We start from the raw sequence: 57,671 nt of genomic DNA, 5'->3' as shown, positions 1-57,671 counted from the left end.
GTTTTTCCTGATAGAGGGTAATCAATGCGGGAATACTGGCTATTTTTTTGGCATCGCTTTCCGACCAGCGAAACGTTTTTGCTTCTTCAATGAGTTTGTTGAGATTGGCAATGTGCTCAATGTTTTTTTGTATATCTTCAGGCTTATAGGTGGTGGCGTATAGGGCGCGGTAATATTTGGCCTGATTCATTTCATCATCGATATTATTGCTTAAATTAACCTTATTAATGCTGTCTTTCAGCGAGTCGATATGCATCACGCCTGCGGCGGCAATCGCTATGGTCATAAGGAGGATCAGGGAAAAGCCTAATCCTAATTTTTTACCCACTTTTAGATTGTCAATATTTATAACCATCACATTCCACCACGATATCGTATTGAGTCAACGTCACTATTCTGATACGCCGGCTTGCGGCGTTAGCATCCTGGACGGCCGCTTACTAAGTCTTTCTCTGTAACAACATGATAAAAAGACACAAATGGTATCGGCATTGTGCCCTGAAACTTTATGTGCGGCCTGCTGTTTAAGCGGAGAGTTTGCCCGTTACCGGCTGAGTGAGACGACGGATATCACGGGTGCGATCGTAAAACGTTATGGCGTGATTACCGACGGTGAATGGGGAAGGATGGAGACCACAGGATAAAACAAGGGCTGGAATAACATGCGGTTATCCCAGCCCTTTTTCAGTTACAACAGCGTTCAGCCGACGTTATTTTTTCGCGTTGGCAAAACGGGCTGCCGCTTCGTCCCAGTTCACCACGTTCCAGAATGCTTTGATGTAGTCCGGGCGGCGGTTTTGGAATTTCAGGTAGTAGGCGTGTTCCCATACATCCAGACCGATGATGGGGTAGCCGGATGCGCCGGCAACGGCTTCACCCATCAGCGGGCTGTCCTGGTTTGCGGTGGAAACCACAGCCAGTTTGCCGTCGTCTTTCAGCACCAGCCAGGCCCAGCCGGAACCAAAGCGGGTTGCCGCCGCCTGTTCGAATTTTTCTTTAAAGGTATCGACGCTGCCGAAATCACGTTCAATCGCCGCTTTAAGGTCACCAGACAGCGTGGTGCATAATTTCAGGCCTTTCCAGAACAGGCTATGGTTCGCGTGGCCGCCGGCGTTGTTACGCAGGGCGACTTTTTTCTCCGCCGGGACTTTATCCAGTTGAGCGATCAGCTCTTCAGCAGACAATTTAGCCAGTTCCGGCAGGGATTCTAACGCAGCATTGGCGTTATTGACGTAAGCCTGATGATGCTTGGAATGGTGAATTTCCATCGTTTCTTTGTCGAAATGCGGTTCCAGTGCGTCATACGCATAGGGCAGGGATGGCAGTGAATAACTCATGTTTAGCATCTCCATGGTAAAAAAAATGTTACGGCGCTGTTCTGTGAGCACCGTGTAAGCAATACGTCCATTATAGTTAATTAAGTGATATTGAAAATGATTATTCTCAGTGTGATGCCATGAATCAGATTATGTTACTTGGTGATAACAAACGCTTATGCCGTTATCGCACAACGTAAAAACAAATTAATCTATAGGCATCCTACATCCTGCGGCACCGGTATCCGCGTGTGGCTTATTCGGTCAGACGCTGTGTATGCGTGTAGATCGTTGCGTGCCCCGGCCGACAAAAACCGACCAGCGTCAGGTTGCAGCGCTGCGCGACGTCTACGGCCAGCGAGGTTGCCGCGGAGACGGCAAACAGGATTTCAACGCCGCACATGGCGGATTTTTGTACCATTTCATAACTGGCCCGGCTGGAAACCAGCGCCGAACCCTGTTGCCAACCCTGTCGCGCCCTGAGACCGAGCAGTTTATCCAGCGCCACATGACGACCAACATCCTCACTCCCTCCCGACATCGAACCGTCCGGCGCTATCCAGCTTGCGGCATGGGTACAGCCTGTTACCTCGCCAATTTTCTGCCACTCTCTTATCCGCATCAGCGCCGGTTCCAGTTGGCCGAGAGAAAATGTCTGGGTGAAGGGCAGTGGGGGGATCGGTTTACCGATTTCCGCGAGCTGTTCTACGCCGCACACGCCACAGCCTGTTCGGCCATCCATCGCCCGGCGCCGCGCTTTTAGCCCCGCAAAGCGTCGGCTGGACAGCTCAATCTGGACTTCGATCCCGTTGCAAACGGGCTGCACATCGATGCCATAGATATCTGCCGGTGACTGAATAATACCTTCGGACAGGGAGAACCCGAGGGCGAAATGCTCCAGCTCCTTCGGCGAGGCCATCATAACGACGTGCGAAATACCGTTGTAAACCAGCGCGACGGGCACCTCTTCCGCCAGCCAGTCAGCCTGCGGCTGATGCAGCGAATCGCGATGATAGACCATGCGCTGTGTTGCGCCTTCAAGAGCGGCATCCGCCTGTAAATGAACCCCTTCCACCTGAAATACCTGCCTGAACGTTAATAACCCTGGAAAGAAAAGTATTATTTCACCGTGTCAGAATGGATGCGAATTTTTCTCCAGAAATCGCGAGCGTGCTTGCTTACATCGATGTCTGTTTTCCCAACAACAGAAAAAAACTGTGCGTTAACTCGAAGAGTTGCACTCTTCTGCGGTGGCGTCCTGTCGTTAACGACACACCCCGTATAGGCTTAATTAACCGGATTACTGTTTGCCTCTTTTTTCACTGCGGCCTGACCGCGACCCCGGAAATGAAAAGGAGACTGAAATGGCGCACAATCATTCTGACGGCCGATTCGCATCTGATGACATTGGCTCTCTCAATCTGAAAAAACGTTATGACAACTTTATCGGCGGTACCTGGCTTCCGCCTGAAGGCGGCCAGTACTTTGTCAACCTGACGCCGGTGAGCGGTCAGCCGATGTGTGAAGTGGCGAGTTCAACGACGCGAGATGTCGACCATGCGCTGGATGCGGCTCATCAGGCTAAAGCGGAGTGGGGTGGCATGTCGGTACAAGAACGGGCGCTGATCCTCAATCGTATAGCCGATCGCATGGAGCAAAACCTTGAGCGGCTGGCGCAGGTGGAATCCTGGGATAACGGCAAGCCTATTCGCGAAACGCTCGGCGCGGATGTGCCGTTGGCGATTGATCACTTCCGTTACTTCGCGGCCTGCATCCGTGCGCAGGAGGGCGCGATCAGCGAGATTGACGGCGATACCGTGGCCTATCATTTCCACGAGCCTCTTGGGGTCGTCGGACAAATTATCCCCTGGAACTTTCCGTTGCTGATGGCCTGTTGGAAGCTGGCGCCTGCGCTGGCCGCCGGGAACTGTATCGTGCTGAAACCCGCTAAGCTCACGCCAATGTCAGTCTTGATTCTGATGGAGCTGATTCAGGATCTGCTGCCACCCGGCGTGCTCAATGTGGTGAATGGCTCGGGAAGTGAGATTGGTGAATATCTGGCGACCTCAAAACGTATTGCGAAAGTCGCATTCACCGGGTCGACGGAGGTGGGCCAGCAGATCATGAGCTATGCGGCGCAAAACGTGACGCCGGTAACGCTGGAGCTGGGCGGCAAATCGCCGAATATCTTTTTTGCCGATGTCATGGATAAAGAAGACAGCTTCTTTGATAAGGCGTTAGAGGGGTTCACGCTGTTCGCTTTCAATCAGGGGGAGGTCTGCACCTGTCCAAGCCGCGCGCTGGTGCAGGAATCTATCTATGAGCGCTTTATGGAACGGGCCATTAAACGCGTTGAGGCGATTCGCGTCGGCCACCCGCTAGACAGCCAAACGATGATGGGCGCGCAGGTCTCGGCAGGACAGCTTGAAACCATCCTGAACTATATTGATATCGGTAAAAAAGAGGGGGCGCGGGTGCTAACGGGCGGACAGCGTAAGGCGATGCCGGACGGGATGGCGGAAGGCTACTATCTGGAACCGACGATCCTGTTTGGTAAAAATAGCATGCGGGTTTTTCAGGAGGAGATTTTCGGGCCGGTGCTGGCTGTCACCACCTTCAAAACGATGGATGATGCGCTGGAGATTGCCAACGATACGGAATATGGTCTGGGCGCGGGCGTGTGGAGTCGTAACGCTAACATCGCGTATCGCATGGGGCGGGGTATTCAGGCCGGTCGCGTCTGGACCAACTGCTATCACGCCTATCCGGCGCACGCCGCGTTTGGTGGCTACAAGCAGTCCGGTATCGGGCGTGAAAACCATAAAATGATGCTGGAACACTATCAGCAAACCAAGTGTCTGCTGGTCAGTTACTCCGACAAACCCGTCGGGCTGTTCTGATGTCTTCGCACGATACATTCTGAACTCCCTGCGCTCTCTTGTTATCCCTGAGGGCGCTGGGCGTATCGTGCGGATTTTTCGTCTCAGGTCGTTTTTACCCGTTCGGTTTGCCCAACGGTGGATTGTGCAAACGCCGCACAACGGCTACTCTGTTTGGAATAGCGCTTTGCTTTCAAGAGGTTGTGCATGACGGACAAGATCGGCTGGATTGATAACCTGCGGGCTTTAGCCTGCATGATGGTCGTTCTGATCCACAGTACAACTTACTATATTACCGCAGGCGGCACGCCGGGAGACGGCTATTGGGATGTGGCGAATGTCCTGAACTCGGTATCGCGCGTGTGCGTCCCGCTATTTTTTATGATCTCCGGCTACTTATTTTTTGGCGAACGCCGAGCGGGGAAAAAGCATTTCCTGCGTATCGGGCTATGCCTGTTTTTCTACAGTGCGGTTGCGCTGATCTATATTGCGACACTGACGCCCATTAGCGGTATCAATGCCCTGAGCCATGCGCTGCAAAAACCGGTTTTTTATCATTTATGGTTTTTCTACGCCATTGCGGTGATTTATCTGCTCTCACCGCTGATTACGATAAAGCCGGTATCGGGATGGTATTTAGCCGTTTTAATCGTCTTACTGGCCGTGGTAGCCAACCCGCATACGGCGTCTCTGGAATTTAACGGGGTCCAGCTACTGCCCGTTAATCTCTATATTTACGGCGATACGTTTTATTATGTGTTGTACGCGGCGCTGGGGCGCGCGTTGGGTATGCTGGACGTACCGAAGAAGGTCGTGCTGGCCGCTATTCCGTTTTTCATTGCGTGTGTCACTCTGGTGGCGCTGGGAACGCAGCACCACACGCGATTGAATGAGGCGTTTACCCAGACGTTTTACCTCTACTGCGGCCCGCTGGTTTTTCTGGCCGCAGTCAGCTTGCTGGTGGTGTTTAAGCATTATTTTAGCCATCGGGTTTTACCCGGTTTCGCGACAATTTCACGCCATTCACTGGCGATCTACGGTTTCCATGCGTTGATCGTTCACTATCTGCGCACGCATGACGCTGTGCTGCCGTCCCACCCTGTTGCCGATATTTTTTATGTTTTCGCTATCGCGCTGGCGGGCAGTCTGCTGCTCTCGCTGGCGCTCCAGAAGATAGATGTCCTGCGCTGGGTGAGCTGACGCGCGCGATATCCCCACGCCGCCTGCTGGCAGGATAAGGTTATTGTGGCGCCGTCAGAAAGGCGCGGCGGCGCGCCTTAAACTTGTGAGGGGAATGGTTACGCCGGCGCGCGCCAGTAATCGTAATCGATGTGTTCGACCTGAAAGTTGGCCTCTTCGCGGTTACCCGTCAGACGGTTGGCGAGGGTAAAGGCAAAATCAAACGCCACGCCCAGCCCTTTACCACTGATGAGATTCCCATCCTCCACGACTTTTTCATTAACATAAACGCCATCGGTTACATTCTGCCATAAGTCTCCAGAGCAGACGTAGCGGCGACCTTTCAGCAGGTTGTTCCCCCCCAGCACGCGTGCAGCGGCGGAACACAGCGGACAAATCAATTTTCCCGCCTCGTCATGGCGACGGATAAACGCGACAACCATCGGGTTCGCCGCCAGATTGACCGTCCCCTGCGGGCCTCCGGGGATGACGACCGCATCAAACAGCGTATCCTGATTTCTTTCCAGCAGTGAATCGGCAAACAGTCGGATATGGTGATAACTGCGTAGTTCCAGCCTGTCGTGGCACGACAGCATCGTGACGTCTATTTTCATGCGGTGCAGGACATCGATCACCATAATCGCTTCCGCTTCTTCAAACCCGGGAGCCAGCAGAACGGCGACTTTCTTAGACATAGTATCTCCAGCAATCAGTGAGGGAGGGTGTTAACGGCAAGAGAATAACAAAGAAACTACGGTAAAATGAAACGATGTTTTATTAATGTCGATGGGGTCGCGTAAACGCGTTTTTCTGCTTATCCTGAGGTGCGGATAGCGCTACACTTATCCGCTAGGTCGTAATTGACCGCGAATTTTTTTGCATGAAAGCACGACTCTTCTCTTCCTGTCCCGTCAAAAAGATGTTTAAATTATCACTCACTTATTTTGCATAAATATGCATTTTTGAGTGTGTCGATGTCAGTTGTCGACCGGCCCGTTCGATTTCGCGTGTGCACTGGGCCTGAATTCTCATTAATGTATGGCGTAACATCATGGTGTGGGCGACTAGGCTTATATCCATAGATCTTTCGAGCAGGGATTATATCTATGACAACGATTCTCAAGCATCTTCCGGTTGGTCAGCGTATTGGTATTGCGTTTTCGGGCGGTCTGGATACCAGCGCCGCGCTGTTATGGATGCGTCAAAAAGGCGCGGTTCCTTATGCGTATACGGCAAATCTGGGGCAGCCGGATGAGGATGACTACGAGGCGATCCCGCGTCGGGCTATGGAATACGGTGCGGAAAATGCGCGTCTTATCGATTGCCGCAAACAACTTGTTGCTGAAGGTATTGCGGCGATTCAGTGCGGCGCGTTCCACAATACGACGGCGGGCGTGACCTATTTCAACACCACGCCGCTGGGCCGTGCAGTGACCGGGACGATGCTGGTGGCGGCGATGAAAGAAGATAGCGTGAACATCTGGGGCGACGGCAGCACCTATAAAGGCAACGATATTGAGCGCTTTTATCGCTACGGTTTGCTAACCAATGCCGAACTGAAGATTTATAAGCCGTGGCTGGATACCGATTTTATCGATGAGCTGGGCGGCCGTCAGGAGATGTCTGAGTTTATGGCGCAGGCCGGGTTCGACTACAAAATGTCGGCAGAGAAAGCCTACTCCACTGACTCCAATATTCTGGGGGCGACGCACGAAGCGAAGGATCTGGAGTTCCTGAATTCCAGCATCAAGATCGTTAACCCGATTATGGGCGTAAAATTCTGGGACGAAAACGTCAAAATCCCGGCAGAAGAGGCCACCATTCGTTTTGAACAGGGTCACCCGGTTGCGCTGAATGGCAAGCGTTTTAGCGATGATGTCGAGCTGATGCTGGAGGCGAACCGTATTGGCGGGCGTCACGGCCTGGGCATGAGCGATCAGATCGAAAACCGTATTATCGAAGCGAAAAGTCGCGGCATTTATGAAGCGCCGGGAATGGCTTTGCTGCATATCGCTTATGAGCGCCTGGTGACGGGGATCCATAACGAAGACACCATCGAGCAATACCATGCCAATGGCCGTCAACTGGGTCGTTTCCTGTATCAGGGACGCTGGTTTGACTCTCAGGCGCTGATGCTGCGCGATGCGTCTCAACGTTGGATAGCCAGCGCCATCACCGGTGAAGTGACGCTGGAACTGCGCCGCGGTAACGATTACTCCATCATGAACACGGTGTCAGACAATTTGACCTATAAACCTGAGCGTTTGACGATGGAGAAAGGGGATTCTGTTTTCTCACCGGACGATCGCATCGGTCAGCTGACCATGCGTAATCTGGATATCACGGATACGCGTGAAAAGTTGTTCAACTATGTTGAAACCGGCTTACTTTCTTCTGCCAGCGCGGGCTTGCCGCAAGTTGGGCGGCTACAGGATAAAATAGAGAAGTAACGAGCAGCGAGAATAATGAAAATCCGAAATCGTCCTGCGGTTTCGGATTTTTTTATTTTTATATCAATCAATTATATTTAATGCCTTTGCGGTATTTTTGGCGTGTGAACGCATTGTTGACAATGCAAGTTGCATCTGTACAACTGTCGTGGAAAGAGACAGAATGTTTATGCGTAACCAATTGAGACAATAATCTAAAAGCGAAAAATCTGCGGGATGATAGAGCATCGTTTTTTTGAGGCTATGTATTAACTTTTCAATGGAGGAAAAATGTTACAGATATTTGATGTAAATCACGCCTTGTTGTCAGAAAAAAAATCGGAAGAGTTGTTTATCCTCAGAAAAGAAACCTTTAAGGACCGATTGAATTGGGCTGTTCAATGCATTAATGGGATGGAGTTTGATCAATATGATAATGACAACGCCACTTATCTTTTTGGCATAAAAAATGACACCGTGATTTGTAGCCTTAGGTTCATAGAAACAAAATATCCGAATATGATTACCGGAACATTCTTTTCCTACTTCGAAAAAATAGAAATCCCAGATGGAAATTATTTGGAATCCAGTCGCTTTTTTGTGGATAAGTCACGTGCAAAAGAGATTCTGGGGAGTGGGTATCCTATTAGTTCTATCCTGTTTCTTTCAATGATTAATTATTCAAAGGATAAAGGCTATGATGGAATATATACGATAGTTAGTCATCCTATGTTAACAATATTAAAACGTTCTGGTTGGGGAATTCGCGTAGTCGAACGCGGTTTGTCAGAAAAGCAGGAAAGCGTCTATCTGGTTTTCCTTCCTGTTGATGATGATAATCAGGCTACGTTAGCGCGCCGTATTAACCGCAATGGCGCATTCATTGACGATGACTTGAAGCGGTGGCCTTTGCGATTAACCACCGCTATTCCACAGGTTTTATGAGCTGCAACTCCACGCCGAGCCTGATGGCATGCTTGGCATTCAGAACGCCCAGTTTTTTTACAACGTTGCCGATATGAAATTTGACCGTACTGGTTTTGATTCCCAAAATCATGGCTACTTCCAGATAGGTTTTCCCCATACTGGCCCAGTAAAGAATTTCATTTTCTCGTTGAGAAAATATTTCTTTATGATTTAACGTTTTCTTGTTCTCAGCCATCTCTCTGCTAAGAGAGATGGCTTTCTCATACGCTTCAATTAATAACATCTGGAAAGTGTCTTTTTTCTCTTTAATGAAGACTTCCACATCATTCGGATACGCGCTGTCTGCGATAATCGATAGCATCGCGAGATTGTCGCCATGATCGTGAAGCACGAAGGTGTATCCATTGATAATGTTATATTTTCTGGAGATGTCGAATATTTTTCCAAGCTGAAGTTGGGTGTTAATCTCCAGGCTCTTATCCCAGGAAAACGGCGATATTTTATTAAAAGAAGCCAAAACAACGGGGTCAATATGTTGATATTTATTGTCTTTATAGAGTTTAACCCACTCATCGGGATAACTGGAAATGATGATAATATGAGAGGGATTTTTCTTATTAAGCACCATAAATGAAAATTTTATGCCATCGTAATGGCTAAGGTTTTCATCAAGTTGACGTTTGATTACCTTGCTTATAATTTCATTATTGGAGAATAATGGCGACATTTCACGACCTCAGTCTGAAGAATCAGCATCCCTGTGATAGAAAAGTATATACTTATCTTTGGACTTAAGTCTAATCGTTATGAATGAGGGGACGTTAGGGTAAAAATAATAAAAAAGAGAAGAAAATAAATCCACGCATCGCCGGGCGAAACGTGATGGTTGGATAATATTTGGAAATACTAATTAAACAATCCTTATCAAAACCATGATGTAAAATGATTTTTCTTCTATAAAAATGGCGATGTTTTACAGGCTAAACTGTTTTTTATTCTTATTCACGTTAATTGTATGGCTGTTTAACTAAAAATAAGACGATATTACTTCTCATCGATATTATGATATTCCCACAACCGATTGAAATAGATATCATCCAGATGGCGTGCCGGCGACACATTACCGGCAAAGGGGCGGGCAGTGGTTGCCGCGGCTCCCCACGGTTGTTCCTTGTCATAACTGGCGTCAATCATACTGTCGCGGATCACTAGCTGACCATTGGCGGTCTGAGCCGGTTGGTATCCCGTTTGCCTTGCCCCCTGATCCCAGGCGCGTCCCAGTCTGGCTTTTCTTTCCCCGCGAAAGCCTCTATCTCCCGTCAGGCGGCAATTTATCACTAAAAAACCGTATTGCACCCACGGCAAGGTGTCAGGCGCGAAGACGTGAATATCTGTTGCCCCACGGCTGGAGACGGTATGAAAATGGACGCGTTCGAATACCGCTGCCGCCCGCCCAAAAACGTAATCGACATCACCTTCAATATAGCTGTCTTGAATGTAAGCGCGGCTATGGCGATCCGTGACGTACTCGTTGTGGATGTTGCTGACGTTGACGAAAAATGTATCCTGCCGACCGATCAGGCGAACGCGTTCAAGCTGTACTTTGTCGCCACCGGTGCGCAGTGCCACGGCCTGATGTGCCCGGCCATCCACCGAATCCAGCAGTGAATTGACCACCGTCAGGTTCTTCATCTGGAAATGGTCGCTCTGCGACCAGACCACAGCGGAACAAATTGTCTCGATTGTCGGGTTCTGTTTGGACGCACAGCGATCGTACTGGTACCAGGCTGGGTCGCCGGGCTGATACTCGCCGTGTGAATTCACCACTTCCCGGTAGGTTGCGGGTGAAAACATGGAATCAAGAGCGAGCCTGATCACCACGTCATCCGGCTGCTGGCCTGCACCGAACAGCGTGATCGGCGGCGCTCCGGCAGGGATGTAGACCGTGCCGATATAGGTGCCCGGCAACAGTTTGATGAAAACACGCGTCCTGTCGTGGTGATGCTGTAGCGCGGCATTCACCGCCTGCTGCACCGTCGTATGCGTCGCACGATTAATGCCAACATCCGGCCCGACGATCAAGGGGGTCGCAGGATCGACGCAAATGGGTTCGGGCATCCAGACATCAGAATGGCCATCGCGCTCAGGCAACGTAAAATAGTGCTGCGGCGTGAAGCGGGCCGCTTCCTGTTCGGAAAGGATAGGGCGAGAAGCCGTGCCGGGGTAGGTCATGTTGGTCATTGTGCGCCCCTGAGAGAAAAAACAGGCGTTAATTCGCCTGATACCACGTCCAGATTTTGATCAGCAGCGCGGCAGAGAGACTCCAGCACACCACCGCCGCGAGCAGCGCCTGCGGCAATTTCATCCACGCGGTGAAATAATACAGTGAGATAAGATAAACCAGATAAGGAATGACGGACCAGATGCCGAACAGGATGGTGGCGCGCAGCGCTTCCAGCCCGCGTTCGCTGCCAACGATGTAATGTGCGATCAGCGCGAATGTGGGGAAAAGCGGCACCAGCCCGGCAATATAATAATTCCGGCTTTTTGCCAGTAGGCTGATGAGCAGCACGATCAGTGCGCCAATGGCGGATTTTATCACTAAAGACATAAGTATGATTTCTGGCTCAATCATGCGGTGAATAATAGGGAATATTGCCAAAAGCCGGAGAGGATGACCTGTGATCCTCCTCACGGCTACGCGGCTGTAACCCTACTTTACGCCGATATTTTGCAAAAATGTTACCTCGGACGTTTTCAGCATGATTTTTTTGCCATTTATCGGACTGAAATGGCAGCCATGAAAAGGTAAATTCCTTGTGGATCGCGCAGCATGGCAAAACTTCACAAAAAAGACGTGTTTTATTAACAACTCGTTTATCACTTTGGAGACGCCTGACATGAGCACCATCCAGAAACGTATGTACATCAACGGTGAGTTTGTTGAAAACAAAAGCGGGAAGTGGATCGATGTGGTGAACCCGGCCACGGAGCAGGTGATTTCACAGATCCCGGAAGGGTCCGCTGAAGACGCGAAAAAAGCGATTGATGCGGCAGAAGCCGCACAGCCGGGCTGGGAAGCGCTGCCCGCGTTTGAACGCGGCGTGTGGCTGCACAAAATCGCCGCCGGTATCCGCGAGCGGGAAGCTGAGCTGACCGATACCATCATCGCGGAAGGCGGTAAAACTTACGCGTTGGCGCAAACGGAAGTGCTGTTCACCGCTGATTATCTGGACTATATGGCGGAGTGGGCGCGCCGTTATGAAGGCGAAATCGTACAGAGCGATCGCCCGAATGAAAATATCTTCGTCTTCCGTAAAGCCATTGGTGTGACGACCGGTATCCTGCCGTGGAATTTCCCCTTCTTCCTGATTGCGCGTAAAGCGGCGCCGGCGCTGATCACCGGTAATACCATCGTGATCAAACCCAGCGAGATCACGCCCAATAATGCGGTGATTTTCGCCGAAATCATTCACCATATTGGCTTGCCGAAAGGCGTGATCAATTTTGTAACCGGCTATGGCCCGACGGTAGGGCAAGAGCTGGCCGCGAACCCGAAAGTCGGCATGGTCAGCCTCACCGGTAGCGTAGCGGCAGGGATTGCCACCATGACGGCAGCGGCGCAGAACGTGACGAAGGTGTCGCTGGAACTGGGCGGCAAAGCCCCTGCGATTGTGATGGATGATGCCGATCTCGATCTGGCGGTGAAAGCGATTGTCAGCTCTCGCGTCATTAATAGCGGGCAGGTGTGTAATTGCGCTGAGCGCGTGTATGTACAAAAAGGCATTCAAGACGAGTTTATCTCCCGCATTAAAGCGGCAATGGAACAGGTGACCTTCGGCAACACGGCAGAGAAAAAAACGCTGGATATGGGGCCGTTAATCAGCGCGGCGGCGTTGCAAAGGGTGGAAGACAAAGTGGCGAAAGCGGTGTCGCAGGGGGCGAAGGTGCTTCTTGGCGGTAAGCGTGAAAACGGCATCGGCTATTTCTATCCGCCGACGCTGCTGGTGAATGTCAAACAGGACATGCCAATCATGCATGAAGAGGTGTTCGGGCCGGTACTGCCGGTGGCGACCTTCGATACGCTGGAAGAGGCGATCGCTATGGCGAATGATAGTGAATATGGCCTGACGTCGTCGATCTATACTCAAAATATCAATACCGCGATGAAAGCGCTGAAAGGGCTGAAGTTTGGTGAAACCTACATCAACCGTGAAAACTTCGAGGCGATGCAGGGATTCCATGCCGGCTGGCGTAAATCCGGTGTAGGTGGTGCGGATGGTAAACACGGCTTGCAGGAATATTTGCAAACGCATGTCGCATATTTACAGTTTCACTAAAGGCAATCTCACTAAAGGTAATGATGCTTGCTTAAGTGTGGGTTTCGGGGGAAACACGGCGATGAGGTTCCCGCGGGGAGATTTCGCACCGTGGTCGCCCCGGTATCTCGCTCTTTAAACGGTCGGCATGAGCGCCTGTGACTATCATTCCACTTACCATAACTGCGGTATAGATAAGAAGAAGGATGGGAAAGGACGATGATCATCTCTGCTTCAACAGACTACCGGGCGGCAGCGCAGCGTAAGCTGCCGCCGTTTCTTTTCCACTATATCGACGGCGGCGCGTATGGCGAGTATACGCTCAGGCGTAATACTGCGGACCTCGCGGATATCGCGCTACGCCAGCGTATCCTGAAGAACATGTCCGATCTGAGTCTGGAAACGCAGCTGTTCGGTGAAAAGCTGGCGATGCCAGTCGTGTTGGCGCCGGTTGGCCTGACGGGGATGTACGCCCGACGCGGCGAAGTACAGGCTGCCCGGGCGGCGGCGAAAAAAGGGATCCCTTTTACCCTGTCTACCGTTTCTGTCTGCCCGATTGAAGAAGTGGCGCCGGCCATCGATCGCCCGATGTGGTTCCAGCTCTACGTATTAAAAGATCGCGGCTTTATGCGCAACGCGTTGGAGCGCGCGCAGGCCGCGGGGGTGAAGACGCTGGTGTTTACCGTGGATATGCCGACGCCGGGGGCTCGCTACCGCGATGCGCATTCCGGCATGAGCGGCCCGAATGCGGCGGCGCGCCGGATTTTACAGGCGGTGACACATCCACAGTGGGCGTGGGACGTTGGCCTGAACGGCAGGCCGCACGATCTGGGTAATGTCTCAGCCTACCGTGGTAAGCCGACGACATTGGAAGACTACATCGGCTGGCTGGCGGCGAACTTCGATCCGTCTATTTCATGGCAGGACTTGGCCTGGATCCGTGAGATCTGGCAAGGGCCGATGATCATCAAAGGCATCCTCGACCCGGAAGATGCCAAAGAGGCGGTGAAATTCGGCGCCGACGGCATTGTGGTTTCCAACCACGGTGGCCGTCAGCTTGACGGCGTGTTGTCGACGGCGCATGCCCTGCCCGCGATAGCCGATGCGGTGAAAGGCGATATCACGATTCTGGCGGATTCCGGCATTCGTACCGGGCTGGACGTGGTGCGCATGATTGCGCTGGGGGCGGACAGCGTCATGCTCGGGCGCGCGTTTGTCTACGCGCTGGCGGCGGCAGGTGAAGCGGGCGTGATTAACCTGCTGAATCTGATCGAGAAAGAGATGCGGGTGGCGATGACGCTCACCGGCGCGAAATCCATTGCCGATATCACCACCGATTCGTTGGTTCAGGCGACCCCGCGGCGGCTGGCGGCGCTGTAAGTGTGGATAGCGCGGCGAGAGGAAACCGATCGCCGCGCGGTCTGATGGTTTTTGAACCTTCTCCTGAACCTTGTTACCCTTTACGCGACAAGGCCGCGTTGGGGGATAAGTGCATGGGAAGGCGAACGATAACCGTGGTGGATTACGATCCACAGTGGGCGACGGATTATGCAACGGCGGCGCGTGCGATAATGCAAGCGCTCGGTGAGGTTGCAGTGAGAATCCATCATATTGGCAGCACGGCCGTGCCGGGGCTCCCCGCCAAACCGGTGATTGATATGCTGCTGGAAGTGGTTGCGCTATCCGATTTGGACAGACTCGAAAACGTCATGGTCGATTTGGACTATTGTCCTCGCGGTGAAAATGGGATAGCGCGGCGTCGTTACTACACCAAAGGCGGAGATGCGCGTACTCACCATCTTCACGCCTTTGTTGTGGGTGATGAACATATTCAGCGGCACCTGTCTTTTCGTGATTATCTGCGGGCAAATCCTGCCGTGTGTGCTGAATATGCGGCAATAAAGCGTGCCGCCGCACTGGCATGTGACAACGATGCCGCCGTGTATAGCCAGCTAAAAAATGATTTTATTGCGATGCATGAGGCGCGAGCATAACCCTTTCTTCAGAATCAGGCGCTTTTTCCTATATTGCAAATGCCCCACTTCGTTCTATATTTCGAGAGCAGATTGAACGAAGGGGAAATCGTAGTGAATATTAAAGGGCTTACGAAGGGATTCTTTATCCTGATTTTGTTTGTCGTTACGCTGGCGTTTTTTGACATCCTGTTACCGTACTATTCCGCCATCCTATGGGCGGCGGTGTTGGCCGTGATCTTCCATCCGCTGAAAAGCAAAATTCGGCAGAAATTGAACGATAGCAATGGCATTGCTTCTTTGCTGACGGTTCTGATCATCTTCCTGATCGTCTTCATTCCATTGGGGGTGATCGTTTCCTCGTTGGTGGTGGAAATTAACGGGGTTTATACCCGTCTACAGGGTAACAACACACAGTTTCCTGTGGTGCTGGCGGATCTGCTTCAGCATTTACCGAGGTGGACGCGGCATTTCCTGGCGGAACACAATCTGGATAATGCCGCCAAAATACAGCAAGAGTTGTCTCAGGCGGCGTTGAAAGGTGGGCAATATCTGGCAGGGAGCGTGCTGTTGATTGGCAAAGGCACCTTCACCTTCTTCGTGGGTTTCGGGGTGATGCTCTATCTCCTTTTCTTCCTCCTGAAGGACGGCTCCTATCTGGTGAACCTGATTCTGGAATCGCTGCCGCTGTCTACCTATGTTAAGCACCACCTGCTGGTGAAGTTCGCCGCCGTATCGCGGGCGACCGTAAAGGGCACGGCAGTGGTCGCCATTGTGCAGGGCACTCTGGGCGGCATTGCGTTCTCCATCGCAGGAATTGAAGGGAGCCTGCTGTGGGGGGCGTTAATGGCGTTTCTTTCCCTGATCCCCGCGGTGGGCTCGGCGATTATTTGGGTGCCCGCCGCGATCTACCTGTTTGCTACCCACATGCTGTGGCAGGCGATTTTTATCGTCGCGTTCTTCGTGCTGGTGATTGGACTGGTCGATAACATTTTGCGTCCTCTGCTGGTGGGGAAAGACACTAAAATGCCCGATTACCTGATTCTGATCGCCACATTGGGGGGGATGGAAATCTACGGCATCAACGGCTTTGTGATCGGCCCGCTGATTGCCGCGTTGTTCATTGCCTGCTGGAACATCCTTTCCGGGCGTGATAATCAGGAAAATATTGAAGCTATCGACGAAGACTTTATTGAAGAGGGGCGTCTGTACGCCAGCGTCGTGAATTCTCAAGAGGCCGACGCGGTCGCGAGTCGTGCCGAGGAACCTAAGACGCCGGAGTAAGTCGGTGCCGGATACGGTTTCAGCCAGCCTCGCGGGCGTCTGCGTGATGCCCGCGCGGTTTCTGGCCGAGACGCAGTGTCCGGGGGGATGATTTCAGATCCCTGCGGAAACGCTCAGCGTTGTTAATCAATTCCCCTGTTTTTATACGTAATAAAAGTGGCGGGTGAATTTATCCAACTCATATTCCCTGAGGGGTTGTGAAATATACTGTCCCTGAAACGATCTGACGCCTATTTTTTCCAGTAAGCGTAGTGTCTCCAGGCTATTCACCCCTTTTGCAACGCAGGCGCTTTTCGTCGACCGACAATAGCACAGCAGATCCTGAATAAAATCCTGTTCATGCTGACTGCTTTGGGCTGCAATGACGGTGGGCGGGCTCAATATATAACCGCTGGAAGGGGTGGGCTTAAAGGATGACATGTCACGACTTTTCGTGACGCGGTGATCCAACAAGACATGAAAGCCTTCCCGAACGAATTGGGCGATATGGGTGAGCTGGCTGGCGCTATACGGCGACGCCTCCGGCTTGGTAAATTCCAGTACCAGTCGCGTTATCCAGCGAGGGTGTTTGAGTTGTCGCCGCGCGGTATGCAGCATGTGAAGCAGCTTTCCGTTTGCGATTACGCACGGTGGAATATTGATGGCGAAGTAGAATTTTCCCTCAAAGCGATTAATGCCAGAGATGGCTTCCCGGAGCATAAACGCGGTGAGCGACAGGCAAACCGAGTGTGATTTCAACTGCGGCAGAAAGGCCTCTGGTTGCAGATATTTGCCATTGCGATACCAATGTACCAAAATTTCTACGCCTTGCAGTTGCTTCTTGCTATTGACGACGGGCTGAAAGACGGGCAACACCTGATGGTGATGAAGAGCAAGCAGGAATTCCTGCTCCCGTGCGGATAACAGCGCCGTCTTCTCGGTCAGCCATTTCTGTTGTGTTCCCGGTAGTTGTAAAGCGATATTCGGAAACGGTACGACCATCTTCTTCAGCCCGGAGATTCTTTGGTTATACAGTGTTTTAATGCTGACGCCTTGTTGCCGTGCGAGGGCGATGGCGCTATGACCGTGAAACAGGCCTAAAACCACATCAAGCTCGCGTTTCGTTAACCCGTCATAACGTTTTCCTTGCCTATGTTTTTCTTCAAGTGACTGTTGCTCTAACGAGAGAGGCTTGGACTCATCGTGACGTAATATTCCGGCTAATTGCGCGCAGGATAAGTTTGATCGAGCCGCCTTAATGCGTGAGAGACTACGGCGGCTTTCAACCAGTCGGCGCAGTGTTTCCCACAACCATAACGACGGGCACTGACTAAAGATCACCAGTGGCAACGGGGTGGTGCCATAGTTCAGAATGGCGGCAACGTGCCGAAGTGAGGCAAGCAGATGAAGCGGATCGTTTGGTAAAAAAACGATCACGCGCTTTTTCTGTGATTCGGGGGAGCTCGACGCAAAAAATTCTGCGTCGAGCTCCTCCGGCAGAATGACGTGAGCCGTTGCCGCCCCTTCATGCTCTATCAATACCGATAACCCCTGCGCGGCGAGTGCGCAAGGCGATAAGATGTAGTCAATCGGGCGATTCTCTACGCCATCGTTACTGGTAGACAAATGTCACCCCGATGATTGATTGCACATCACCCGCAGTAACCTGTCCGCCGGTTCTGCCATAGGAGGCCGTTAGTCCGAGATCCACCGATGAGGTGCCTACGGTTCCTAAAGAGATGGCATCGTTCGCCGCGATAATGCCGTTCCTATTTGATAGCTGAACGCCTACGCCCTGTGCGGGTTGAGATGATGCGGTGTTGCTGAAAATGTTGTTCGTCCCATCAGCGAGTGTCCCGGTCAGGTAATAGGACAAGTTCTGGTTTTGCGCACAGCGAACCGTGAGCGGGACGGATATCGTGCTGGGATAATCAGGCAGCCTGACGGTGACATTCCGCGCGGAAACATCGCAACCGCCGGTCGGGACGACGACGCTGTTCCGGGCGTAAATATTCCAGGTAAAATTTCTGGGGAAGCCGCCATTGAGCGTCGCAATTTTATACATTCGCAGAACCGCAATTAACTCACCGGAATTAATCACGACGCCACCCGCCGCGCCGGTAGCGGTTAAGTACATACGCAGAGGCAATCCCTGATAGGCCGTGTGGGTGACGTTGTAAGTGTGGGTATTTGAATTTAACGGAAATGGGTAGGTTGAACCGGCCCAATACAGAGAGCCGTTGAACGAGATAAGTGCGCCGCCGTAAGCCGAGCCACTGGTTAAATTGAGGTGGTCGACATCCACGCCGCCAGTCGAGTCGTTTTTGCATCGAATCGAGTTAGATAAATCGACAACCAGGTTTTGTCCAACGCCGATGGCAGGCGTCAAACTGACGTAAACATTGGCGGTACCAGAACCGATATTCTGTCCTGTTTCTGGCAGGATACAGGTGAAGGCGAAAGCGTTAGAGGCGCCCAGCACCGCTAAAAATATTGACGTCAGCAGTTGGAATAACCGACGCATTATGAATAATCTCATCATTCTTTTTCCTTCATTCGGTTCAGGCATAGGTGTAAGTGATGTTGATAACGGCCTGAATACTCCCCTGTGTTGCATTACCGTTTACGGAAAGCGCGCGGATTTGCAGTGGGAAACTGGCAGATTGTGTCGCCTCATCGACAGCGATGGTTTTTTCTGCTCCGCTGTTTAAAGACACGCCTTCGGCATCCTGTACCTGCAATTGAATATTTCCGGCGCTCCCCTGATTCTGGTAGTAGCCCGTGCTGTCTGTGACGCCGCTGAATGTTGCCGTAACGGCGGTTGTCCCAACCGGGCAGGCGATTAAACTCAGCGTAACGTCATGCCATGGCGACGATGAGCCGGCAGAGACAAGATCGAAGGTGTATAAATCGCCAAGATCCACGACGGCTGACGGCGTGGAAACCGTGCATGGCTTCGCCACCACTCTGCCGTTGACCGTAATGGTGACGTCCGCGGCCTGCGCGGCGGGTAACATTGTCAGGAATAGCCCGAATAACAGCGCCGTTTTTATTCGTCTCATGTCCGTTCTCCGGTTACTGGAATTCAAGGGTAAAGGTGGCCGTCGCGTTAACCGTTCCGGGCGTCACGGGGATCCGCGTTGCCATGATCCGCGCGTAGAAGTTCAGCGTATTGGTCTGGTTCGGGGTGAGCGTTATCCAGTTCAGCGCCGAAGAGGGGGTATTCATCGCCAGCACGTTTTTTGCGTTGTTCAGAACTTGTATGCCAACGCCTGACGCCGCGCCAGCCTCGTTGTTGAGCTTGAGCAGGCTGTTATTATCGGCGTCTGCCGTGCCGGTAAAGCCGACTTTCACCGCCGTCGCGGCCCCGCCGCATGGCGACAGCACGACGTTGAAAGGGACGTCGGTTGTCGTTGAACCCACCGAAGGAAACTGTTTCGACGGGTGGATCATCAGGTCGACGGTAAAGTCTTTTGAGCCGACGGCGACGGCACAGGCGTTATCTTTAACGTTGCCCGTGATGGTGATGGTGCTGTCTGCCGCCTGACTTTGAGGGGCCGCTAAAGCGAGCAACAGACATGAAGGGAGGAGTCGTTTCATTATTATCTGTTCCTTATCGACATTGTGCAGTGACTTCAGTCAGCCATGACGTCTGACTTTCCGGCGGAATGTCGTAAGTCGCAGTACACTGCGTATCTGATTGATTCCCCCATTTCACGTGCACCTGGCCTTTTGTCGGTAGCCCGGTTAAATAAACCTGCCCGTTATTTGCGACAATGCTGCTGGAACCGTGGTCTCCGGATGCCACAACCGCGCCAAAGGGCACAGGTTTACCCTGATATTCAAGCGACATCAGCACCTTCAGCCCGACATTGGCCTTGAAATGCGCCCTGACAATGGCGCTGTGGGTCGGGGTCACGTTGATAACCGCGTCATCCAGATCGACATTGTCCGCGAGGGTATTGGTATCTAACGCGACGCGGTTTTCCCGGTAGTCCATGGCATAAGGTAAGACGGCGTAGCCACGCCAGTCGGTGCGGATACCGGTCTGGTTTTCCACTTTCACATTATTCGCCCCCGGCGCTTTCACCAGTACGGCCGTGTTGTTAAAGGGTTGGCTTAGCGTCACGCCGTCTTCATGCGCAACCATGCCGCCGGAAAGCCCGTAGTAAAGTTGACGGTAGCCGTCGCTGTGGCTATAGCCGACGTTGGCGTTGGCGTAACTGCCGCGATAATTCAGAGCGGCATAGCCCGTTTCACCCGATGTGCCGACGCCGCCGCTGGCATTGCCAGCCTGTACGCTGTAACTCAGGTTGTTGTCTTCCAACAGCGTGCCGTATAGTCCGACCGTATTGGTTTTTCGACCGTTGAGAGCGTTGGTCATGTTGTAACTGGCGCTGGCGTGGCGCCACGCTGAGGTACTGTCCGATCGCATCCAGTGGCTGAATGGAATACTCACGTTGAACGCCAGCATTTGGTCGCGGGTATCCTGCCATGCACTTTTGGTCAAGCTGTAGCTGAGGTTCAGGTTGATGTCGTTAAGGGTGGCATTGATCCCAGCCTGTAACTGTTTATCCGTTTTACTGGTTCCCCAGTAAGATTGGTGGTTGCCGTTGAGATAAAGCGTCATCTGGCGGTCTATTTGCTGCGTCACACTGAGCTGCACCCGGCCGCGTTTGCTGTAGGCGAGGTTATAGTAGTCGGTGTATTTAGGGGCGACCCTGATGACGCCGTCCTGCGTCACAATGTTGTATCCGGACATCCTGTTATAGGCGGTGTCGGAAAAATTAAAATAGCCGCGCGTGGAGTAGCGGTAGCCGACCAGTTGCAGATTGGTTCCCAGCTCATTGAGTGACTTGTTATACAAGAAGCGTATTGATTGCCCCTGATGTTTACTGTCGTCCGGCAGCGTTGAATTCGCCTGGGTGATGTCCAGCGACAGGGCACCCAATACGCCCATATTCTTACCAAGGCCGATATTGAATGCGTTATAGCGGTCGGCGAGTTGCGTCCCGCCGTAGGCGGTCCAACCATATGTCAGGCCCCGCAGCAGCGTGCCCTGAGCGAATGCGGGTTTCTCCTGCTGGCGGTTTCCGCTGCGAAATTTCCCCGCGGTCAGGGCGTAACGGGTATGTCCTTCACGTTGAAGCAACGGCACGGAAGAGTAAGGCACGCTGAAAACCTGTACGCTGCCGTCAGCCTCTTTCACCGTCACCTGAAGGTCGCCGTTGTTCCCTGCCGCATAAAGATCGTTGATGGTGAAGGGGCCGGGTGGAACGGTACTTTGGTAGATCTCATAACCGTTTTGTTTGATGGACACCTGCGCTGTGCCGCGGGCGATGCCGTGGATTACCGGTGCAAAGCCTCTCTGGCTGTCCGGTAGCATGTTGTCGTTGGAGGCAAGTTGTACCCCACGGAAGTTCAGGCCATCAAAAATCTCGTTGGACGTGTAACTGTCTCCCAGCGTGAGTCGGGAGCGCAGCGGGATGATATCGCGTTCCAGGTAGGTGTTGATGTGCTGCCATTTATTTTCGTTGTTGTTGGTGCCGCTACTGTAGCTCCACGTCGAGTTATCGCGCAGACGCCAGGCACCGAAATTTAACCCGCCTTGCAGGTTCAGGTAGGCATAGTTGCTATCGCCTCCTGCCCGGCTGTTGACGTTATTGCCCGTAAAGTTGTAGTTCAACAAACCCGCCGTGATGCCGTTATCCCACAGTTCAGGCGGAATATAGCCACGCGCGTGCATGTTCGTAAAAATCTGCGGTACGGTGAAATAAAGGCGTTGTTGGCCAACGTCAAAATGGATGGTGGCATCTTTAATTAACGTTTTTAGCGGCACGCATTCGTCATCCGCCAGACGTTCCATTCCTGGCACCGACGCCGTATTCACGCCCATGGTGCTATATTGTTGACGCGTCAGACAGGGCATTAATTCATTCCCTGTCTCTGCGGGCTGGAAATTGACGTCTCGTGTAGTGACGAAACGATCATTCATGTAGATATCAACGCGATAATTACCCGGTGCGACCTCCAGCCCATTTTCAAACATGGATAAATCGACCATGGCGGAGGGATCGTCCGACAGGAAACGCGGGTTGAAATACAACTCGGCGGCCTGGACCGGAGAAAAATTAACGGTAATGAAAAATGCAATAGGGAGTAGCGTAAATTGATGGCCAGACATTCGCCGGCTCATTCTGGTATTCTGCGGACAATAATGGTCCGCTCCATTTTTCAGGTATGACATGTTCCCTCCGGCCCGAACTTACTCGCCAGTTTGTCTGTTCTGATTTTCTATTTTGAGGCGGTTTTTTTAGGGCAGCGATTATTGCGCTACGCCATTCATGCGTGGTGTCAGCGCCCCATAGTCATTAATCGTTTTATAGGTAATGTCATTACCTGCGTCGGACGGTAACGTGACCGACGTTTCTCCCAGTGGTGGCACAAGTGCGTTTTCCAGTATTCGAGTACCGGCATTTAGTTCGGTTACGGTTAGAAAATAAGGGGTAGGGTTAATTAACGTCAGGCGGCCATTACCGCGTTTAAAACGTATCTTTTCCGCGGCCTGGTCTGGCGGCAGGGGCAGATTGGCCGGACGGTAATACAGTTTAATGCGGCTGATGATGGCAAGCTGTAACGTGTTTTCTTTCAGATTGGCTTTATCCATCGAGGGAATGGCCTTTACGTTTATCCAAAAAAGGCTTTCCCGATCCTGAGGCAGTTGTTTATTTGTCGCATCGATAATACGCAGCGTATTCTCTTTTTTTCCTTGCATGGCAAAGAGTGGGGGCGTAATGACAAAACGACTATCTTTTTGCCCATCGGCATTTTCTATCCATGACTGAATAAGATAGGTACTTTTTTCATCGTTATTCGTTACCGCCAGCTGTACCTGCTTTTGTTCGGCAGGATACACCACGCGGGTAGCGCCAAGCGCCACCCCCGCATTCGCGTAGGATGAGTATGCGCTTCCCGCCATCATCAGTAATCCGGCAAGTAAGCCGTGGGCCATCATTATTGTCTTTCTCACGTTATCCTCTTTATTGCCTGACGTTTTTTGGCATACTCAACACGTTATTCATAGGTCAACGAAAACCAGGCCAGTGCATTTGCCACACCGCCCGTCACCGGATGGCCTGTCGCTCTGTACTTCGCCACGAAATGGAGCATATTGGGGCCGTTATAAAGCGGTTGCCAATTTCGTGGCGGGCTGTTTACTGGAATAAGCCGGTCGTGTTCATCAAATAGCGCGATGCCCACACCTGTCGCAATTCCCGTCCCTTCCCCAATAGAGAGGACGTCGGGGTTTTTCCCATCGGCCACGCCCAGGAAAGTGATGCCTACTCGTTGGCTGACCGAGGTTGTGCATTCCTGCAAATGGAGGGTGAAAGGGACTGGGTTAACGTCTTCGCCCACGGAATGGAACCGGTTTGAGCTGATCTGCCCCATTTGAACGGTCATCTGGCGGTCACCGGCTTCTACCCGGCAGGGTTCCGCGATAATCTCACCCTGAAATCGCATGTTTCCGCCCGGCAATATTTCATTCCAGTGATTGCCTGCTTGCACGACCGGAGATAACACGGCGATTAACAGACCCAACTTCATCCCTCTCATCGTTCTCACCCCAGCGCTGTTACGAAGAGCAGGCCTTCCTGGCCTGACAGGTGCATCCTTGCTGATTAATGAATTACAGGTATTGCACTTTAAATGTGGCATCAGCATTCGCGATACCCGCGGTGGCGGCGCCGATAGCGTAGTAACGAGCCTGGAATGGGATCACGTTAGTACCGTCAATCAGCGTGGTTGCCGCGCTGAAAGTTGCGCCGTCCAAGGCTAATGGCGCACTTGTGCTATCGAGGATTTGAACACCGACGTTAGTTGCGCCGCCAGCAGCGGAGCTTTGCAGTGCCAGCACGGTGTTTTCAGTGCTGTTGATTGCAGTACCGCTAAAGGCAACGGACGCTTGTGTAGAAACGCTGGTATCACAATCATTCAACTGGATGTTGAACCCTACAGCCGTACTGGTGCTGCCAGCAGTAGCCAGACGCGCCGTACGAACCTGACCCAGTTGAACAGTTTGATCAACAGAACCGGCATCGACTGCGCAAGCCGCATTGACGATTTCACCTTTAAAGTGAACATTTCCGCCGTTAACGGTTTCAGCCGAAGCATTGAATGCTGTTGAAGTCAGTGAGGCTGCTGACAGTGCAAAGATTGCCAGTTTTTTGATTTTCATCGGTTTTTCCTTTAAACAAAGTAGATGTACCGGACCCAATGTGGCGGTTTTCTTGCTTCCCCGGCATTGGTAGATATGCTGGACATCGGTATCCGTGTTTCGCCCTGAAATGAGACAAAAAGGGCCATTTTGTATCGTTGATATAAAATCCTGATAAATGGATTTTTTTTATCTCAAAATGGTTCTTTATTCTTAATGTATTAATATTTACCTTTCTTTTATCTGGTGATGTTCAGGTGAGGGATCGGAGGCATCAAACCCAATTTTGATAGTGCCGACGAAAGGAAGAAAATGATTATTGGGAGCAGGTAAATTAAGGGAGTAATAAGGGTAGTTAAATCAGCTTGATAGGAGGCGATAAAAAAATATTATATATCGGGGTTGTAAATCGTTACTAAATATTTTAAAAATGTAAACAGTTTGGCCCTAATTGACTTATTCGAGGTCACGTTTTCTGTACAGTAATCCGACTATATGACATCTTCATTTCCATCGGCGAGATTATTATAGAGTAGGTTATGTTTCTCCCATATTCCTGCAAAGCGGGCCGCGTTGCTTGCGGTGTACCTCACCGTATGACGGATATTTCGGTGTCCAAGATAGTCCTGAATCAAACGCGTATCGGTTCCCCTCTCTGCGAGTTCATAACCGCAGGCGTGGCGTAACATATGCGGGTGCGTGTTTGTCGCGGTCCCCGCTTCTTCGCCTGCGGTTCGAATAATGCGATACGCCTGCTGTCGGGAAAGTGGTGTTCCTCGGCGGGAGATGAAGACCGCATCCGATTTTCCTGACGCTTTCCAACCGGCGCGCTCCTGGCTCCAGCTCTCAATCGCTTTGCGTTCATCCATCATGAGTGGATGGATGGTGGAAAAACCGTTCTTAAGCCGACGAATATTAATACGTCCTTGATTTAGGTCGAGATCTCGATAGCGAAGATCGAGCAATTCACTAATACGCATACCATGACGGAATGCCAATAAAATAAGGCAGTAATCACGTTCGCCAGTTTTCCCTCTACTGGCGGCTGACATCATATTCTGGACTTCTTTCTGTGTAAGAAAACGGCGTCGATTCATTATTTACTTCTCCAATATAAAAGTAGGTTTGGTTATGGGGTGGGTGGGGTATACAAGATTTTACTTTCAGCCTGTTTTTTATTACGGGTTAAAAGCTTTGGTGTTTTGTTCGGTGGACTCGTTGCATTATATTCATTTGAGGGGAATAATTCACATTTATAACTTTCATTTTTATCATTTATTACAATAAATAATTTCTTATATTATTTTTAATAATTTAATAACATATTTAAATAATTTTTTATTTGAATCGTGAACGGTTTTTCTGGCAATGAGATAAGGACTCGTTCGGGGTTAAGACGATTAAAGGAAAGGGTTATTTCTACCGGTAGGCACTGAATCAGCCTTAACATCCAGTCAGGTATCGGAAATGATCCTGATTTTCGTTTAGACAACATTCTTCGCCCTTCCGTTTTACCATTTGATTTCTGCTCTTGAGGCTATCACTGATACGGTTGATAATTGTGGTTTCATCACGTTAAGTCACCTGATGCTCATCGCTGGTTTTCCCTTTTCGAAGCCAGAAAAAGGTGGGTTGCGCTTGTCACGAAGGGAGATTTCCCCTCACCCCAGCTCGATTTCTCTGAAGTGATAACGTTGTTGTACTGAAAGTTTGCTCCGTTTGATGGTTAATATCAAATACCCATCACAAATGAAAGGATAAAAAATGGGGCAATAAGGCGGAGTTAATAAAAATTAGGTATAAGGGGAAAAGCCTTCCGTGGCTTCTAAAAAAGCGTGCGACAAGAAACCCTGAAAAAGGCTAAAGAAACAGTAACATAATTTTCCTCCTCTCTCTGCTTCAGATCGTGTATTCATACCATCGATGCGCAAGAGATAAAGACCATTTTAGTTTCAGTGGGGGCATTTATCCCAAATTCCGTAAAAACGTCCAGCATTGCTGGCGGTGTACCAAACCGTATGTCGAATATTTCGATGCCCCAAATAGTCCTGAATCAGTCGCGTGTCTATCCCCATATCTGCCAGTGCGTAACCGCATGAGTGTCTTAACATGTGCGGATGGATATCAAGAGGAATGCCAGCAATTACACCAGAGGTCGATATAATTTTATAAAACTGTTGTCTTGAGAGCGGATTCCCTTTCCGTGATAAAAAAAGCCATTCACTTGATGATTTTTGGTAATTATTCCTATTGTCAAGCCAGTCGTTTAGTGCATCAATTTCTCTATCGAGTAATGGATGTGTTGTGGAGAATCCTTTTTTTAAGCGATAAATATAAATACATCGTGCTTCAAGATCGATATCAGAAATTTTCAGCCGACAGATTTCACTGGCTCGGAAGCCATGAATGAAACAAAGTAATGTCAGACAGTAGTTTCGTGCGGCATGTTGCCCTGTTTTCGTCGCATGTAACAAATAGTCGATTTCATTTCTTGTCAAGAACTTCCTCTTTTTTTTCCTCTGGCCCTGCTTCATATATCCTCGCTTTGACGTTGGATTTAAATTTTCTATGAATGAGTTTTTTTTACCTTTTTTATTAATTTTCCCCCTTCATTTACAAATGCTTCATTTAATAACATATTAATGTCTTTTTGTTACTATAAGTAAACATAAGTTAAACAGAACAGGTAAAAAATAGGATTTTCATATAATAAACAGGAGATTAGTATTGCCAGCCATAGTGGTGAATCAATAAATGATAGCAGCAACGGCTGGAATTACCCGGAGATAGGCAAGATTGACTCAATGCGTAAATTTTAAATAAGGAATTGACTCAGATATTCGAGCATTTATCAAAAGAAGCGCAGCGTTGACCAGTGACAATAAGGGGCCTGAGGTCACGGCGTTGACGGCGGAAAGGGAAGATAACGTTGGCGGGAATCCGGGTTACAAAGTGGGTTATCGTGCGTCTTTATAGAGACACGCCGGGTCATAGGCATTTACCTCATGGCTCCACGGTATGTCGCGATCGTCAATAGTCACCTGCCATTCACTGTGTACAACGGCGCCGCGAACCTCGGACAGACATTGGCACCAATGATGTAGGCCGGTCAGGACAGCGTCTTCGTCATTGTCGGGCAGTTTGGTTGAGCCAGAGAACACGATTCCTTTCCTGAAAAGATTGCCGGGTTTCTTGTTGAGAGCAAAATCAAACGACTCCCAGTTCAGGCCTTCGCCTGTCGTCAGGTATTTCTCGATCCGATCGTCCACGCTGTAGCGCTGGACAATTTTCTTCACGGCAGAGATTTCTCCTGAGTTGAGTGCTCTTTTACGTCGTGCGGTATAGTAGAGAGAAATTGTCACGTTGCCCCGTGCGTCAGTCGTATCGAAGGTATGTGCATAGCGTGCTAATTATCGGATAAAAAGAATCGTCAGGTAATCAGGAAGTTCTGAATTTAAATATTAGGGGAGAATATGTTTGAAAAAATGGTTTTTATCGTGGTGAGCGCGGTGTTGCTCAGCGGATGTACTGTCGCCACCTATAGCCACAAACTGGAGGATGACCAGGGCTCTGAACGCGTAGGTATCACGTTTGATAACCGCAACCTCGACCCTATCCGGGTTTATCCGACGACTGAGCGATGTATTAATCTGGATGCGCCTGAAAACGGCTACACCAATAATGCCATTGGGTTCCAAACCAAGCTCAATAATAAGGAACTCGGCTTTCCGGCGATTCCCGAAACGCCAACGATGATTCGGGAATTCTGGGTCAGCGCGCAACACAATATCGCGGTCAGAATGATTGCGGCGAATGGCGGATTTAGCACCGTAACGTTTAAACCCGTGGTCGGGAACTACTATTATGTCACCGGTAAATCTGTCGGCCCCTATTCACCTCGACGTATTGACGTCTACGAAGTGTTCAAGACGGAAAAAGGCTACTACGATCGCCGGCCTGTCAAAGATTTGATGCTGAAAAACTGTGGTCAATTCTCGTCCAGAATGCAGAAGTTTTAATGCCACGCTCGGCCAGGCGTGATCTTCTGGTCGCTTTCACCATGTTTAGGTCAGTTGCTTTCCGGAAAACGTGCCGGCATACCAGGCGTCCATTACCGACAGCAGGTTTTTCACTTCCTCAACGGTCAGGCCGTAAGTGTCAGCGTTTTCATGAGGCTTAACGACGAGCAGCGGGATATCGGCGCGCGTATGCAGATAATCGAACTGATATTCCACTTCGCTAGTATAAAACAGGCTTCCGCCAACGTTCCCAGCCTGACGTCTCTGTTTGATCTGTTTATCTTCCGCGTGCGGATCTTCCGCCCAAATCAGGAAATCACGCAGCGGCTGCGTCTGGCGGGTAAAGTCATCTCGCGTGAAGCCAAAATAGGCGTAGCGCTTTCCTACTACTAACGCAATTTTGCTCTTATCGTCAGTAATCCTGACGTTAAAAGCGTGCTTATCCACAGTACAGTCACGAAACTGCGGCTTGTAATCACAAGCAGAAAGATTCTCGGCCTTATACACTTCATAAAGGCGCAGCGTGGCATATTTATCGAAGGTGGTTAACGCTTTGCATCCGGTTAGCGCAAGCAGGAGCAAGGGGAGGGCGAGATACCGCATGTCGGTTGGTTTTCCCTGTTTTGTTGCGGGAGTGCTAACTGCATTCGATCACGTTGATATAGCCTGAGCAGGACTGAATGATGTTGCCATCGTTTGTCATCATGATTTCTCATTAAACGTACCGATAATTTCTTCTTTATTCAAATCATTAAAATGAAATTTGGCCCTTCATGAAACCGATGCGTGGCGTTTTCTCAGTAACGGTAAGAGGAACGATCTTAGCCACAGGTTTACCATTGCGGGCGATAACATAGGATTCTCCCGTCTCTGATACGTGTCTGTGACCGATGAAGGCGTGGGCTGATTTTTTGGGGGGGCATCGCTTTCATACGGCAGGCGCTGCACGATACCGTAACGTGGAATTATCCGTGCCGCTCAATGTGGCAACGGCTGAAAAGTTCGTCACTTTATGAAAACAGTCGGCCGATTCCCGGGAAGTTTCCATGGTCTGGCAAAAGTGTCGCGGTATTAAGCGCGGCTATTTAGGCTATGAGGAATCATTTAAGGGGACGACCTTAGTAAAAATAGGCAATATGTCACTGCCGTGGTGGCGAGTTGCCTTCCTGTGAAGATGAAACCAAGGGTAAGCGAACGTAAAGCACCACAACATCGGCTTTACGCGCCACCGTTAATCCCGCCAAGGTGACTCTTGGCGGGATGCGGAAACTATTTACATTCAGCAGGCATCAACGCATTAACATTCTGAACCAGTTTTGGCATTGTGTCCGTTACGGTCGCACGGGCAGTGATGAGTGCCTCGGTGTGATCTTTAATGACTTCAATGATTTTCAGAGAGTTTTCACCAGGGAATGACGCCCATTCACCTAATACCGGAACCTGTTTAAGACTGGTTGTGTGGTTCGGGTGAGAAGCATAAAAGTTTCCGAGGAGATCGGCTTGCTCAACCGCAATTCTATTTCCTGGCATATAGCCGGTGAGGTTGGCCATCTCTGTCTGTCCCTGAGGACCCGTGACGAATTTAACATATTCCCATGCCGCTGCCTGACGTTTGGCATCGGTGGAAAGCACCATCGCAACATTTCCACCAGCAGGCAACTGCCCTTTAGCATCGGCCAGCGGGAACGGCATCGTTTTAAAGCCAAACGCCCCGTTGATCTGTTTCTCAGCGGCAGCGACATAAGACGTTGAATCCGCCATGATACCTACCGTGCCGGAGGCAAATGACTGGCGAGCCTGTCCAAGTGCAAGGTTAGGCATACCCGATTTTCCAAACGACTCCAGCGTTTGCAGCGCCCATTTTCCTGCATCACTGTTAAAGCCGATCTTACAACTACCCGGCTGTAACATATGTCCGCCTTTACTGGTGACTAACGTCTGGAATAGCCAGTTACCGGTCTGTTCCCACTGGTAATAAAGACCAGTCACCGGCGATTTCGCGTGACTTTCTATCGCCTTGCCTAATTTGATGAGTTCAGTCCATGTATTCGGTAACTTGTCCGGATCGCCACCTGCCGCTTTTACCAGATCGGTATTGACGTAAAGAATGGGAGTGGAAACCGCAAAAGGTAAACCGTATTGTTTGCCTTTCCAGGTTCCCAGCCGGGCTAGCGTCGGGTAATAACCCAGTTTATCCAGGCCGCCATCTGTCTTAATGTATGAATCAAGCGGTGCGCCAATGCCACGATCAACAAATAATCCGATCTGGTTTATCCCATTGAATACAACATCCGGCATGCTATTCGTGATTTGTCCACGCAGAATTTCCTGCGCAGCTTCTTCATAGCCTTTCACTGGATTACGAAACTTAATTTCAATGTCAGGATGCGTCTCAGTAAAACGTTTGGCTAATCCCTTCTGTAAGGAATTGAATGTCCCTGGCGTGGTATAAAGTACATCAAGCGTTATTTTATCGTCTGCATGTGCGGCGGTTATACCAGACATGATAATCACACCGGATAACAGGTGACGACGCATTGAAGCGGGTAAATTCATGGTACTCTCCTGGAGTCATTAAAAATAAAAATCATTTATTTGATGATGTTGTCATGCCATCAATAAAACGGCGCTGCGCGATAAGAAAAACAAAAATTAACGGGATCACTATAATCACGGCGCCAGCCATCAAGGGTCCCAGTGACTGACCTGATTCATCATCACGGAACAGCAAAATGCCAAGTGCCGGCGTAGAAATGGCCTGGTCGCGTACCGCGATCATTGGCCAGAACAGATCGTTCCAGTGTGCGACTAACGAAAAAATACCGAATGAAGCAAGAGCCGGTGTACTCATCGGCATGATAATGCGCCAGATAATGGCAAACTCGCTCAGGCCATCCAGCCGCGCGGCCTGAAGAATCTCTTCGGGGATCTTGCGAAAGAACTGACGCAGCAGGAATATGCCGAATGCCGAAATTATCCACGGCAGTATCAGCGAAGCATACGTATTCAGGATCCCGAAGACATAGAGCATCAAAAAGTGAGGGATCGCGAGGGCCTGTGGCGGCACAAGCAAACCGATCAACACGGCAGAAAAGAGCGTGTCCCGGCCGCGAAAACGCAGTTTTGCCAGCGCGTAGGCGCAGGGTACGCACACAATGAGCTGGATCAGGAAGATCATCGCGCAGACAAAAATGCCATTGGCGATAAACCGCAGCATCGGCACAGACGTCAGCGCCGCACGGTAGTTCTCAAGGCCGAAAAACTGTGTTGGCCACAGATGGAAGTCGGCGGCGAAGATCTCATGCTGCGGCTTCAGGGACAGGCTCACCATCCAGATAAACGGGAGCAAGGTAAACAGGGTTGTACCCAGCAGCATGACATGTCGTAGTGCACTCTTCGGGGAACGGGGTAAGGAGGGAAATTTAATCATGAGTAATGTACCCGCCGCTCAAGGATTTTCGACTGGCCGAGAGTGAGACAGACAACAATCAGCAGATAGACTACGGTGAGCGCGGCGCCATAGCCGGTTCTTAGATAGTCAAAGCTTTCGGTATACAGCCGGTGCAGCAGGACTTCCGATGCATAGTTCGGGCCGCCCTGCGTCAACACCCTAACGCTATCGAACACTTCAAACGCTCGGCATGCGGTCATGACGCTGACGAAGAGCATCACTGGGCCAAGCATGGGAATAGTGACAGTACGAAGCCGATCTATCATGCTATCCGCCCCATCAATATCTGCCGCGTGATAGAGATCTTCAGGGATAGACTTCAGCCCGGAGACAAACAGCACCATAGCGAAGCCAACGTTTTGCCAGATGCCGATCAACGCGATCGCCAGCAGCGCGGTATCTTCATCACGTAGCCAGTTAGGGCCGGTGATACCGAAAACCGACAATGCGCGATTTACCAGACCGATAGTCGGGTGAAGCATTGATCCCCAAACAATCGCCATGGCTGACATCGTCGACATCACCGGAAGAAAGTGAGCCGCGCGATAGAAACCGCGCAGGCTGGGTCTGGACTCGATTAATAGCGCAATTGTCAGTCCCAGTATCACGGTTCCCGGCACCACGATGACCGCGTACAGCAAGGTATTTTTCAGCGCCGTCCAGAACACCGGGTCGGAGAACAACGTATTAAAATTTCCCAGGCCAATAAACCGAAGCGTTGATGCGCCAAGCTGCCAGTCAGTCAGTGAGACGACAATCACCACCACCGCAGGAATGAACAGCAACGCAATCAGTAAAAAGGTGGCGGAAAATACCGACAGGTAAGCGAAGCGTCGCTGAGTCTGATTCAGCGAGGTGTGGGGCGCTCGCCGGGTTGCGCTGGCTGTCACAACAGGTGATTCGCTCATACTGCAATCCGCTCCTCTTTCATCAGTTGTTTGCCATCTGCGTCAAAAGCCAGAATCTGACGTAGGTCGAGCATGATGCCCACGGCGTTTCCCGGCGAGAGGCGGGGCGAATGCGGATCGCGGCGCACAATAATCGTTTCCGCGTCTTTGAGGTCAATATGCAGGAAAATATCCGCGCCGAAGTTCTCAACATTACTGACAACGCCTTCCAACATGCCTGTTCCGCTGGCCACAATGGAAGCGGCTTCCGGTCGAAAGCCAATGCGGTGTGCAGCCGCAAAGCCATACTTTAAGGCCCACGTGATATCGTCAACGGTCAGGATATTAATTTTCGGGCTGCCAATCAGTTCAGCAACTCGGATTTCAGCTGGGTTACGATACAGCTCTTCCGGCGGCGCAATTTGCAGGACATCACCACCGACCATGACGGCAACGCGGTCGGACATGGTCATTGCTTCAGCCTGATCGTGTGTCACATAGACAAACGTCACGCCAAGGCGACGATGCAACGCCACAATCTCTGCGCGCATTTGTACGCGTAACTTCGCATCAAGATTAGAGAGAGGTTCATCCATCAGGAAAATTTTGGGGTGGCGGACCATGGCGCGGCCCAGAGCTACGCGCTGGCGCTGTCCCCCCGATAGCTGTCCGGGTTTGCGTTGCAGAAGATGATCGATATTCAGTATCTTTGCGACCTGGTTAACTTCAGTGGCGATGGTACGTTCAACGCCTTTTCGTGCCGGCATCAGGCTACCCAGCAAGGGTAAGCGCTGGGTACGACTTAACCGCTGCATCCTTAACGGCAGCGCAATATTGTCAAACACGGTAAAGTGCGGATAGAGCGCATAGGACTGAAAAACCATCGCGACATCGCGTTCGCTCGGGCGGCGGGTATCAATATTCTCGCCATCCAGTTCGATATGACCGCTATCCTGCGCTTCCAACCCCGCGAGGATGCGTAACAGCGTCGATTTACCGCATCCGGAAGGTCCGATTAATGTCAGAAATTCGCCATCGCGGATATCCAGCGAGACGCCTTTCAGAACTGTCGTCTCGCCATATCGTTTACTGATCTGGTTAATGTTAACGCTCGCCATTTTATTCCTCACAACTTTTGTGTTGCAGGGCCTGACCATCAAATGACGGCAGGGGTTTACCCAGATGGGTAAAAATAGTGGGGGCGATGTCAATGACGCAACTGGGTGATGTGCGCTCGCTATCGGGCGTAAAGCCCTGGCCTGCAACCATCAGGAACGGCATCTGCTCAAAGGTGCCCATGCCACCATGTTGTCCCGCACCGAGAATATCGGCTTTATCACCGGCACGTCGGGCCGTGAACCCTTTTCCAGCCACGCCATAAGCATTTTTGGCGTCGGTACTGTGCATGGAGACGGCGAATTCAGGGCCGGCCTCAAGCGGAATACCCACTGACTCGAATTCACCGCGTGAGAACACTTGCCCTGCCCAGGCACAATTTCGTAGGAAGCACTCAATCTTTCGCTTTCTGCTAACCATGTCGGGGTGCAGGTAAATCAATACCGAGGTGCCATTTGAGGCAACAACCACGTCATCGGAGTCCATGCTGTTTTTCAGCCCCGCACTGACCAGTTCGGCTTCAACGTCGATTACCTCATCCACGGTTTGGTGGCCGTGATCCGAACCGACCAGCAGCAAAATCTCTTGTCGATCGGCCATCGCCTCAACGGCAGCAATAACCCGCCCCGCATGGCTATCCGCGTGGTGAAGAATGGCCAGATGTTCGGGTGAACCTAATGGAAAATGATGTTGAGACGCGTCGGGTTCGCCCATCCAGAGAACACCCACTGCCGGGCAATCACTGGCGGTAACCACGCGTTCAATAAACCTGTCTGTCATCACGCTTTCGCCCTGGATATCCAGCGAAATAGAGAGCACTTCACGAGAAGGGACGGGTTGACGGCCGGGGCCAAACGACCCGGCACGATGATAGATGTGACCAAATCCGTCTGGATCGTGGGCGTAAGCGGCGCCCGGCGAGACATTACTGAAAATCACTACGCCGCCTTCGTCAGCAAGGTATTCAGCCATCGTCGGGACGTGCAGAGAACGGCCGGTGACGTTGCGTTTGTGCTGGAGAAAATCCGGTTTACCGGCATCGTGACGAACCAGACGGCCATTTTCAGTCAGCACCATGGTATTTCCTGCCATCCCATGGCGGGCAGGCCAGCACCCGGTGGCGATACTGGCTGATACCACACGGGTGCAGCTCGGGAAAACGGTGTGGTGAGCGTTGAACTGCTCGGCACGGCGAGCGAATGCATACAAATGAGGCGTATTTTCCTCACTGATCAAATCCCGACGCAAACCGTCAAGAATGACAAGTACAGCGCGACGCATCAGATAGCCCCATTCAAGAGTGCGAAGAAGATGTCAAAGTTACGCAGCCGATGCGTCGGATTGATGTTGATCGGGATTGAAGTAATAAAAGGAACGGCTTGCTCAGTCAGACCGCCGTGTGAACGCAGACGAACACCAGAAAGCTGTGACAGGTCGTGGTCGGTTTCGCTTGCGCCCAGAGCAACGCCTTTAATCGCGATAACGGCGATATCGCCTTCGCGGTCATCAGCCACTTCGAACATCAGGCAGACTTCATCGCGTGGCAGCGCCAGTGCAACGCCGGGGATATTCCGTACAAAACGCAGCACGTCCTGGATGGCAATATCAGCGTTCATGAGATGAATTCTGACAAACCCACCCAGCGCGCCATGGTGGCGAACGAAGGGATCGGTTATGGGGCAAATCACGCGGCAGTTCCCCGCGCCGAACTCTCTATCCAACTGATCGGAAAGGTAAACAATACGCGGGTTACCCTCAGCGTCGGCCATATCACTCATACCATGATCAGCAACAATGCCTAACTGCGCGCCGAGCGAGAGAATTTTTCCCAGCCGCTGGTCAACGGCAACCATAAATTCGAGTGCTTCAGGATCGTTGGGCGCATGTTTGTGCTGAACATAATCGGAAAGCGAAAGGTAGCTGATGTCCGGCTGTGTGGTTTCCAGCAATTTGATGCCGGCATCCAGAACGAACAGCGAAAGATCCGCTGAGTACTGGTTTGGCGCATTTCGACCCACCAGTGCTTCGACATTACTGATGCCGTTCTCTGTTTCGGTGGCTTCGTTAGCCTTTTCCGCAGAGAAGGCAATACCATCCAGATTCTTGCCGAGCGCTTTACGTAGTTTATCCTTCGCGGTGATCGCAACGACCTTTGCGCCTGCACGGGAAAATGCGGAAAGCAGCGTTGGCGCACGCACCGGGGTTGAGTCAACCATCATCACATCTTTGCCCGTTTCACGGTCAAAATAGAAGTTGCCAGAGACACCATGTACATTGGGCGATACGCCGCATACGATTGAAATATTATTAGGATTCGTGAAGGTTGGCATGCTGGCCAACGCCTTGCCGGCAAAACCATCGCTACGCATTTTATCCAGATTGGGGATCAAACCCGCCTGACTCGCGGCTTCGATATATTCCGGGTCGCACCCGTCGAAACAGACCACCACAGTCGGCTGAGTGGGCCATTGATATTCGCGACCATTCACAGTGACAACTTTTTTATCGCTGTAAATATTATTGCATTCTGACATCGGTATTCTCTCGTTTGAAAATTTGATGTTAGTGAATCTATCACCCATCAATGACACATTTGTGAAACTAACGACACAAATGTGCTATCCTTCCCAAGCTAGAGACAATGTGATGATTATCAGGGAAATAATTTTGGAAAAAAGTAAAAGCACTTTGGATGAAAACGCGTTGATTGCACGAATTTGCTGGCATTACTTCAAGGAGGGTCAAACTCAGGACGTGATTGCGCGTCATCTGAATATCACCCGTAAAAAGGTCAACCGTATCCTAGGTGAAGCGCGAACGTCGGGGTTTGTACAGATCATTCTGCCCCAGGCCGTTGCTGTGCGTACCGATCTGGAAAACGCGCTCACCGCAAAGTTTGGACTGAAGCGGGTCATCGTCGTCCCGGTGCCGATAGAAGGTGATGACGTCAGGATGATGGTCGGCTCGGCAGCAGGACAATATGTCTCAGAAAATCTGCCGCCTTCGGGTACGCTTGGAATCAGTTGGGGAGGCACAATTCATACGGCTGCCCAGAACCTTTTGCCTCGAACGGCTGGTGGAGAACGCGTTGTGTTGCTGTGCGGAGGTCTGGCGGAAAGCACCAGCATCAATCCTTATGACAACGCGGCTTCTGTCGCACGCGCGCTCGATGCAAAATGTTTTTATATTACTGCACCGATGTTTGCCTCCTCTGAAACGCTACGCGATGCCCTGGTCGCGAGTGAACCGGTGAAATCGGTGCTTTCCATGGCTGGCGAGCTGGACATGGCACTACTGAGCGCCATCGATCTCTCGGAACACTCTAAGGCGCTGGAATATGGCGTCATTGATAAGTTATCACGCCTTTCACTGATTGAAGCTGGCGCTGTCGGGGATATCTGCGGTCACTATCTGGACGCTCAGGGGAGGACAGTAAAGCATCCCCTCGCACAACGAGTGATCAATCCCTCGATAAAGGATTTGAAAAAAACCAGGCAGCTCGTGCTGGCTGCGGGGGGGATGCATAAATACGCGATTATTCTCGCCGCCATCCGTGCCGGGTTATGTCATGTGTTAATCTGCGATGAAAAAGTCGGTAAGGCGCTTTCAGAGGCATGATTTCGGTTTAGGCCCTATCGAAATCAACAATTCGTGATAGCGGCTGAAAAATAACGCTGGGCTGGGCTATTTCTACCTGTCTGGTATTGCGCTTCCTTTGGGGTATCTCATCTAAATGTAGTCCCTCCGGTTTTTAGTACCACCGCCAATGAGGATATCCGGCCAGTTTTTGCCTCGTATAGATAACCGGGGGCATATCACCGGCGCTGTAGTGATACGATATGAGACTATATAAAACAAAAAAGGCCATGATTTACAATGGCCTTTTTAGACAGTGAGATGTGATGAGACAACGCGAGATCGCGTGAAACGTTACTCGATATTCTGGATCTGCTCCCGCATTTGCTCGATCAGTACCTTCAGCTCAATGGCTGAAGCGGTGACGTCGGCGTTGATGGATTTCGACGCCAGCGTGTTCGATTCGCGGTTGAACTCCTGCATCATAAAGTCGAGGCGGCGGCCGACGGCTTCTTCTTTTTTCAGGATTTTGTAGGTTTCTTTGACGTGGGCGTCGAGGCGGTCGAGCTCTTCGGCGACGTCGACGCGTTGCGCCAGCAGCACCAGTTCCTGTTCCAGACGGTTATTTTCCAGCTGTACCTGCGCGTCTTCCAGCTTGCTTTGCAGGCGCTCGCGCTGCCATTGCAGGATGTTCGGCATCTGGGCACGGACTTTGACAACTTCGGCGCTGACGCCCGCCAGACGTTGTTCGATCAGCGCTTTCAGCGCGTTGCCTTCGCTTTCACGCGCGGCGATGAAGTCATCCAATGCGCCTTCCAGTGCGGTCAGCAGTTCGGCGCTGATGGCGTCCAGATCTTGTTCTTCCGCGACCATCACACCGGGCCAGCGCAAAATATCAACCGGATTGATTTCCCCTTCGTCGCTCTGCATTTTCACCCAGTTGGCGGCATCCACCAGCTGTTTTGCCAGCTTTTCGTTCAGGATCAGCGCACTTTGCGCACTCGGGTCGAGTTCAAAACGCAGGCTGCATTCAATTTTTCCGCGGGTCAGGCGGGCGCGGATGCGCTCACGCGCCACCGGTTCGAGGCTGCGGAATTGTTCCGGTAAGCGAAGATAGGTTTCCAGATAGCGCTGGTTAACGGAACGCAGTTCCCAGGCTGCGCTTCCCCAGTTGCCCTTGATTTCTCGGCGGGCGTAAGCGGTCATGCTGCGAATCATTGGTGCATACCTGTAAAGCAAATGATGAAGGGATTATAGCGTTGCGCCCCCGCAGGGGATAGAAAAAACCGTCCGTGGCGTTAGTGGTCAATCAAGCGGCGTGGAGCAGAGCTTCGTTCTGTCTGGCAATCTCCCGGCAGCGGTTTTTCATCATCTGTTTCAGTTGCAGCGTCGCCTGTGACTGCGGGTTGTCGCGGCGGCTGATCAGCGTAACCTCAAAGGGCAGCGGCTGGTCGATAGGGACAATTTTGAGTTGATCGGCATAGCGGCAGGCGGTAAAAAGATCGACGATGCCCGCGCCGCCGCCCGCCAGCACCATGTCGGCAATCACCGAATAGGTTTTGATATAGAGCGCGGAAGCGGGCTGTAACGCTTTATCGCGCAGCGCCCGGTGTAACACCTGGCCGAGCGGATCCTGGTGCTGCATCATCAGCAGGTTGTTGTTGCACAGCCATTCCAGCGATACCGGGCCGTTCACCGGACTGTTTTTGGGCAGCAGCGCGACCATCGTGGACTGGAACAGCGGCTCAGCCAACAGTTCGGGCGGCACCTGCTGCCCAAAGATCAGTGCAAAATCGAGCTGGTTTTTCAGGATGTTGTGACACAGCGTACTGAAATGTTCGGTCACCAGCTCGACGTTAACCGATGCCGCCCGTTTACGAAACTCCACCAGCGTCGGCGCCACGATCATCTGCCCGAATGCATGCGCTGCGCCTAACCGCACGGCGTGTGCTTTGCTGGTTTTGATCTGTTCAGTGAGTGAACTGATGTTTTGCAGGTGGCTGAAGAGCTCTTGTACTTTCGGGATGAGGCGCAGCCCCTCTTCGGTTGCAACCATCCCCTGGGTACGGCGCTCAAACAGGGAAAAGCCAAGCTGCTGTTCCGCGTGATTTAAAACCCGGCTGACGTTGGGCTGTGAGACATTGAGCAAACGGGCGGCACCGCTGATGGTGCCCGCCTGAACAATGGCCTGGAAGATCTCAATATGGCGTAATCGCATGCGTGCAGGCTCCGACTAATGCTTTCTGATGAGCATTGGATGAGTAATAACCAAAATACATGCAATTATTACGCCAGGGCATAAGTGCTTATCAAGGGCTTTATGACGGATTAGTGATAGCGATGTGTAAGCGGTGACGATGCACTATTTTGGCAAGATTGCACTAATAGGGTGCATAGTTACCGCTTATTGTTCTGACGAGGGATGTCACCTTAACGGTAGATGCGAGCGACAGGCGCGTCTCCCACGTAGCCATAGCCGCGATACATGCCTTCGCTGTTGAAGGGCAGAACGATGTTGCCCGCCCTGTCTACGGCAATCAGCCCGCCGCTGCCGCCCATCTGCGCTAATTTCTCCATTACCACGCGATCGCCGGCCTGTTGTAGCGTGAGTCCGGCGTATTCCATCAGCGCAGAGACATCATAGGCGGCGACAGCGCGCATAAAGACTTCGCCGGTGCCGGTGCAGGACACGGCCACCGTCTGGTTATTGGCGTAGCAGCCTGCGCCGATGATGGGGCTGTCGCCCACGCGCCCGACCTGTTTGTTGGTCATGCCGCCCGTGGAGGTCGCCGCGGCGAGATTACCCGCGCTATCCAGCGCGACCGCGCCGACGGTGCCGAATTTACGGTCGGGGTCGATAGGGTCGTTCTGGCCGTCATGATCGAGAATGACACGACCCGAACCGGCCTGCGCGTTATAGAGCTGCTGGCGGCGTTCATCGGTGGAGAAGAACGATGGATCCACCATCTCCAGCCCTTGTTGGCGCGCAAAGGCTTCAGCGCCGTCGGCGGTAAACATCACATGCTGGCTGGCTTCAAGCACGGTACGGGCGGCCAGAATCGGGTGTCGAATATGGCTGACGCAACTGACCGCGCCGGCATCCCGCGTGCGTCCGTCCATGATGCTGGCGTCCAGCTCGTGGGTCTCCGCGTGGGTGAAGACCGAACCGTGTCCGGCGTTGAACAACGGACATGCTTCCAGCAGGCGGACGGCTTCTGTTACGGCATCCAGCGCGCTGCCGTTTTCCGCCAGAATGCGCTGTCCGCTGGCGACAATGTCGGACAGCGCGGCCAGATAGCGCTGCTCTTTTTCAGTGCTCATGGCTGAGCGGGTCAGCGCGCCTGCACCACCGTGGATCACAATCACGGGTCTCGTCATGCGATAAAGTCTCTTTTTCAAGTGGCTTACGCCCCCGGAAGCAGGGACGTAAACCGGGATCAGTTTTGCGTCGTCGCGAGATAGGAAAACGCACCGAGCAGGCTGGTGATTTCCCGCATGCTCTGCGCGGTATAACCGACAGTGACGGCATCCAGGCGTTCAACGTTCGGCAACAGACAGAAGAGATCGGCCAGCACCGGCTTTGCCACCATCAGTTCGAGGCGGTAGGGCGCCTCAATGCGCGAATTCAGCGTGCGGTGCGCTTTTGCCACCGCCGCTTTTGCCGCGTCACGAATCACCTGACGCGCCTGTTCGGTGCTGAGGGATTCCGCCGCGTGCTGCGAGATGGCGCGCTTAACACAGGCGTAGTCGGTGGCAGGGTAGTAGTGGGCGATCCAGCTCTGGAGGGTGTCGTCACCGCTGACCAGCCAAAGCGGAGTCTTCTGCTCAACGCCGGCGGCGGCGTAGATGTCGCTCTCGCCCATGATTTCACCGTTGATGCGCACGCGGTAGAAGGCTCGACCGTTGATGGTATGTGACAGCACGCCGAATTCGCCTGCCGCGCTGTGGTAGCCGATGAACATCAGGCCATCGAACTGCTGCTGTTCCAGACCTTCCACCATCGAATACCCACGCGGTTTACCCTGAACCAGCCGGGCGCGGGAGTCGATGTTCTCCGCGCGCAGGTTAACCATGGCCGCATGGCTGTCGGCGACCACCACCTCGGTTGCGCCGCCCGCGAAGGCGCCGTCGATGGCGGCATTTACTTCCTGCTCCATCAGGCCTCGCGCCAGTTGGTATTCCGCGGTGCCGGGGCTGCACTGTTCCGGGCGCATCACGCCGGCGATCCCTTCGATATCAGCAGAGATAAACACTTTCATAATCAATTTCCTACGGGAGAGTTTCCTAACGGACAACGCATTTCGGCCAGCCGATCCAACGCTTGTGGCAGCGTCGGGCGGTGATGGCCGCGAAAACCGGTCACGGCCTCGGCTTGAAGCAGGGCGTCGAGCACCGCGTGTTCGGTGGCGTCGGCGGCGGCGCTTAACAGCGGTTCAAGCAGCGCATCCTCCGGCGGCTGTGGCCGTGGGCAGGTGGAGAATGCGACGGCGATATCGCCGGAACCGTGTCCCCAGTAGCTGCCGAGCCGTCCCAGTCCTGCGCCGGCACGTTTGGCGATGCGCTTGAGCTGGCGGGCGTCGAGCGGCGCATCCGTCGCCATGATGATGATGATCGAACCCGCATCCCGCTGCGGGGCGAGCTCCGGCAGGAGGGGGGCGATAGCGCTCCCCATCTGCACGCCGTCCAGCGTCAGCGCGGAGAGCGTACCGAAGTTTGCCAGCACCAGTACGCCGAGCGTGGCGTTTAATTCGGGGATCCGGCGCGATGCGGTACCGATGCCGCCTTTCAGGCTGAAGCAGCTCATGCCGCGTCCGGCGCCAACGCTGCCGCGGGCGAAGCTATCCGTAGCGCTATCCAGTGCTTGTTGCGCCATCTGTTCCGTCACCGCCAGCGCCTGAATGTCGTTCAGCCAGCCGTCGTTGCACTCCAACGCCAGCGGGTTCACCGTCGGCAGCGTGCGCCCCAGTTCAGGATTGCGAGAAATGGCGTCGCGCACCAGCGTGGTAAACAGCGTGCCGGTGGCCAGCGTGTTGCTGAGCAGGATGGGCGTTTGCAGCTGTCCTAATTCCTCAATCTGTACCAGTCCGGCGGGTTTGGCGAAGCCGTTCAACACCGCGGCGCCGCAGGGCAGAGGCTGGGTGAACAGATTTTCGCCGGGCGGTACAATCGCGGTGACGCCGGTTTGCACTTCCCCAGCCGCCAGCGTGCAGTGGCCGACGCGCACGCCTGCCACGTCACTGATGCGGTTATGTGCGCCGCTGGCCGAACGCGGTGTACCTAACTGCCGCGTCGTTTTCCAGCGTTGTAGCAACAGCGCCTGCTGCTGCTGTTGATAATCATGCATCGCTTTCCTCAGCTTTTCAGTTTGGGATCGAGCGTATCACGCAGCGCATCCCCGAGCAGGTTAAACGCCAACACGGTGAAAAAAATCGCCAGACCGGGGAACACGCTGACGTGCCAGGCGCCCGCCATCATCAGGCTGCGGCTCATCGCCAGAATATTGCCCCATTCCGGCACGTCCGGCTCCGGGCCAAGGCCGATGAAGCTCAGCCCCGCCGCCGTCAGAATGCTGGTGCCGATGCGCATGGTGAAATAGACGATGACGTTGGGCAGCGTACCGGGCAGGATGTGGCGTATCAGCACGATGCGATCCGGCGCGCCCGCGCAGCGTACCGCTTCGACATAAGCCGCCTGCTTTAGCGACAGCGTGGAAGCGCGCACGATACGGGCGAAAACCGGCACGCTAAAGACGGCGACGGCGATAATCACGTTATTCAGGCCGGGGCCGAGGATTGCGACGACCGCAATCGCCAGCAGCATGCCGGGGAACGCGAACAGCACATCGGAACCGCGCATGATCAGCGTATCCACCCAGCGGCCATAGTATCCCGCCAGCAGGCCGAGCACGATGCCGACCAGCATGCCGAGCGTGACGGAAAAGATACCGATATATAACGAAATGCGGGCGCCGTAGATGATGCGGCTCATCACATCGCGCCCCAGATCGTCAGTCCCCATCCAGTGTGCCGCAGAAGGTGGCGAAGCCAGCGCCGTCCAGTCGGGCTCCATTGGGTTCCACGGCGCCAGCCAGGGGGCGAAAATGGCGACCAGAACCAGCAGCAGGACAAAGCCGCCGGACACCAGCGCCATCGGGTTACGGATAAAGACCTGAACGAAATCGCGCCACGGCGAACGTATCGTCTCTTCATCAAGCGTGGCCGCGGCCACGACGGGTTCGGAAGGTAAGCTCATCGTGTCTCCTAGCGTAGACGGATCGCCGGGTTGACCACCGCGTACAGCAGGTCCACCAACAGGTTAATGACAATAAATTCAAACACGAACAGCATCACCAACGCCTGAATGACGGGCTGATCCTGCGTTTTGATCGACTCAATCAGCAGCCAGCCCAGTCCCGGCCAGCTAAACACGCTCTCGACCACGATAGAGCCGCCGAGCAGAAAGCCGAATTGCAGCCCCAGCATGGTGATGACCGGGATCAGCGCGTTACGCATTACGTGTTTCCAGGTAATCAGCCGATTGCGTAGCCCCTTGGCGCGAGCCGTGCGCACGTAGTCTTCCTGCGCGACTTCCAGAAACGCGGAGCGGGTGAAGCGCGCCATGACGGCGGCGACCGATGCGCCGAGCGTCAGCGCGGGCAGAATGATATCGCTGGGCTGGTTAAAACCGCTGACGGAAAAGACGCCGAACGGCATCGCCACAAACTGAATCAGCAGCAGGCCGAGCCAGAACGGCGGCATGGAAATTCCGCCGACCGCGAAACTCATCAGCGTCCAGTCCTGCCATTTGCCTCGCTTGAGCGCGGAAACCACGCCGATCAGCAGGCCGAGCAGCACCGACCAGACAAAGCCTGCCAGCGCCAGCCACATGGTGGGCATAAAGCTTTTGCTGATGACGTCAATGACCGGCTGCTGCGTGCGGTACGTCACACCCAGATCGCCGCTGAACAGCCCGCCGAGCCAGTTGACATACTGCTGCGGCAGCGGGTCGTTCAACCCCAGCAGTTGGCGGGCGGCTTCCACCGCCTCAATCGTCGCGTCAGCGCCGGCGTAAATACGTGCCGGATCGCCCGGCAGCAGTTTGATAAAACCGAACACTAACAGGGAGACCACCAGCAGAACCGGGATCATTTCCAGCAAACGTCGGACAATATAAGCAAACATGGCGTTCTCCCTGAACGATTACTTAAATTCAGCCTGATCGAAGATCAGCGAGCCGTCCGCCAGCATGTATACACCGTCGAGATTCTTGGTTTTACCGACGATGTTGTCCGGCGTTCCCAGGAAGACCACGGGCGCGTCCTGCCAAATCTGGCGCTGTGCCTCGGCGTAAGCGGCGGCGCGTTTGTCGGCATCGGCGGTAGCCAGACCGGCGGTAATCGCGTTATCCGTGACCGGGTTGCTGTAGTAGGCAACGTTATACGCGGCCGGTACCCAGGATTCGGTGGCGAACAGCGGACGCAGCGCCCAGTCCGCGTCACCGGTAGACGGCGACCAGCCGTTGTAGAACAGGTCAAATTCGGCGTCTTTCGGATCTTTCACGCCGAACAGCTTGGCGTTACGCATCCCGGAATCCATCGGCGTGACGGTGACTTTGATGCCGACCTGCTCTAACTGCTGTTTGAAGAACTGCGCGCTACGGATGTAGTCGGTGCGGTTCGTCGTCCACAGCTTCAGGCTCAGGCCGTTGGCGTAGCCCGCTTCTTTCAGCAGCGCTTTGGCTTTCTCCGGGTTATAGCTGTAATTCGGCGCGCTCTGGCGCGCGAAGAACTGCACGTCCGGCGCCATCGGCGAGGTGGCAGGCACGCCCATACCGGCGAAGCCGACCTTCAGCCAGATGTCGCGGTTGATGGCGTAGTTGAGCGCCTGACGCACGCGGATATCGTTCAGCGGCGGACGCAGGTTGTTCATCGCCACCCAGAACTGATAGATACTCGGATCGCGCTGAATCGCCAGCTTGCTGTCGCTTTTTACGGTGGCGATGAGGTCGGAGGGCAGCGGATACACGGCATCGACCTGACCGGATTTCAGCGACGCCACGCGGGTGGAGTCTTCCGGCGTGGGGTAGAAGGTCACGCTGTCGACTTTCGGCCAGCCTTTCTGCCAGTAGTTATCGAATTTCACCAGCTTCACGTCCTTACCCTGCTGCCATTCGGTGAATTTGAACGGTCCGGTACCCACCGGATGGACGCGCAACTGGGCTTCGTCCGGGTATTTCTTCAGCGCTTCCGGGCTGTGCATCACGGCGGAGGGGTGCGCCAGCGTGTTCACAAAGGCGCCGAAAGATTTGTTCAGTTCGATTTTGACCTGTGTCGGCGACAGCACGGTGACGGTTTTCACCATATTAAACAGGCTATTGCGCTTTAAGCCTTTACTCTGATCGGCCAGACGGTCGAGGTTGGCTTTAACGGCGTCGGCATTGAAGGGCGCGCCATCCTGAAAAGTGATGCCTTCACGTAGCGTCACGACGAACTCGGTGGCATTGTCATTACTGGTATAGCCCGTTGCCAGGCGCGGTACCAGCTTCATTCTGTTATCGAACTGGAACAGACGCTCGAAGATGCCGCTCTGAATGGAATAGCTCAGCGTATCCGAGGTGTCGTGCGGGTCAAGCCCGGTGATATCGGCATAGATTGAAATGCGAAGATCCTGCGCCTGGGCAATGGCGGCCAGACACAGCGAGAGCCCGAGGGCGACGGCAGAGCGGCGAACGAATGGCTTCATGGTTTCTCTCCTGGTCAGCGATGAACGTGTGTTGTGTTTTATTAATACGTTGTGTTTCAGGCCGCCGAATCGTTGTCGGCGACCCAGTGCTGCGGCGCAACCTCTCGGTAGCGCGTTTTGGCGACGGTCTCGCCTGCTTTACGCAGAGGCGAAGGAATTTCGCTGTCGTCAAACTGGCGTGTGCCGCGACGGGTTGGGTCGGCAATGGGAACCGAGGCCAACAGGCGGCGGGTATACGGGTGCTGCGGGTCGTTAAACACCGACTGGCGCGGGCCAATCTCCACGATCTGACCGAGATACATCACCGCGACGCGGTTGGCGATGCGCTCGACAACGGCCATATCGTGCGAGATGAAAATCCACGACACGCCCGTTTTTTTCTGGAGATCCATCATCAGGTTGACGACCTGCGCCTGAATCGACACATCAAGCGCCGAAACGGCTTCATCGGCGATGATGACCTGCGGCTGCAACGCCATTGCGCGAGCGATCGCAATGCGCTGGCGCTGTCCGCCGGAAAACTCGTGCGGATAACGGCGCGCGTGTTCTGGCAACAGACCGACGCTTTTTAACAGCGCCTGTACCTGCGGCGTGGCTTCTTCCAGCGATTTCACCAGCCCGTGCAGCAGCAGCGGTTCGGCGATGGTGAACCCCACCGTCAGGCGCGGGTTGAGCGAGGCATAAGGATCCTGAAATACCATCTGCATTTCCCGGCGCAGCGGCTGGAATTGACGCTCTTTCATCTGGGAAACTTCCTGCCCCTGAAAGTAAATGCTATCGGCGTCGCTTTGCACCAGCCGCAGTAGGGCGCGTCCGGTGGTGGATTTGCCACAGCCGCTTTCCCCGACGATCGCCAGCGTTTCGCCCGGCCAGACGTTGAAATCGATCTGTTCGACCGCGTGAACGTGGTGAGTCACGGTGGATAAGATGCCGCTGCGCATCGGGTAATAAACCCGCAGCCCGCGAATGTCCAACAGGGGGTCGGCGTCATAGCGCGCGGTGACCTGTTCACTGTTTTCCGTGTCGGCAGCCTCTCCCAATAAAGGAAAGCGCTTCGGCCAGAGGCTATCGCGCATGTCGCCCAGCTTCGGCACGGCGGCCAGCAGCGACTGGGTATACGGATGCTGTGGCGCAGCAAAAATCTGTTCAACGGCGCCTTGCTCTACGATCTCGCCGCGATACATCACCACCACGCGATCGGCGATTTCCGCCACCACGCCCATGTCGTGCGTAATAAACAGCACCGCCATATCGCTTTGTTGTTGCAGGTCGCGCAGGATTTGCAGAATGCGCGCCTGCACGGTGACATCCAGCGCGGTGGTCGGTTCGTCGGCAATTAACAGCTGTGGGTCGCAGGCTAACGCCTGTGCGATCATCACGCGCTGACGCATCCCGCCGGACAGCGAATGCGGGTAGCTTTTCATCACGCGATCGACATCCGCAATGCGTACTTTGTGCAGCAGTTCGCGGGCTTTTTGGTTCGCGCTGCCGGCATCGCAGATTTTGTGATCAAGCAGCGCTTCCGTGAGCTGGTCGCCGACTTTCAGCACCGGATTCAGTGACGTCATCGGCTCCTGAAAAATCATCGCCAGGTCGCGCCCGCGTAGTTTACGGCGCGCTTCCGCTTTGATTGTCAGCAGGTCGTGTTGCAGACCGTCGCGGGCGGTAAAGCGGATCGTTCCCCGCTCAATATTGGCTGAATCGGCCAGTAGCCCCATGACGGTGAGCGACGTGACGGATTTACCGGAGCCGCTTTCACCGACGACGGCGACCACTTCCCCTTTATTTACAGTAAAAGAAATGCCTTTTAGCGCCTGATGCGTGCCGGAACGACCGCTAAAGCTGACGCTCAGATCGTCGATTTCCAATACAGGTCTGGGGGCGTTACCGGGCGCTGTGGCGGCACCCGCGTGCATGATATCCGTCATGGTCACTCCGGTTGAGGGGTTAAGGGTTACTGCGTTTGAGCGTGTCATAGCCAGATGCGGCCAAGGTTATAGGTCAGGTAGGGTGAGCTGTCGGCGGCCAGCCAGATCGGGCCGTCGAGATCGACATGCTCGGCATCCACGGCGACGGGCAGGGCGGCTTCCATCGCCATTGACGATCCCAGCGTGCAGCCGACCATAATACGCAGGCCGTGAACGTGCGCCTCGCGCGCCATCGCCAGGGCTTCCGTCAGCCCGCCGCACTTGTCCAGCTTGATGTTGATCATGTCGTAACGATGGCGCAGCCCGGCAACATCACCGCTGTGGCGGCAACTTTCATCCGCGCAGAGGGGGATCGGGTGAGCAAAACGTTGCAAATCCTCATCCTGACCAGCAGGCAGCGGTTGCTCTATCGTGGCGATCTGATAAGGCAGCAGGGCGATGGACAGGCTGTGTAAATCCAGTCCGCTCCAGCTTGCCTGCGCGTCGATAATCAATCTGGCGCTGGGCGCGGCGGCGCGGATGGCGGCGACTTTCTCCAGAATCTGTTCGCGATCCAGTTTGATTTTCAGGAGTTGCGCGCCGTGGGCAACGGCATGGGACGCGGCGGCGGCCATTTTCGCCATGCTGTCGAGCGATAACGTTTGCGCACAGATCACAGAAGCGGGGGGCCGAATGCCGAGGCGCTGCCATAGCGTCTGTTTTTTCAATGCGGTGTTGAGCCGCCACAGCGCGCAGTCCAGCGCGTTTCTGGCCGCGCCCGGCGATAAATCTTTCTGGAGTTGTTCGATGGTCAGACCCTGTTCGATCGCCTCACGGATCGCAAAGAGCTGGCGACATACGCTGTCGGCGGACTCGCCATAATGCGCGACTGGCGTACTTTCGCCTTGTCCGATAAATCCTTTTTCTTCCAATGCGACGCGGATAACGGTAACCGCACGACGCGTACCGTTCTCTTCCGCCATAGGACGGGCTAGTGGCAGATTGACGGTTTCAATTTGCATATGCCGCATCATGATCTTTTTTCTCATCAATGCTCAGGGGAGGAAAAGACTATTTCATGATGCATCAGCACTGACGAATACTTGTTTATGAGTAGGGTATAACCTCAGGTTATACCCTAAGTTCAAGGTATGGCTTTCTGCCAGCGCTTTGCCGCAACGTGAAGGATTTCGTGTATAATGCGCGCCAGTTTTCATTGACCCGCCGGAGATGAGCCATGCGCCCAACAGGCCGAAGTGCACAGCAAGTACGCCCCTTAAAATTGACCCGTCATTACACGAAACACGCGGAAGGTTCTGTTTTAGTCGAATTTGGCGACACCAAAGTGTTATGTAATGCCACGGTAGAAGAGGGGGTACCGCGCTTTCTGAAAGGCCAGGGGCAAGGCTGGGTTACCGCTGAATACGGCATGCTGCCGCGTGCCACGCACAGCCGCAATGCCCGTGAAGCCGCCAAAGGCAAACAGGGTGGGCGCACGCTGGAGATCCAGCGCCTGATTGCGCGCTCTCTGCGTGCGGCGATCGACCTGAAAGTGCTGGGCGAATACACCATCACGCTCGACTGCGATGTCTTGCAGGCGGACGGCGGCACGCGCACGGCGTCCATCACCGGTGCCTGCGTGGCGCTGGCCGATGCGCTGAATCAGATGGTTGCCAACGGCAAGCTGAAAAAGAACCCGATGAAAGGGATGGTCGCGGCGGTTTCCGTCGGCATCGTTAACGGCGAAGCGCTGTGCGATCTGGAGTACGTGGAAGATTCCGCCGCTGAAACCGACATGAATGTGGTCATGACCGAAGATGGTCGCATGATTGAGGTGCAGGGGACGGCCGAAGGCGAGCCGTTCAGCCATGAAGAGTTGCTCTCCTTGTTGGCGCTGGCCCGAGGGGGAATTGACACCATCGTTCAGGCGCAGAAAGCCGCCTTAGCCGATTGATTTTTAAAGCGACCAGATGGTCGCTTTTTTTATGGCGCGCCATCGGCCGCCACCCTTGCGGGCCGTCGCAAGCGACGTTGAAAATTTCTCCTGGAAATTTTTTATGTCTGATCAATTTTTAATTCTGATTTTTATTCTGAACAACAAGTAAGACGAGGAGATGCCGTAATGAAAGCCTACCAGCGCCAGTTTATTGAGTTTGCACTCAGCAAGCAGGTATTGAAGTTTGGCGAATTTACGCTGAAGTCCGGGCGCATCAGCCCCTATTTCTTCAACGCCGGGCTGTTTAATACCGGGCGCGATCTGGCCTTGCTGGGGCGGTTTTATGCGGAAGCGCTGGTTGATTCCGGCGTGGAATTCGATCTGCTGTTCGGGCCGGCTTACAAAGGCATTCCTATTGCCACCACCACGGCGGTTGCGCTGGCAGAACACCACGAGCGCGATCTGCCGTACTGTTTTAACCGCAAAGAAGCTAAAGACCACGGCGAAGGCGGCAGTCTGGTCGGCAGCCCATTACAAGGCCGTGTCATGCTGGTGGATGACGTCATTACGGCGGGGACGGCGATACGCGAATCGATGGAAATCATCGGTGCGCATGGCGCAACGCTGGCGGGTGTCATGATTGCGCTGGATCGGCAGGAGCGTGGCCGTGCCGATTTGTCCGCCATTCAGGAAGTGGAGCGTGACTATCAGTGCAAGGTGATCTCGATTATTACGCTGAAGGATTTGATTGCCTATCTGGCGGAAAAACCCGAATTGGCGGCGCATCTGGATGCGGTGCAAGCCTATCGCGAGCAGTACGGGATTTAACCCTGTGAATAACGATCCGCCGGCGGTTTCTGGCGGATCGTTATTCAGTACAAGAACGTTTAGTTCAGTTGTGCAGCCAGAAGTGGCCAGCGGGTGTCGAACTCCTGCGTTGGACGATAGCGGAATTCGGAGCGGATAAAGCGTGAGAGCATGCCTTCGCAGAAGGCCAGCAACTGGCTGGCCAGCAGCGTTTCATCATGCTGGAACGTTTTGCCGTCGCGTAGCTTATGTTCACGCAGCACCTGACGCAACTGTGATTCAATGCGTTCAAACAGCTGGTTGATTCTTCCCTGTAGGCGATCCTGTTCAAACATCAGCGCGTGGCCGGTCATGATACGCGTCAGGCCCGGATTCCGTTCCGCAAACCCTAAAATAAGCAGCAAAATCAGACGAAGCCGATTAAAAGTTTCTTTTTCATCTTGCAGAATCAGGTTAATGCGGGTGGTCAGGCTATCTTCAATAAATTCGATAAGGCTATCAAACATCCGCGTCTTGCTGGGAAAATGCCGGTAAAGCGCTGCTTCGGACACCCCGACGGACGCAGCCAGTTTTGCCGTGGTGATACGCTGGCTGCCATCGCTGGATTCCAGCATTTGCGCCAGCGCTTGCAAAATCTCCTCGCGGCGATTCCTTTTCGTATTTTCTTTTTCTGCCATGTCTGAAAAGACCCTTGCTAAGTATTTGACTGACAAGCATCCGCTAGCGCCACAGTCACTTCATTGCTCAAATGAGCGCGTGCTGTGGCTTTATAATGGGTTGTGGTCGTTATGGTTGAGCGGATGGCTGGGGCGTGCTAGCGACGGCCAGAATGGCCAAAGCCGCCTTCTCCACGTTCACTGCTGACGAAATCGTCAACCAGATTAAATTCAGCCTGTACGACAGGCACGAAAACCATCTGCGCGATGCGCTCTCCCGGTTCGATGGTGAAGGTTTGTTGACCACGGTTCCAGACGGAGACCATTAACTGCCCCTGATAGTCTGAATCAATCAACCCCACCAAATTCCCCAGCACCACGCCATGCTTATGGCCCAATCCGGAACGGGGCAGGATAACCGCTGCCAGCCCGGTATCGGCGATATGGATCGCCAGCCCGGTTGGAATCAACGTGGTTTCCCCCGGGTTGAGTTCAATGGCCTGATCCAGACAGGCCCGCAGATCGAGCCCGGCGGAACCCGATGTCGCGTAGGTTGGTAACGGGAATTGCTGTCCAACGCGTGGGTCAACAATCTTAACGTCGATTTTTTTCATCATAACGGCTGATAATCTCGTCGATTAATTTTTGGCCAAGAAGGCGCTTGTCGCACTGCGGCAACGGTTTGTCGCCATCTTGCCAGAAAAGGTGTAACGCATTGGTTTCACTATTAAAACCATGCCCGGAAAGCGAGACATTGTTCGCGCAAATCAGATCCAACTTTTTACGTGCCAGTTTTTGCCGGGCGTATTCTTCCACATTCTGGGTTTCGGCAGCAAACCCGACAACATAAGGGCGATTTTCCGTCATGGCTGCGACACCGGCGATAATATCTGGATTTTTGACCAGAGTGAGAGTCATTTCATCATCCGGTTGGTTCTGTTTTTTAATCTTCTCACCGGCGATGTGCTTGGCGCGGTAATCCGCCACGGCGGCACAGCCGATAACAATGTGCTGCTGTGGGGCATGTTCCATCACCGCCTGCGCCATTTCTAACGCGTTGTCGACATCAATGCGTGTGACGCCCTGCGGTGTGGCGAGCGAAACCGGACCGCTTACCAGTGTGACATTCGCGCCGCGGGCAGCAGCGGCCTGCGCGATAGCAAACCCCATTTTCCCGGAGCTGTGGTTGGTGATAAAGCGCACCGGGTCCAGCGCTTCTCTCGTCGGGCCAGCGGTGACCAGAATGTTAAGATGTTGCAGATCGTTGATGGCAGAAAAATGACGTTGCGCCCGCCCGACAATATCCAGCGGGTCGATCATGCGGCCCGGCCCCACATCGCCGCACGCCTGACTCCCGCTATCCGGTCCCCAGATCGGTAAACCGCGCGCAGCCAGCGTGCGCAGGTTGTCCTGTGTGGGTTGCGCACGATACATCTGCTGATTCATTGCGGGGACAACGGCGATAGGGGCCGATGTCGCCAGACAAATCGTCGTCAGCAGGTCGTTGGCCATGCCGGCGGCGATTCGGGCGATCAGGTCGGCGGTAGCCGGTGCAAGAATCACTAAGTCAGCCCATTTCCCTAATTCAATATGCCCCATTGACGCTTCCGCCGCCGGGTCGAGCAGATCGTCTGATACCGGGTAGCCTGAAACGGCCTGGAGCGTCAGCGGGGTGATAAAGGCCTTAGCGGCAGAGGTCATGACAACCCGTACGTCTGCTCCGCTATCACGCAGGCGGCGTACCAGTTCCGGGCACTTATAAGCCGCGATACCGCCACTGATACCCAACACGACTCGTTTGCCGGAAAGTGCATTCAGGCTGGAAAACTCCGTCATCATCATGGTCCGATTGAAAGTGTGAAGAGGCGATATTTTACCATAACCTTCATCGGTGAGAGGAATCTTAAGGTTGTCACGGCGGTTTCTCAGAGAAGAATGCGAAGCGCTTTGCAATCTCTGCACGCGGTAATCGCCCTGTATGTATGTCCATGACATGATGTCATCAGGCCTTACAGGGAGAGGACGATGGGGTGGGAAAAGGGGTTGGCGCCGCGTGAAAAGCTGGTGAGTTTAGGCGCGGAAGCGTTGACGGATGCGGAGCTGCTGGCGATTTTTCTGCGCACGGGGCTGCCCGGCGTACATGTGATGGAACTGGCAGAAAATCTGCTGACGCAGTTTGGGTCGCTCTATCAACTGATGATGGCTGACCAGTCTGCGTTTGATAACGCCAGAGGCGTAGGGATATCAAAATATACGCAGCTCAAGGCGATTGCAGAACTGTCTCGGCGGCTGTTTTTTTCCCGTTTGGCGAAAGAAGATGCCATGCTGAACCCGGAAATAACCGGACAATATTTGCAGTTGCTGCTGTCCCGGCGTGAACGCGAGGTTTTTTTAGTGTTGTTTTTGGATAATCAGCACCATGTTATCTGCCATCAGGAGATGTTTGTTGGTACGATTAACCGCGTGGAAGTACACCCGCGTGAAATTGTGCGTGAAGCGCTCAAGGTGAATGCCGCCGCGCTGATTCTGGCGCACAATCATCCCTCGGGAAATGCGGAACCGAGTCAGGCTGACCGCGCGATAACCGAACAGATTGTTAAAGCGTGTCTGTTAATGGAGATCCGCGTGCTCGATCATCTGGTCATTGGACAAGGGGAATTCGTTTCTTTTGCCGAGCTCGGGTGGATTTGACAGATATTTCCGCGATCCAATGGGATCTTTAGCTGTTCGGGACTTGAGCACTTACGCTTCAGAGCGTATACTACGCCACCTTTGAGAATCTTGGGTGTGGCGTTAAGAGCCTATCTCAGCAGGTTTATCCTGATGACAGAGTCTTTTCAGTGAAGTTGCTGAGATGGGCTCTAAAGCCTGACGAGGCGGCCAAACCCTATACGAAGCTCGAGCTGATTTGATTTTTGGAGAATAGACATGTCCCGAGTCTGCCAAGTTACTGGCAAGCGTCCGGTGACCGGTAACAACCGTTCCCACGCACTGAATGCGACCAAACGCCGTTTTCTGCCTAACCTGCATTCACACCGTTTTTGGGTTGAAGGCGAAAAGCGCTTTGTAACGCTGCGCGTATCTGCTAAAGGTATGCGTATTATCGATAAGAAGGGTATTGAGACGGTTCTGGCCGATCTACGTGCCCGTGGTGAAAAGTATTAAGGAACTGAATCATGGCTAAGGGTGTTCGCGAGAAGATCAAGCTGGTTTCTTCTGCTGGTACTGGTCACTTCTATACCACAACGAAGAACAAACGTACTAAGCCGGAAAAACTGGAACTGAAGAAATTCGATCCCGTTGTCCGTCAGCACGTTGTCTACAAAGAAGCTAAAATTAAATAATTTTTGTTTCTTGATGAGAAACCCGGCGTTAGCCGGGTTTTTTTTGTCATATGCCTGTCAGACAGGCATGAGTTTTGTTTTAAGCGCCGCAGGGAAGTACGTCAGCGGTAGCTCTGCATCCCGTCGCATCCCTTGTCCTGCGGGTTGTCACAGATGGTATCCTTTTGTTTATGCCAATGTAGCCACATTTATCAGGAGTCGTTTATGCCTGAATTACCTGAGGTTGAAACCAGTCGTCGGGGGATTTCACCGTATCTCGTCGGCCACACGATCCTTTACGCAGACGTGAGGAATACGCGACTGCGTTGGCCGGTGTCGGCTGAGATTCTCTCATTGAGCGATGAACCGGTACTCAGCGTGCGTCGGCGAGCCAAATATCTGCTGATTGAACTCACTCGCGGCTGGATGATTGTGCATCTTGGAATGTCTGGCAGTTTGCGGATATTGCCGGAATACATTGAGCCGGAAAAGCACGATCACGTCGATTTGGTGATGGATAGCGGAAAAGTGTTACGCTACACCGACCCCCGGCGTTTTGGCGCTTGGCTGTGGACGGATAACCCGGAAACCAGCTCGGTACTGGCGCATTTGGGGCCGGAACCGCTGGAAGCGGAATTCTCCGCGGATTATCTCTATCAGGCGTCTCGGGGTAAGAAAACGGCGGTCAAACAGTGGATTATGGATAATAAAGTGGTCGTTGGCGTAGGCAATATTTACGCGAGCGAATCGCTGTTTGCTGCGGGTATCCATCCTAACAGACCTGCCGGATCGCTGAATGAAAATGAAGCGTCCGTGTTGGTGAGCATGATTAAACAGGTGCTACAGCTCTCGATTGAGCAGGGTGGCACAACGCTGCGTGATTTTTTGCAATCAGACGGTAAACCGGGCTATTTCGCGCAGGCGCTGCGCGTCTATGGTCGCAACGGTGAACCTTGCCGCACATGCGGAACGCTGATAGAAACCGCGAAGCATGGGCAGCGCAGTACGTTTTTTTGCCGTTGTTGTCAGCGCTGAAATCGTTGGGTAACGGACAGTAAAGTGGAAAAGTGCAATGAACGATAAGATGGGAACCGTTTTTTTCCTTGAAAGCTCAAAGAATATGGGCGGTCAGGAATGGCAGTTATTGCAGCAAATGGAATCGTTAAATGCACAGGGTTTTACTACCCGCCTTTTCTGTAATGCGAAAGGGAGGATAAATAGTGAAGCGCGTGCTCGTGGATTGTCTGTCATCAATTTGCCGTTTCGTAATAGCGGCCATTTGCCAACCATTCGGGGATTACGGAATGAAATAAAGCGTCAGCGTCCGCTTGCCTGTATTTGTCACAGCGGGCATGACGCGAATAATTTGTATATTGCGGCGCTGACATTGTTTAACCGACCAAAAATCATTCGCTCACGAACCTACTACACGAATAGAAAACCTAATCCATTAAGCCGTTTTCTTCCTATCGATTTGGTGATGGTGCCAAGTCGCTTCATGGCTGAGAAAATCAGGGAACAGTTTCCGGGTAAACAGATTGACGTTGTGTATCCAGGGATTGCGTTTGAGAAGCTTGATCGTGAAGTCGATTTACCGTTAGAAAGCGATCTGGAGGCGTGGCTAAGCAAAGAAGAAGGGGATGTTATCATTCAGCTTGGCATGCTGCGTGCGGAAAAAGGGCATAGCATCATCCTGGCGGCGCTGAGCGAGCTGGCGGTCTGTCGACCCACTTTGCGTTATGTCATCGCCGGTGGGGGGAATGCCGCGCCGTTGCAACAGGAGATCGCCAAACGTGGTTTGCAGCATAAGGTGTGGATAGGGGAACTGGCCTCCGTTTCCGCTGCGCTGAGGCGAGCGGATATACTGGTTATGCCATCGACAAAAGAGCCGCTTGGCATGGCACAGATAGAAGCACTGGGATTGGCTGTCCCGGTCATTATCAGTAATGAAGGTGGCTTACCCGAGACGGTGCAGAACGGCGTGACGGGGATGATTGTGACGGAAAATAATCCACAGGAATGGGCGAAAGCGATTGACTTTGCCTTGTCGAATAAAGATATCGTGCAAGGCTATGCCGAGGCGGGAAAGGTGGATGTCAGAGCGCGTTTTGGGCGTGAGGCCAACACTGAGCGGCTCATCCAGATTGTCACAGACTCCCCTTTGTCATGACGACTTTTTCAATTTTTCCTGTAAAGCGTCGGCAATACCACCGGGTAAGAAATGCGATACGTCGCCACCATGTCGCGCCACTTCCTTAACCAAAGAAGAAGAAATAAATGACCACTCTTCCGATGGCATCAGGAAGACGCTTTCAAGCGTCGGCAGCAGGTGGTGGTTCATTTTTGCGAGCTGGAGTTCATATTCGAAATCAGCAACGGCCCGCAAACCGCGCACAAGAATATTGGCGTTTTGCTGCTGTGCGAAGTGCGCCATGAGATCGCTGAAGCCGACGACTTCGACGTTAGATAAATGCCCAGTCGCATCCTTCGCCAGCGCTACGCGCTCGTTTAGCGTGAAGAGCGTATGCTTGCTCGGACTGGCGGCAATGGCCAGTACCACATGATCGAACAGTCGTGATGCACGTGTCAGCAGGTCTAAATGACCATAGGTTAATGGATCAAACGTTCCGGGATAAATCGCTTTGGTTGTCATCACGTGAGCCTGTCCGTAATTCTGTGTAATTGCCACTGTATTAAAGGTGAGCGCTCAGGCGGTCACCGAACTCGATAATAAAACGGCTCATCGCCAGCC

General features: G+C 53.0%; 56 protein-coding genes (1 of these 56 running past the window's edge). 17 read left to right on the top strand and 39 right to left on the bottom strand.

Translation table 11 applies throughout. The features are described from left to right. From EDC54_RS13750 to fdhD, 3 genes are all read right to left on the bottom strand, one after another. On the bottom strand, positions 1–355 hold the start of the coding sequence (locus EDC54_RS13750; RefSeq protein WP_132457364.1) for a methyl-accepting chemotaxis protein. It extends 1,538 nt beyond the left edge of the window; only the first 355 of its 1,893 coding nucleotides appear in the window; the start codon lies at positions 353–355; its stop codon lies off the left edge, out of view. A gap of 355 nt (positions 356–710) precedes the next feature. Beyond that, complete coding sequence (gene sodA / locus EDC54_RS13745) at positions 711–1,337, bottom strand: superoxide dismutase [Mn] (RefSeq protein ID WP_132457361.1); 627 nt, start codon at positions 1,335–1,337, stop codon at positions 711–713. A gap of 235 nt (positions 1,338–1,572) precedes the next feature. Next, a complete protein-coding gene (gene fdhD / locus EDC54_RS13740) occupies positions 1,573–2,337 on the bottom strand; it encodes a formate dehydrogenase accessory sulfurtransferase FdhD (protein ID WP_230514522.1) in 765 nt (254 codons plus the stop codon). Positions 2,338–2,680: 343 nt separating this feature from the next. On the opposite strand from fdhD, the gene exaC reads away from it, so the two are divergent. Together exaC and EDC54_RS13730 are read left to right on the top strand one after the other, a co-directional pair. After that, on the top strand, positions 2,681–4,216 hold the full coding sequence (gene exaC / locus EDC54_RS13735) for an acetaldehyde dehydrogenase ExaC (protein WP_132457355.1): 1,536 nt from the start codon (positions 2,681–2,683) through the stop codon (positions 4,214–4,216). Positions 4,217–4,402: 186 nt separating this feature from the next. Further along, positions 4,403–5,395: an acyltransferase gene (locus tag EDC54_RS13730; RefSeq protein ID WP_132457352.1), complete on the top strand. Its 993-nt coding sequence runs from the start codon at positions 4,403–4,405 to the stop codon at positions 5,393–5,395. A 98-nt stretch (positions 5,396–5,493) separates the two neighbouring features. Here the strand turns inward: EDC54_RS13730 and EDC54_RS13725 are convergent, their stop codons facing one another. Then, entirely contained in the window at positions 5,494–6,069 is a 576-nt protein-coding gene (locus EDC54_RS13725) for a DJ-1/PfpI family protein (RefSeq protein WP_132457349.1), read from the bottom strand. 411 nt (positions 6,070–6,480) lie between these two features. Between EDC54_RS13725 and argG the strand changes: the two genes are divergently transcribed. Together argG and EDC54_RS13715 are read left to right on the top strand one after the other, a co-directional pair. Continuing rightward, on the top strand, positions 6,481–7,824 hold the full coding sequence (gene argG, locus EDC54_RS13720) for an argininosuccinate synthase (protein WP_132457346.1): 1,344 nt from the start codon (positions 6,481–6,483) through the stop codon (positions 7,822–7,824). Positions 7,825–8,094: 270 nt separating this feature from the next. Further along, a complete protein-coding gene (locus tag EDC54_RS13715) occupies positions 8,095–8,748 on the top strand; it encodes an acyl-homoserine-lactone synthase (RefSeq protein ID WP_132457343.1) in 654 nt (217 codons plus the stop codon). On the opposite strand, the gene EDC54_RS13710 is transcribed toward EDC54_RS13715, so the two are convergent. The 3 genes from EDC54_RS13710 to EDC54_RS13700 form a co-directional block, all read right to left on the bottom strand. Beyond that, the gene (locus EDC54_RS13710; RefSeq protein ID WP_132457340.1) at positions 8,729–9,457 is read right to left on the bottom strand and encodes a LuxR family transcriptional regulator; all 729 of its coding nucleotides are present in this window, start codon (positions 9,455–9,457) and stop codon (positions 8,729–8,731) included. The genes EDC54_RS13715 and EDC54_RS13710 overlap by 20 nt on opposite strands. 317 nt (positions 9,458–9,774) lie before the next feature. Next, the gene (pemB, locus tag EDC54_RS13705) at positions 9,775–10,971 is read right to left on the bottom strand and encodes a pectinesterase PemB (protein WP_132457337.1); all 1,197 of its coding nucleotides are present in this window, start codon (positions 10,969–10,971) and stop codon (positions 9,775–9,777) included. Positions 10,972–10,999: 28 nt separating this feature from the next. Then, positions 11,000–11,341: a GlpM family protein gene (locus tag EDC54_RS13700; RefSeq protein WP_132457334.1), complete on the bottom strand. Its 342-nt coding sequence runs from the start codon at positions 11,339–11,341 to the stop codon at positions 11,000–11,002. 289 nt (positions 11,342–11,630) lie between these two features. Here EDC54_RS13700 and aldA point away from each other — a divergent pair, with 289 nt between their 5' ends. From aldA to EDC54_RS13680, 4 genes are all read left to right on the top strand, one after another. Next, complete coding sequence (gene aldA, locus EDC54_RS13695; RefSeq protein ID WP_132457331.1) at positions 11,631–13,070, top strand: aldehyde dehydrogenase; 1,440 nt, start codon at positions 11,631–11,633, stop codon at positions 13,068–13,070. 198 nt (positions 13,071–13,268) lie between these two features. Then, positions 13,269–14,429 (top strand): FMN-dependent L-lactate dehydrogenase LldD, encoded by a 1,161-nt coding sequence (lldD, locus tag EDC54_RS13690; protein WP_132457328.1) that lies wholly within the window; start codon positions 13,269–13,271, stop codon positions 14,427–14,429. A 113-nt stretch (positions 14,430–14,542) separates the two neighbouring features. Then, positions 14,543–15,043: a GrpB family protein gene (locus EDC54_RS13685; RefSeq protein WP_132457325.1), complete on the top strand. Its 501-nt coding sequence runs from the start codon at positions 14,543–14,545 to the stop codon at positions 15,041–15,043. Positions 15,044–15,136: 93 nt separating this feature from the next. Continuing rightward, positions 15,137–16,306, top strand: a complete 1,170-nt coding sequence (locus EDC54_RS13680; RefSeq protein WP_132457322.1) for an AI-2E family transporter — start codon at positions 15,137–15,139, stop codon at positions 16,304–16,306. Between the two features lie 141 nt (positions 16,307–16,447). Here the strand turns inward: EDC54_RS13680 and EDC54_RS13675 are convergent, their stop codons facing one another. The 11 genes from EDC54_RS13675 to EDC54_RS13625 form a co-directional block, all read right to left on the bottom strand. Beyond that, a complete protein-coding gene (locus tag EDC54_RS13675; RefSeq protein WP_132457319.1) occupies positions 16,448–17,911 on the bottom strand; it encodes an EAL domain-containing protein in 1,464 nt (487 codons plus the stop codon). Continuing rightward, positions 17,898–18,809 (bottom strand): fimbrial protein, encoded by a 912-nt coding sequence (locus tag EDC54_RS13670; RefSeq protein WP_132457546.1) that lies wholly within the window; start codon positions 18,807–18,809, stop codon positions 17,898–17,900. Before EDC54_RS13670 ends, EDC54_RS13675 begins: the two co-directional genes overlap by 14 nt. Positions 18,810–18,846: 37 nt before the next feature. After that, entirely contained in the window at positions 18,847–19,347 is a 501-nt protein-coding gene (gene fimG, locus EDC54_RS13665; RefSeq protein ID WP_132457316.1) for a type 1 fimbrial minor subunit FimG, read from the bottom strand. Between the two features lie 13 nt (positions 19,348–19,360). Further along, positions 19,361–19,885, bottom strand: coding sequence for a type 1 fimbrial adaptor subunit FimF (gene fimF / locus EDC54_RS13660; RefSeq protein ID WP_132457313.1), 525 nt, complete (start codon positions 19,883–19,885; stop codon positions 19,361–19,363). Between the two features lie 13 nt (positions 19,886–19,898). After that, a complete protein-coding gene (locus tag EDC54_RS13655; RefSeq protein ID WP_132457310.1) occupies positions 19,899–22,532 on the bottom strand; it encodes a fimbrial biogenesis usher protein in 2,634 nt (877 codons plus the stop codon). Between the two features lie 78 nt (positions 22,533–22,610). Next, the gene (locus EDC54_RS13650; RefSeq protein WP_165904319.1) at positions 22,611–23,315 is read right to left on the bottom strand and encodes a fimbria/pilus periplasmic chaperone; all 705 of its coding nucleotides are present in this window, start codon (positions 23,313–23,315) and stop codon (positions 22,611–22,613) included. 44 nt (positions 23,316–23,359) lie between these two features. After that, a complete protein-coding gene (gene fimI, locus EDC54_RS13645; RefSeq protein ID WP_132457307.1) occupies positions 23,360–23,899 on the bottom strand; it encodes a type 1 fimbrial minor subunit FimI in 540 nt (179 codons plus the stop codon). A 73-nt stretch (positions 23,900–23,972) separates the two neighbouring features. Then, positions 23,973–24,521 (bottom strand): type 1 fimbrial major subunit FimA, encoded by a 549-nt coding sequence (gene fimA, locus EDC54_RS13640; RefSeq protein ID WP_132457303.1) that lies wholly within the window; start codon positions 24,519–24,521, stop codon positions 23,973–23,975. Between the two features lie 470 nt (positions 24,522–24,991). Beyond that, a complete protein-coding gene (locus tag EDC54_RS13635) occupies positions 24,992–25,597 on the bottom strand; it encodes a tyrosine-type DNA invertase (protein WP_132457300.1) in 606 nt (201 codons plus the stop codon). A gap of 855 nt (positions 25,598–26,452) precedes the next feature. Continuing rightward, positions 26,453–27,034, bottom strand: coding sequence for a tyrosine-type DNA invertase (locus EDC54_RS13630; RefSeq protein WP_132457297.1), 582 nt, complete (start codon positions 27,032–27,034; stop codon positions 26,453–26,455). Between the two features lie 423 nt (positions 27,035–27,457). Next, positions 27,458–27,796 (bottom strand): hypothetical protein, encoded by a 339-nt coding sequence (locus EDC54_RS13625; protein WP_132457294.1) that lies wholly within the window; start codon positions 27,794–27,796, stop codon positions 27,458–27,460. A gap of 177 nt (positions 27,797–27,973) precedes the next feature. Here EDC54_RS13625 and EDC54_RS13620 point away from each other — a divergent pair, with 177 nt between their 5' ends. Beyond that, positions 27,974–28,519: a hypothetical protein gene (locus tag EDC54_RS13620; protein ID WP_132457291.1), complete on the top strand. Its 546-nt coding sequence runs from the start codon at positions 27,974–27,976 to the stop codon at positions 28,517–28,519. A gap of 45 nt (positions 28,520–28,564) precedes the next feature. Here EDC54_RS13620 and EDC54_RS13615 read toward each other — a convergent pair whose 3' ends face one another. The 7 genes from EDC54_RS13615 to phnA all read right to left on the bottom strand — a co-directional run bounded on the left by EDC54_RS13615 (position 28,565) and on the right by phnA (position 36,507). Then, the gene (locus EDC54_RS13615; protein ID WP_132457288.1) at positions 28,565–29,122 is read right to left on the bottom strand and encodes a hypothetical protein; all 558 of its coding nucleotides are present in this window, start codon (positions 29,120–29,122) and stop codon (positions 28,565–28,567) included. A gap of 666 nt (positions 29,123–29,788) precedes the next feature. Further along, positions 29,789–31,024 carry an ABC transporter substrate-binding protein gene (locus EDC54_RS13600; protein ID WP_230514521.1) on the bottom strand — a complete coding sequence of 412 codons (1,236 nt, stop codon included), beginning with the start codon at positions 31,022–31,024 and terminating at the stop codon, positions 29,789–29,791. 82 nt (positions 31,025–31,106) lie between these two features. Further along, positions 31,107–31,949 carry a carbohydrate ABC transporter permease gene (locus tag EDC54_RS13595; protein WP_132457282.1) on the bottom strand — a complete coding sequence of 281 codons (843 nt, stop codon included), beginning with the start codon at positions 31,947–31,949 and terminating at the stop codon, positions 31,107–31,109. Next, positions 31,946–32,878 carry a carbohydrate ABC transporter permease gene (locus EDC54_RS13590; RefSeq protein WP_132457279.1) on the bottom strand — a complete coding sequence of 311 codons (933 nt, stop codon included), beginning with the start codon at positions 32,876–32,878 and terminating at the stop codon, positions 31,946–31,948. Before EDC54_RS13590 ends, EDC54_RS13595 begins: the two co-directional genes overlap by 4 nt. Continuing rightward, a complete protein-coding gene (locus EDC54_RS13585; RefSeq protein ID WP_132457276.1) occupies positions 32,875–33,975 on the bottom strand; it encodes an ABC transporter ATP-binding protein in 1,101 nt (366 codons plus the stop codon). The genes EDC54_RS13590 and EDC54_RS13585 overlap by 4 nt, the downstream gene beginning before the upstream one ends. A 1-nt stretch (position 33,976) precedes the next feature. Continuing rightward, a complete protein-coding gene (locus EDC54_RS13580; protein ID WP_132457273.1) occupies positions 33,977–35,254 on the bottom strand; it encodes an alkaline phosphatase family protein in 1,278 nt (425 codons plus the stop codon). Then, positions 35,254–36,507 carry a phosphonoacetate hydrolase gene (gene phnA, locus EDC54_RS13575; RefSeq protein WP_132457270.1) on the bottom strand — a complete coding sequence of 418 codons (1,254 nt, stop codon included), beginning with the start codon at positions 36,505–36,507 and terminating at the stop codon, positions 35,254–35,256. The genes EDC54_RS13580 and phnA overlap by 1 nt, the downstream gene beginning before the upstream one ends. 112 nt (positions 36,508–36,619) lie before the next feature. On the opposite strand from phnA, the gene EDC54_RS13570 reads away from it, so the two are divergent. Beyond that, positions 36,620–37,591 (top strand): sugar-binding transcriptional regulator, encoded by a 972-nt coding sequence (locus EDC54_RS13570; protein ID WP_132457267.1) that lies wholly within the window; start codon positions 36,620–36,622, stop codon positions 37,589–37,591. Between the two features lie 312 nt (positions 37,592–37,903). Here EDC54_RS13570 and EDC54_RS13565 read toward each other — a convergent pair whose 3' ends face one another. The 10 genes from EDC54_RS13565 to ycjG form a co-directional block, all read right to left on the bottom strand. Continuing rightward, complete coding sequence (locus EDC54_RS13565; RefSeq protein WP_132457264.1) at positions 37,904–38,767, bottom strand: YicC/YloC family endoribonuclease; 864 nt, start codon at positions 38,765–38,767, stop codon at positions 37,904–37,906. A 91-nt stretch (positions 38,768–38,858) separates the two neighbouring features. Further along, the gene (locus EDC54_RS13560) at positions 38,859–39,767 is read right to left on the bottom strand and encodes a LysR family transcriptional regulator (RefSeq protein ID WP_132457261.1); all 909 of its coding nucleotides are present in this window, start codon (positions 39,765–39,767) and stop codon (positions 38,859–38,861) included. Positions 39,768–39,979: 212 nt separating this feature from the next. Continuing rightward, entirely contained in the window at positions 39,980–40,927 is a 948-nt protein-coding gene (locus tag EDC54_RS13555; protein ID WP_132457258.1) for an isoaspartyl peptidase/L-asparaginase family protein, read from the bottom strand. Between the two features lie 59 nt (positions 40,928–40,986). Continuing rightward, a complete protein-coding gene (locus EDC54_RS13550; RefSeq protein WP_132457537.1) occupies positions 40,987–41,808 on the bottom strand; it encodes a M55 family metallopeptidase in 822 nt (273 codons plus the stop codon). 2 nt (positions 41,809–41,810) lie between these two features. Then, positions 41,811–42,893, bottom strand: a complete 1,083-nt coding sequence (locus EDC54_RS13545) for a DmpA family aminopeptidase (protein WP_132457255.1) — start codon at positions 42,891–42,893, stop codon at positions 41,811–41,813. Positions 42,894–42,901: 8 nt separating this feature from the next. Then, complete coding sequence (locus tag EDC54_RS13540; protein ID WP_132457252.1) at positions 42,902–43,801, bottom strand: ABC transporter permease subunit; 900 nt, start codon at positions 43,799–43,801, stop codon at positions 42,902–42,904. A gap of 8 nt (positions 43,802–43,809) precedes the next feature. Next, positions 43,810–44,730: an ABC transporter permease gene (locus EDC54_RS13535; protein ID WP_132457249.1), complete on the bottom strand. Its 921-nt coding sequence runs from the start codon at positions 44,728–44,730 to the stop codon at positions 43,810–43,812. A gap of 18 nt (positions 44,731–44,748) precedes the next feature. Next, positions 44,749–46,290, bottom strand: coding sequence for a glutathione ABC transporter substrate-binding protein (locus tag EDC54_RS13530; protein ID WP_132457246.1), 1,542 nt, complete (start codon positions 46,288–46,290; stop codon positions 44,749–44,751). A gap of 56 nt (positions 46,291–46,346) precedes the next feature. Continuing rightward, positions 46,347–48,218, bottom strand: a complete 1,872-nt coding sequence (locus tag EDC54_RS13525; protein WP_132457243.1) for an ABC transporter ATP-binding protein — start codon at positions 48,216–48,218, stop codon at positions 46,347–46,349. A 44-nt stretch (positions 48,219–48,262) separates the two neighbouring features. Further along, the gene (gene ycjG / locus EDC54_RS13520) at positions 48,263–49,228 is read right to left on the bottom strand and encodes an L-Ala-D/L-Glu epimerase (RefSeq protein ID WP_165904321.1); all 966 of its coding nucleotides are present in this window, start codon (positions 49,226–49,228) and stop codon (positions 48,263–48,265) included. A gap of 206 nt (positions 49,229–49,434) precedes the next feature. Between ycjG and rph the strand changes: the two genes are divergently transcribed. After that, positions 49,435–50,151: a ribonuclease PH gene (gene rph / locus EDC54_RS13515; RefSeq protein WP_132457240.1), complete on the top strand. Its 717-nt coding sequence runs from the start codon at positions 49,435–49,437 to the stop codon at positions 50,149–50,151. A gap of 168 nt (positions 50,152–50,319) precedes the next feature. Next, positions 50,320–50,961: an orotate phosphoribosyltransferase gene (gene pyrE, locus EDC54_RS13510; protein ID WP_132457237.1), complete on the top strand. Its 642-nt coding sequence runs from the start codon at positions 50,320–50,322 to the stop codon at positions 50,959–50,961. Between the two features lie 59 nt (positions 50,962–51,020). On the opposite strand, the gene slmA is transcribed toward pyrE, so the two are convergent. From slmA to coaBC, 3 genes are all read right to left on the bottom strand, one after another. Beyond that, positions 51,021–51,617: a nucleoid occlusion factor SlmA gene (gene slmA / locus EDC54_RS13505; protein WP_132457235.1), complete on the bottom strand. Its 597-nt coding sequence runs from the start codon at positions 51,615–51,617 to the stop codon at positions 51,021–51,023. Positions 51,618–51,754: 137 nt separating this feature from the next. Beyond that, a complete protein-coding gene (dut, locus tag EDC54_RS13500) occupies positions 51,755–52,213 on the bottom strand; it encodes a dUTP diphosphatase (protein ID WP_165904317.1) in 459 nt (152 codons plus the stop codon). Then, entirely contained in the window at positions 52,191–53,432 is a 1,242-nt protein-coding gene (gene coaBC / locus EDC54_RS13495; RefSeq protein ID WP_165904316.1) for a bifunctional phosphopantothenoylcysteine decarboxylase/phosphopantothenate--cysteine ligase CoaBC, read from the bottom strand. Before coaBC ends, dut begins: the two co-directional genes overlap by 23 nt. A 189-nt stretch (positions 53,433–53,621) precedes the next feature. On the opposite strand from coaBC, the gene radC reads away from it, so the two are divergent. The 5 genes from radC (at position 53,622) to EDC54_RS13470 (ending at position 57,089) form a co-directional block, all read left to right on the top strand. Continuing rightward, positions 53,622–54,287 (top strand): RadC family protein, encoded by a 666-nt coding sequence (gene radC, locus EDC54_RS13490; RefSeq protein WP_132457233.1) that lies wholly within the window; start codon positions 53,622–53,624, stop codon positions 54,285–54,287. Between the two features lie 237 nt (positions 54,288–54,524). Then, a complete protein-coding gene (rpmB, locus tag EDC54_RS13485) occupies positions 54,525–54,761 on the top strand; it encodes a 50S ribosomal protein L28 (protein ID WP_026738455.1) in 237 nt (78 codons plus the stop codon). An 11-nt stretch (positions 54,762–54,772) separates the two neighbouring features. Further along, a complete protein-coding gene (gene rpmG, locus EDC54_RS13480) occupies positions 54,773–54,940 on the top strand; it encodes a 50S ribosomal protein L33 (protein WP_002442576.1) in 168 nt (55 codons plus the stop codon). A 204-nt stretch (positions 54,941–55,144) separates the two neighbouring features. Next, positions 55,145–55,954 (top strand): bifunctional DNA-formamidopyrimidine glycosylase/DNA-(apurinic or apyrimidinic site) lyase, encoded by an 810-nt coding sequence (mutM, locus tag EDC54_RS13475; RefSeq protein WP_132457231.1) that lies wholly within the window; start codon positions 55,145–55,147, stop codon positions 55,952–55,954. Between the two features lie 37 nt (positions 55,955–55,991). After that, complete coding sequence (locus tag EDC54_RS13470) at positions 55,992–57,089, top strand: glycosyltransferase family 4 protein (RefSeq protein ID WP_230514519.1); 1,098 nt, start codon at positions 55,992–55,994, stop codon at positions 57,087–57,089. On the opposite strand, the gene coaD is transcribed toward EDC54_RS13470, so the two are convergent. Continuing rightward, positions 57,084–57,572: a pantetheine-phosphate adenylyltransferase gene (coaD, locus tag EDC54_RS13465; protein ID WP_132457229.1), complete on the bottom strand. Its 489-nt coding sequence runs from the start codon at positions 57,570–57,572 to the stop codon at positions 57,084–57,086. The two genes, EDC54_RS13470 and coaD, sit on opposite strands and share 6 nt — an antisense overlap. Positions 57,573–57,671: the final 99 nt, after the last annotated feature.

The organism is Samsonia erythrinae, assembly GCF_004342665.1.
GTDB lineage: Bacteria > Pseudomonadota > Gammaproteobacteria > Enterobacterales > Enterobacteriaceae > Samsonia > Samsonia erythrinae.
The sequence above is the reverse complement of the archived record's forward strand: the minus strand, read 5'-3'. Positions and strand labels throughout refer to the sequence as shown.

Coding starts and splice junctions, on each gene's coding strand:
- pemB (WP_132457337.1), bottom strand. CDS start 10,971: ATGACCAACATGACCTACCCCGGCACGGCTTCTCGCCCTATCCTTTCC.
- EDC54_RS13555 (WP_132457258.1), bottom strand. CDS start 40,927: ATGACGAGACCCGTGATTGTGATCCACGGTGGTGCAGGCGCGCTGACC.
- EDC54_RS13595 (WP_132457282.1), bottom strand. CDS start 31,949: ATGATTAAATTTCCCTCCTTACCCCGTTCCCCGAAGAGTGCACTACGA.
- phnA (WP_132457270.1), bottom strand. CDS start 36,507: ATGTCAGAATGCAATAATATTTACAGCGATAAAAAAGTTGTCACTGTG.
- slmA (WP_132457235.1), bottom strand. CDS start 51,617: ATGGCAGAAAAAGAAAATACGAAAAGGAATCGCCGCGAGGAGATTTTG.
- EDC54_RS13525 (WP_132457243.1), bottom strand. CDS start 48,218: ATGACGGATATCATGCACGCGGGTGCCGCCACAGCGCCCGGTAACGCC.
- EDC54_RS13470 (WP_230514519.1), top strand. CDS start 55,992: ATGAACGATAAGATGGGAACCGTTTTTTTCCTTGAAAGCTCAAAGAAT.
- argG (WP_132457346.1), top strand. CDS start 6,481: ATGACAACGATTCTCAAGCATCTTCCGGTTGGTCAGCGTATTGGTATT.
- EDC54_RS13670 (WP_132457546.1), bottom strand. CDS start 18,809: ATGCGTCGGTTATTCCAACTGCTGACGTCAATATTTTTAGCGGTGCTG.
- lldD (WP_132457328.1), top strand. CDS start 13,269: ATGATCATCTCTGCTTCAACAGACTACCGGGCGGCAGCGCAGCGTAAG.
- EDC54_RS13615 (WP_132457288.1), bottom strand. CDS start 29,122: ATGCGGTATCTCGCCCTCCCCTTGCTCCTGCTTGCGCTAACCGGATGC.
- EDC54_RS13585 (WP_132457276.1), bottom strand. CDS start 33,975: ATGGCGAGCGTTAACATTAACCAGATCAGTAAACGATATGGCGAGACG.
- EDC54_RS13685 (WP_132457325.1), top strand. CDS start 14,543: ATGGGAAGGCGAACGATAACCGTGGTGGATTACGATCCACAGTGGGCG.
- EDC54_RS13710 (WP_132457340.1), bottom strand. CDS start 9,457: ATGTCGCCATTATTCTCCAATAATGAAATTATAAGCAAGGTAATCAAA.
- EDC54_RS13600 (WP_230514521.1), bottom strand. CDS start 31,024: ATGTCTGGTATAACCGCCGCACATGCAGACGATAAAATAACGCTTGAT.
- EDC54_RS13590 (WP_132457279.1), bottom strand. CDS start 32,878: ATGAGCGAATCACCTGTTGTGACAGCCAGCGCAACCCGGCGAGCGCCC.
- fimI (WP_132457307.1), bottom strand. CDS start 23,899: ATGAGAGGGATGAAGTTGGGTCTGTTAATCGCCGTGTTATCTCCGGTC.
- fimF (WP_132457313.1), bottom strand. CDS start 19,885: ATGAAACGACTCCTCCCTTCATGTCTGTTGCTCGCTTTAGCGGCCCCT.
- EDC54_RS13730 (WP_132457352.1), top strand. CDS start 4,403: ATGACGGACAAGATCGGCTGGATTGATAACCTGCGGGCTTTAGCCTGC.
- exaC (WP_132457355.1), top strand. CDS start 2,681: ATGGCGCACAATCATTCTGACGGCCGATTCGCATCTGATGACATTGGC.
- EDC54_RS13715 (WP_132457343.1), top strand. CDS start 8,095: ATGTTACAGATATTTGATGTAAATCACGCCTTGTTGTCAGAAAAAAAA.
- EDC54_RS13630 (WP_132457297.1), bottom strand. CDS start 27,034: ATGAAGCAGGGCCAGAGGAAAAAAAAGAGGAAGTTCTTGACAAGAAAT.
- aldA (WP_132457331.1), top strand. CDS start 11,631: ATGAGCACCATCCAGAAACGTATGTACATCAACGGTGAGTTTGTTGAA.
- EDC54_RS13540 (WP_132457252.1), bottom strand. CDS start 43,801: ATGAGCTTACCTTCCGAACCCGTCGTGGCCGCGGCCACGCTTGATGAA.
- EDC54_RS13550 (WP_132457537.1), bottom strand. CDS start 41,808: ATGAAAGTGTTTATCTCTGCTGATATCGAAGGGATCGCCGGCGTGATG.
- coaD (WP_132457229.1), bottom strand. CDS start 57,572: ATGACAACCAAAGCGATTTATCCCGGAACGTTTGATCCATTAACCTAT.
- EDC54_RS13570 (WP_132457267.1), top strand. CDS start 36,620: ATGATTATCAGGGAAATAATTTTGGAAAAAAGTAAAAGCACTTTGGAT.
- EDC54_RS13620 (WP_132457291.1), top strand. CDS start 27,974: ATGTTTGAAAAAATGGTTTTTATCGTGGTGAGCGCGGTGTTGCTCAGC.
- EDC54_RS13530 (WP_132457246.1), bottom strand. CDS start 46,290: ATGAAGCCATTCGTTCGCCGCTCTGCCGTCGCCCTCGGGCTCTCGCTG.
- EDC54_RS13545 (WP_132457255.1), bottom strand. CDS start 42,893: ATGCATGATTATCAACAGCAGCAGCAGGCGCTGTTGCTACAACGCTGG.
- EDC54_RS13700 (WP_132457334.1), bottom strand. CDS start 11,341: ATGTCTTTAGTGATAAAATCCGCCATTGGCGCACTGATCGTGCTGCTC.
- rpmG (WP_002442576.1), top strand. CDS start 54,773: ATGGCTAAGGGTGTTCGCGAGAAGATCAAGCTGGTTTCTTCTGCTGGT.
- coaBC (WP_165904316.1), bottom strand. CDS start 53,432: ATGACGGAGTTTTCCAGCCTGAATGCACTTTCCGGCAAACGAGTCGTG.
- EDC54_RS13725 (WP_132457349.1), bottom strand. CDS start 6,069: ATGTCTAAGAAAGTCGCCGTTCTGCTGGCTCCCGGGTTTGAAGAAGCG.
- radC (WP_132457233.1), top strand. CDS start 53,622: ATGGGGTGGGAAAAGGGGTTGGCGCCGCGTGAAAAGCTGGTGAGTTTA.
- EDC54_RS13580 (WP_132457273.1), bottom strand. CDS start 35,254: ATGCGTCGCGCTGTACTTGTCATTCTTGACGGTTTGCGTCGGGATTTG.
- EDC54_RS13655 (WP_132457310.1), bottom strand. CDS start 22,532: ATGTCATACCTGAAAAATGGAGCGGACCATTATTGTCCGCAGAATACC.
- ycjG (WP_165904321.1), bottom strand. CDS start 49,228: ATGCGGCATATGCAAATTGAAACCGTCAATCTGCCACTAGCCCGTCCT.
- fimG (WP_132457316.1), bottom strand. CDS start 19,347: ATGAGACGAATAAAAACGGCGCTGTTATTCGGGCTATTCCTGACAATG.
- fdhD (WP_230514522.1), bottom strand. CDS start 2,337: ATGGTCTATCATCGCGATTCGCTGCATCAGCCGCAGGCTGACTGGCTG.
- pyrE (WP_132457237.1), top strand. CDS start 50,320: ATGAAAGCCTACCAGCGCCAGTTTATTGAGTTTGCACTCAGCAAGCAG.
- fimA (WP_132457303.1), bottom strand. CDS start 24,521: ATGAAAATCAAAAAACTGGCAATCTTTGCACTGTCAGCAGCCTCACTG.
- EDC54_RS13635 (WP_132457300.1), bottom strand. CDS start 25,597: ATGAATCGACGCCGTTTTCTTACACAGAAAGAAGTCCAGAATATGATG.
- EDC54_RS13560 (WP_132457261.1), bottom strand. CDS start 39,767: ATGCGATTACGCCATATTGAGATCTTCCAGGCCATTGTTCAGGCGGGC.
- rph (WP_132457240.1), top strand. CDS start 49,435: ATGCGCCCAACAGGCCGAAGTGCACAGCAAGTACGCCCCTTAAAATTG.
- mutM (WP_132457231.1), top strand. CDS start 55,145: ATGCCTGAATTACCTGAGGTTGAAACCAGTCGTCGGGGGATTTCACCG.
- EDC54_RS13565 (WP_132457264.1), bottom strand. CDS start 38,767: ATGATTCGCAGCATGACCGCTTACGCCCGCCGAGAAATCAAGGGCAAC.
- dut (WP_165904317.1), bottom strand. CDS start 52,213: ATGATGAAAAAAATCGACGTTAAGATTGTTGACCCACGCGTTGGACAG.
- EDC54_RS13535 (WP_132457249.1), bottom strand. CDS start 44,730: ATGTTTGCTTATATTGTCCGACGTTTGCTGGAAATGATCCCGGTTCTG.
- sodA (WP_132457361.1), bottom strand. CDS start 1,337: ATGAGTTATTCACTGCCATCCCTGCCCTATGCGTATGACGCACTGGAA.
- rpmB (WP_026738455.1), top strand. CDS start 54,525: ATGTCCCGAGTCTGCCAAGTTACTGGCAAGCGTCCGGTGACCGGTAAC.